Here is a 44,127-nt window from a genome sequence, read left to right as displayed (position 1 = left end):
TTCAGGTTTGGCGACGTGGGTGTTGGGTGTGCTGGCCTCTTCGCGGGCAAGCCTCGCTCCTACAAGGTTTAGCGGCGATCAAAAGATCCTGGAACACCTCCCACAGGGTTTTGGGTGGGTCACAGATGGCTGTCAACGCACCGCCACCAAGGTAAAACACATCGGCAACTGCGCCTCCCGCTGTTCATAGCGGTCGTACAGTTCTTCGCGGTTTGAGTGCGGGTATTCCTGGAAATGGCGGATGTTCAACCCCGCCGCGATGGCGCCGCCGAAGAGATCCCCAAGGGTGTGGACGAACCAGTACGACGCTGCGGCCTGCTGTTCAACCTTGCCTTCATAGACGATGGGTTCGGTCTGCACAAAGGGCTCGCGGCGGAAATAGGAGCTGGCCAGGGCGAAGGGGTCGGCGGCTTCGGGGTCGAACATCTCCAGAAAGGGATGGGTTTCGTACATCACCAGCGCTCCGCCCGGCTTAAGCACCTTCGCCACATGGCGGAAGAACTCGGCAATGTCCGGCATCCAGCCCAAGACGCCAATGGTGATCAACGCCACATCGAAACGCCCCTGCAAGGCAGGCGGTAAATGATGGATATCGGTCTCGATGAATTCAGGCTGATGAGGTGAGCGCGATGCCAGTTCCCGCGCCTGGTCGAGAAACGCCGCGGACTGGTCGACGCCGACCACATGCCGCGCGCCCAGGGCAAACAGGGAGAGGCTTTCCCGGCCATTGTTGCAGCCCAGTTGCACCACCTCCTTGCCGTCCACGCCGACCTCGTTCAGAACCTTGGTCAAGGTGTCATCAAGACAGGAAAAGTCCCGCTGGGCCACAGCGTTCAGCAGAACTGGCCAATCAGGATTGTCTTTGTGGTGGCGAGCGGAGTCGTTCCAAGCATCGCGGTTGCTGGCGATGGCCTGTTCTTTAGTCGGCATTTCCATTGCACGTTCCATCTGCTGTTTGAAGCGACTGACTGTAGCAGCTGGCAGCTACAGGTCGAGGTCAGCCAAGGCGCGCTATAGTTAATCACCTTGGGGATACGCGCGAAAACCGATGCCGCAGGTGCTGCCATGAACACGATTAAACAATCGCTGATGCTTGCCCTTTGCCTGACCGCCGCCACCTGGGCACAGGCCGATGACAGCCTGATGCAAACCGAGCAATCGAGCAGTGAATTCAACTATTACGGGGCCGACCAGCCTTTCGCCCACCCTGCCCCGCCTTCTCTGAGCACCATACCGCCGGGCGCGTACATCCCGACTTCGCCCCAGACGTTCACGCCGGTGTCCAGCGAGCACGTGTTTTCCGACTCCCAACTGCCCACGGTGGCCGATGCCACCGTACGCGTTTTCATCCGGACCTATGACGAAGAGCGCGGTGTCTACGTGAACCAGGAAGTCGAAAACCCGGCCTGCACGCTGTCTTGCCTCAGAGGAAAGATCCCCACGTTGTGAGGGCGGCTGCGCCGCAGCCACAGGCTACAAGCTTTAAGCCGCAAGCTCGAAGCTCGAAGCTCGAAGCTGCCAGCCCCGCAGGCCTCTACCACTGCCGCTTGTCCGGCCGAGCCAGCCCGAGTTTCTCGATCCGGTAGCGCAGCATGTCGCGGCTCAGGCCCAGCAGTCGCGCCGACTTGGTGACGTTCCAGTCGGTTTTGTCGAGCATTTTGCGCACCATGTCGCGCTCGACTTCCGGCAGGTTCATCGACTCGGTGCCGTTGTAGGCCGGGCGTGGCTCTGCAGCGGGCACTTCATGCTGGAACATCGGCGGCTCGTCCACCAGGCTCATGCACACGTTCAGTTGATGGGCCGCGATCACATCGCTCTGCGCCAGCAATACGGTCTGCTCGAGCATGTTGCGCAACTCGCGCACGTTGCCCGGCCAGCTGTAGTTGAGCAGCAACTCTTCGGCCTGCTCGCTGAAACGCAGGTTGGGTTTGCCATAACGTTTGCCGTGGGCCGCGAGGAAGTGGCGGGCCAGCAACAGCACGTCTTCGCCACGGGCGTACAGGCGCGGCACCTTGATCGAAATGATGCGCAGGCGGAAGAACAGATCGCGGCGGAACTTGCCTTGCAACACCATCTGTTCGAGGTTGCAGTTGGTGGCACTGATCACCCGCAGGTCGACCTTGCGCTCCTTGACCGAACCGACCCGGCGAATGCTGCGGTCTTCCAGCAGCTTGAGCAGCTTGGCCTGAAGCAGCAGGTCCATCTCGCCCACTTCGTCAAGGAACAGCGTGCCGCCATCGGCCGCTTCCACCAGGCCCAGGCGACGCTCCTTGGCATCGGTGAACGCGCCTTTCTCGTGACCGAACAACTCGGCCTCCACCAGATTGGGCGGAATCGAGGCGCAGTTGAATTCAATGAACGGACCCTTGGCGCGCGGACCGTCGAAATGCAGGGCGCGGGCCACCAGTTCCTTGCCGGTGCCGGTCTCGCCTTCGACCAGCACGGGAGGCAGATCGGTGTTGGCCATGCGGCGTTCGGCATCGAGCAACTGAGTGATGGTGCTCTTGAGGTAAACCATCGGTGCCGAATCGCCGATCAGCGCCTGAACCCCGGACTTCTGTGCCTCGCGTTCCTGATAGAACGACAGCGTGCGCTCCATCCGGTCGGTGGCCAGGGCCTTGTCCAGCAGCACCTTGAGCTCCGGCAACGCCACCGGCTTGGTCACGTAGTGGAAAGCCCCTTCCTTCATCGCCACCACGGCGTCTTCGACGTTGCCGTAGCCGGTCATCATGATCACCTTCAGATCCGGCGCGCTGACGCGCAGCTTCTGGATCAGGTCGTGACCACTCATGCCCGGCAACGAGTTGTCGGTCAGCACCACATCGGGAACGAAAGTCTTCAATTGCTCCAGTGCGTTTTCCGCCGAGTGGCAGACCGTCACCTCGAAGTCCTTGCGCTCCAGGTAAGTCTGAATATTCTCGGCAAGGAGTTCATCATCCTCGACCAGCAGTATGCTGTGTTCCATATTCCCCTCCCGTTGCCACTTTAAAATTCAAACAAACGCGAGTTCCTTCCCGCTCCTGGCTGGTCAGTTCGACCGAGCCTTCGAAACGCTCCATTATCCGTTTGACCAGGGCCAGGCCTACGCCCAACCCTCCCTGTTTGGTGGTGTAGAACGGCTTGAAGACCATTTGTTGCTGCTGCTTGGTCATGCCCTTGCCGGTGTCATTGAGAATCATGCTCACCCGGTCTGGCGCAGGCGTTTCAATCTCGATACTCAATACGCCTCCCGCGGGCATCGCCTCCAGCGAATTAGCAAACAGGCTATTGAGTATTTGCGTCAGCAGCACCTTTTGACTGACGACCGGCGGTACGCTTTTGGGAGTGAAACGCACTTGCACATCCGAGCGTCTGATCAGCGGCTCGAACGCTCCCAGGGTGTCTTCGATGACCAACACCAGATCCACCTCATCGACTTCGTCATTGACCGGTCGCAATGACACAAGCAATTCCCGTACCCAGCGCGACATGCGGTCAACCTGACCGATGATGTCGCCAAGATTTTTCTGCGCGTGCTGGCTGGCGATTTCCTGGGCCAGTTCGGCACTGGAACGGATATTGGCCAGCGGATTGCGGAGGCTGTGGGCAACCGCCGAAGACATCTCGCCCAAGGCGACAAAGGTTTCGTTGGCCACCAGTTGCTTTTGCTGACTTTGCAGCAGCAACGCGGCGCGACGCACGATCCAGAACAGTCCCAGATAAATCGCCGCCCCGCCCAGCAGGGTCGCCAGCCAGATCGCCTTGAACCCGCGCTGGATCCGCGCCACCAGATCCGCCGGCTCCTTGTAGATTTCCACCATGGCGACCACTTTGCTTCTGTCGGCGTTGAACATCGGGATGTAGTTCTCGATGAACAGGTATTGAGGTTCATGCATCAGACGCTGTTCGGGACGCTCCTCATCGATTTCGTGATAGCTGGTGGACACGGCCTCCTTCATTTCGAAGGACTCGTCCAGTTCGTCGTCATCGTGGATGCGCACGCCGATCAGCTCGGGGTTGGTCGACCAGACCACCGTGCGATCCAGGGCATAGACGTTGGCCAGCAGTAGGTCCGGCAGGTGTTCCACATGATCGAGAAACTCGATGCGCGCATTGGCCCGTGCACCGGGTTCGACATCCGGGTAGTCGTTGTCCATTCGGGGATCGAGCATCTCCCCCATGGTTCGGGACGGGGTGATCTCGGCGTGGCGGATTTCCGCATCGCCGATGGCCTGGATGAATTGCGCGGTCAACATCGAATCACGCTCGATACTCTCTTCCACCACGAAACGCGTGGAAATGTACCCCAGCCCCAACGCCACGGCGGCGATGATGAAAAAGCTTGCCAACGAGAACCAGCGCACCAGATTGAACGGCGGTCGCCAGCCCTTGATCTGCTCTGCTGCCGGTGTTTCCGACGCAGGTATTTTTTGTTCTTCCAGTGTCTGCATGGAACTGTCCTGGTCGCGGTTCAACAAGCCTTTTCAGCGGTGTTTCGCCTCAGTGTAGGTGGCATTGACCAACACGGGCGGCGCAATGAAAGTATTTAGCCACTATTGCATCTGCGTCGGCCCCTGAGCGCTGCCGGGCGCTGCGACGGCGTGGTGGTGCTCGGGCTCTTCATTCTCGGCAGTCAATGCATTTTTCGCTGGATGCTGCCGCTCGGTTTCCTCCTGGAGGAACTCGATGATCGATTGCGCGGACTTCTCATCCAGGCGCAGGTTGGGCATCGGAATCCTGTTGTAGCGTTCGAACAGCTCCATCGCGATCGGGTCCTTTTCCGCCAACACGCGATCCGGTTCGCGGATCCAGCGGTTGAGCCAGGCCGGATCTCGCTGCAGGGTCACGCCGATCAGGTCCGGACCGATGCTGCGCATGCCGATGCCCTGCCCATCCGTTGGCCCGAGGCTGTGGCACGAGGCGCAACGGGTGCGGAACAGCTCCTCGCCATTGCTCGGCGGGCGGATCTCCGGAGCATCGGCATAGCTTTCGCCAACACTCTGCTGTTTCCAGTTATGCAAGGTATTGGCCAACTGATCGGCCAGGATCCAGGGATTTTCGAACGGCGAGGCTTTCATCCAGCGACCGGTCTGCTGGTTGCCGACGATCAGGCTCAGGTTGTGGTCCTTGTTGCGGCCGTTGTCGACGCCTTCGATGAACAGGCCAAGCTTCTTGCGCAGTTCCGTGACGTCGGCGAATTCGCCGGTGAGGAACAGCCAGCCCGGGCCGACCTGGAAGCGTTGCGAATAGGCTTTGAGCACCTCGGGGGTATCGCTCAGGGGGTCGATGCTGATGGAGTAGAAAAAGATGTCCTTGCCGACTCGGTCGCCGAGCAGCTTCTGCACCTGGCGCAGCCGCGCGGTTTCCAGCGGGCAGGAGTCGCTGCAGGAGGTGAAGATGAAGTTGATCACCACCACCTTGTCCTTGATCAGGTCATCGAAAAAATGCACCTGCCGACCGTTCTGATCGGTCAGCAAGGTGTTGGGGAAATAGTCGCCACCCCAGGGGGTGGCGGATTCGCTGGTTTCGGTTTTTTCCGCCGTTACGGTGGCAATGGCCTCGGCGGATGCGGGAGCGGGTGTCGACGGCACCGGGTTGGCGATCAGCAGCCGGCTGGCCAGCAAACCGGTGACCAACACCAGAATCAGGTGCATGCCCAGGGCGCGTGTGCGTGGCGTATGCATCTTCATGTCGACACCCTCCCGTGTATTTTTTTCTTGTTTTACTTCTTCACAGCAACTTTCGGGCCGGAACCGTCGCCGGAGCGGAAGGTCGGCAGTGCAGCAGAGCTCACATAGCGCACGCCATCCCAACTTGGCAGCGGTGTCGGCATCAACTGGAATTGACCGGGGTGTTCAATGTCCCAACGCAGCAGCATCGAATTGTCCTCATGCTGGGTGTTGTGACAGTGCTCCATGTAGGTCCCGGCAAACTCGCGGAAGTTGATTGCCATTTCGACGCTGTCCAGGCCATCGTTTTCCGAACCGATGCGGTACACGTCCTTGCGCGCCCATTTTTCCCATTCAGGGGGTGCCTTGCCGCCACGACTGAGGATGATCCCCTCTTCGAAGTGCACGTGAACCGGGTGGCTCCAGCCCTTGCCGCCGAGCTTGATATTCCACACTTCCATGGTGCCGAAGCCTGTGGTGCCGGCATCGGTAGGACCGGTTTTCAGCTGGGTGGCCGCGTTCAACCGACGTGGGTCCATGTGATAGCCGAAACCGCCATCGGTCTTGACCGTCCAGGGGGCTTCGTCGGTGCCGTCGGAACGGCCGAAGATGAAGCTGCGGTGACGGGCAGTCGCCAGTTGCGCCATGTCGGCGGCGTTGTCGCGGTGTATCTTCAGCGGAATCATCACCAGACCTTCAGCCTTGCCGGGTTTGGCCGGTTCGTACTTCGAAGGGTCCATGGACAGGTCCTGTCCGGTGTAGGCCTTGACGTTGAGTTGCAACACCTTGCCCACCGCCGGATCGCCCTTGTCCCACTGCGGTCCCTTGCTGGACTGCTTGATCACCGCCAGGTATTTCTCCGACAGCACATCAGCCAGGGAAATCGGCTCTTTCGGGCCTTTGCCGTCGTCATGAGCCAGCAGGTTGACGAAGAAGATTTTGTCCCCCGGCTGGATACCGTTTTTGGCGAAGTTGACGATGATGTCGAACCGCTCGGCGATGCCCTGGGTCGGCAGGATCGCGTTGTGGTTCTGTTTGTCGCCGTCGGCGTCCAGGTCCATGGTGCCGTCGAACGGCACGGCGTGTTCCATGATGTTGCCGTCGTTGGCGATCATGTGGAACGGCACCCGGGCATAGGACACGCCTGAGCCTTTGGGTCCCTGGAACTCACCGCTGGTGCCCTTGATTTCCCGTACCAGAGCGAACTTGAAGTAGCGCGATACCGAGCCGTTGAGCATGCGGAACCGATAGCTGCGGGCCCGCACATCCAGGGTCGGTTTCCAGCCCCAGTTGACCACCACCTGATCACCCAGGAAGCCGTCGGTGTTGAACGGGTTGAACCACAACTGGCCGTTCTGATCCCAGGCCTTGTCGGCGAACAGCAGGTTGACGTCGTAGTCGCGGTTACCCCACGGCAAGGCGCTGCCGCTGGGGAAACGCAGGTTGACGCCGTCGTTCACCGACTCGTTGCCACGGTCCAGGGCGCTGTAGTAGTTCATCATCGCCGCGTTGCCCTTGTAGACGTTCTGCGCGGTGAAATCGAGCATGTGGTCGTGGAACCAGTGGGTGCTCATGGTCTCGCGCCAGTCGCCGCGGATCTTGATGGTGCCGTGATCGCAGGTCTTCAGGCCCGGGCTCGTGTCGTTGGTCCACAGGGTTTCGCCCGGCGAGCACGGGAATGCCGCGCGCGGATCTTCGGCCTTGGTGTTGATGCTGTCGTACCCGGCAAGCTGCATCGGCCAGCGATAGTCGTAGTACTGCCCGGGGAAGAAAAACGCGTTGGCATAGCCGTCGCTTTCCGCCGGTGAGTGACCGTTGTGTTCGTGGGTACTGATGGTGTGCAGGCCAAAGCCCATGTTGGCCGACGGATCGATCGGCAGGGCGTTGTAGTGACGCATCAACAGCGGTTGGCCATAACGGACCATCAGCAGTTTCGGCGGCAGAGTGCCGTCGAAGGTCCACACCGAGTTGTGGTTCTGGATCGGCATCTTCGGATGGAGGCGCATCTCCACGCCCTTGGAGGTGCCGTCTGTTGCCGGTACGCCCGTGACGTTGTGATACAGGCCACCGGGGCCGAACTCGCCCACGGCGTAGTGGTGCATTTGCCGATCGTCACGCAAGCCGCCGTTGGTCCGCGCACCGGTCTGTACGGTCTTGTAGGCGTTCTGCGGATAGAACTCGTTCCAGCGCTGATGTGACCAGCCTTTTCCTGGTGGACGACCTTCGGCCGACGAGCCGATATGGCGGTTGAGGAAGATCTCGATCTGCGCCTGCCACGGGTTGCGGTCCACCGCGTTGGAGAACTGGCTGGGGAACGGGGTCAGCCCCGGTTGACGCAGGAAGTTGTCCAGCGCCAGGCCCGGCGGTGCGCTGCGGGCCGCGTTGTTGGGGTCCTGGGCGGGCAACGGGCCGATCCCCGGTGGCGGGAATGGCAGTTGCGCCGCGGGCGTGGTGGGGTCGAGTTTTTCCGGCCCGAATTCCTCGAACAGCATGATCTGCTGGGTGAACGGCAGGGCTCCATACAGCGGGCTGGGCTTGCCGTTGGTGGGGTAGTTGAAGCTGGTCTGTTGCGACGGAGGCAGCTGGTTTTCCACCCGTTCGGTGTTGCGGGTGCCTTTGACGCCATCGGGCAGATCAAAAGAATCCTCGTTGGCCTCCGGCATGCTGAGGATCGCATTCAGTGCCGCGGGCTCATCAGCCGGTTCGTCGTAGTAGGCCGAAGGGTCCGATGGCTCCGGCTGTCGCTCATCGTCGATCGGGCTAGCGCGCAGCATCCCTGTGCTTATTGTCATCGATAGGACGACGCTCAAGGGCGTCAACAACCACTTGGAGGGGTACCGCGCTTTTGTGTCCATCACCTGCCGCCTCTATGCGTGAAGGGGGTGATGGGGGATTTGCAAATCCTTCGCCAAATTTGTAACTAATTTTTACAAAGTCCCGAAAGCTTGAAAAACAGTGGCTTAGCAACATCAATTTGCCATGCCTCGGGAGCAGCGACTGGGGAATGACACCCGCTAGCGGGGAAAGTTCACACCTAACTTGGGGAAGTTGATGACGAGCGCTGATCAGGAAACCAGCTTGAACGACAGGCGCACCGAGGTGCCCTCGCCTTCACGGCTGTCGAGAGTCACGGTGCCGCCAAAGCGCTCCATGATCCGTTTGACCAGGACCAGCCCGACACCGAGCCCGCCCTGCTTGGTGGTGAAAAACGGCCGGAAGGCCATTTTGCGTTGTTCTTTGGTCATGCCTTTGCCGGTGTCGCTGACGACCACCACCACGCCCTGAACATGGGCCGGCGCCATGACAATCGTCAGCGTGCCGCCTTCGTCCATGGCCTCCAGCGCGTTGGCCAGCAGGCTGTTGAGGATCTGCGTCAGCTGTACCTGCTGGCTGACCACCATGGGCGTTTCCCTGGGCTCGAACACCACATTGATCCGCCCCTTGGCGATCTGCTGTTCAAAGGCCATCAGGCTGTCGTACAGCGAAGCCACCAGATTCACCGACTCGGCCTCGTCATTGAGCGGTCGCAACGACTGCAGCAACTCGCGCACCCACTTCGACATGCGGTCGACCTGACCGATGATGTCGTTGATGTTCTTGTGCGCCGCGCCGCTGTCGAATTCCAGCGCCAGTTCTGCGCTCGAACGAATGGTCGCGAGAGGATTGCGCAAACTGTGGGCCACGGCCGATGACATCTCGCCCAGGGCGACGAAGGTTTCGTTGGTGATCAGCTGTTTTTGCTGGGTCGCCAGCAATATCGCCGCACGTCGCACGATCCAGTACAGCCCGAAATAAATCAGCGCCCCGCCCAGCGCCGTAGCCACCCAGATCAGCACCAGCCCACGCTCCATGCGATTGATCAGGTCCTTGGGTTCCTTGTAGATCTCGACCATGGCCACTACGTTCTTGCCTTCAATGTCGAACAACGGAATGTAGTTTTCGATGAAGATGTATTCCGGCGCGGTGATAAATTTCTGCTCCATGCGCGTCTTGTCGACATCGTGATAGCTGGCTGAAACCGGGGTCTTGGTGGAGAAGGCCTTGTCGAGATCTTCGTCGGTATGAATCGTGGTGCCCATCAGGGCCGGGTTGGTGGACCAGATCACCATGCGGTCGGGGGCATAGATATTGGCCAGGATCACATCCGGCAAATGCTCGATGTGGTCGAGAAATTCGCCACGGGCGTTGGCCCGGGCCAGCGGGTCGACATCGGCAAATTCCCGGTCCTTGCGCGGATCGAGCAGTTCGCCCATGGTCCGCACATTGGGAATCGCCACGTGGCGCACCTCGGCCGAAGCGATGGCCTGGATGAATTGTGAGGTCAGCAATGCATCACGCTGCACGCTTTCGGTAATCACGAATTTGGTCGACACCGAGCCCAAAGCAACAGCCACAGTGCCGATCACCGCCAGGCTGATCAGGGAAAACCAGCGCAGCAGATTGAACGGTTGTTTGCGCGTGCTCAAGCGGATATCACCTTTGTCCGACTGCAGTGTCTTGGCCAGCGTGGTCATGAATGCCTTTTCCCCAAATGCCCCTATAGCTTTATAGCCCACTGCTGGCAGTTTGCCCGACTGCGGGGACATTCCCCACTTTCCCCCCACCCATCTTGAGCCCCCACCTACCCCCAATTATGGGGAAAAAGGCCCGTTCCCACATTTGGGGGAACCGTCCCCCAACATCAGGTCAACGCCTGTGTGCCGGGCCTCTCGCGGCTGAATTCGGCAATTGGCATGGGAGTTGCCGAAGACCTGCCAACTGACCCATTTCAAGGGACAGGTACTTTGATAGAGGGAATACTCATGCACCCTTTACTGTCCAAAACCGCGATCGCACTGGCTGTGACCGCCCTGGCCCAAGGCGTTGCTCAAGCCGCGTTGTTCGCTGTAGATACCGGCCCTTACCTGCCAGCCACCGGTGGCTTCGCTGCCTGGTATCAGGACACCCACGGAAGGACCCTTGATCTTTGCCTGACCAAAGCTGTCAGTTCCAGGGTTGCAGGCGCTCCAGGCGCACCAGCCTACATGTGCCTTTTGAATCCCAATCCCGGCATTTTCGACGACACGCAGCCGATCGTTTTCCCGACCAACTTTCCCGATGAAGCGTTCTGGTTTACCGGTGACGGTTCGATCGTCGACGCCGCCCGCGGTATCGATCTGACCTACGTCAGCGCACTGGAAGCCGCCTTCGCCGCCGAAGATCCGGTCGAGGGTGATCAGGTCAGTTTTGGCCGGATCCGTATTCGGGTCGACGTGCCCGTTGCCGGCACCTATGTCATTACCCACCCCTACGGCGTGGATGTGTTCAACGTCGATACCCCCGGCCGTCGCGCGATCAACATGACCCGCGATATCGGCATCGGCTCGCCGAAAACCTACGACGGCGCACTCAAGAGCGACCTCGGCCCATTCCTGCGCAGTCTTAACGGTCCTTACACCGAGACCAACCCGGTTACCGGTGCGGCGGAACAGTTCGTGGGTGACCCGAACGTGGAAGAAGCCTTCACCGGCAGCCCGTTCAACACCAACTACATCCGCATCGAAGGCCCTGGCGGGATCGACCTGCGCACGACGGTGATGGCCATCTCCGGCAAGTTGTCGACCGTGGCCCGCCCGACTCCGATCATTGCCGAGCGCAGCACTTACTCGCGCAAGGCCGGTGCCAGCGCACCGGTCGCCCAGCAGGACGTGTTCGTGATGGCCCCGCCACCACCGGCCACCGTGACCCTGACCAGCAACACCCCGGCACTGAACCTGACCGAGGCCGACACCACCGGCCACTGGTACGCCCAGTCCGCCACCAACCCGACGTTGCCGAGCACCTTGTCATTGATCGCCGACAACCATGTGGCCATCCCCAGCAGCACGCCGACCACGGTGGCTTCGCCGCTGACCGACCTGGTGGTGATCTCCCAGGCTGAATACAACCTGCACACCGGGCAGCTCACCGTCGTGGCCTCCACCAGCGATGAAGTTTCACCTCCGGTGCTCACCGTCACCTCCGGTACCGGTGTCGCGATCGGCGCCCTGAGCGGCGACGGCGCGGTGAAATCGCTGTCGACCGGCATCTCGCCGATTCCGCCGGCCAAGGTCAAGGTGACGTCATCCAATGGCGGTACCGACATCGAAGACGTGGTCATCGTGCAATGAACGCACTCATGCCCAGATCCGTATCAGGAGGCATCATGAACAAGTGGCCACGCTTCGCACTCAACGCGCTCGGGCTGACGATCTCGCTCTCCGGCAGTGCTGCGTTCGCGCAACTCGCCGCGGTCGACCCCGGCCCCTACACCTTCGCCACGGGGAAATTCCCCATGTGGTATCAGGACAACAACCTGCTTTCGCTGGAACTGTGCCAATCCAAGGCCACCAGTACCCGGGCGCCTGGCGCTCCCGGCGCTCCTGCCTACATGTGCATCCTGAACCCTGAGCCGGGAGTCTTCGACGACACCCAGCCTCTGGTGTTCCCCGACAACTGGCCACCAGAAGCCTTCTGGTTCCTGGCTGAAACCAGCATCGCCAACAACGCCGCCGGTTATGGCGTGGATGCCTATGTGGCCGGGATCGAAGCGGCATTCGCTGCGGAAAACCCGGTCGAAGGCGACCAGCAGAGCTTCGCGCGGATTCGCATGCGGATAAACATTCCCGTCGCCGGGACCTACACCATCACTCACCCCTATGGCCAGGAAACGGTCAACGTCACCGCACCGGGCCGCCGGGCGATCAACATCACCCGTGACGTCGGCATCGGCGCACCGGGCAATTTCACTGGCGCGCTCGGTGGTGCGATCGGTCCATTCCTGCGCAGCGTCAACGGGCCTTACACCGAAGTGAACCCGGAGACCGGCGCCATCGATACTTTCGTGGGCGACCCGAACATCAGCGAAGCGGTCACCGGCAGCCCCAACAACACCAACTTCCTGCGCATCCAGGGTCCGGCGGGCACCATCCAGACCACACTCTTTACCGTCTCCGGCAAAGTGCTCGACAACCGTCAGCAAACCCCTGTGGAAATCGGTCGAGCCACATACCGCCGAACCTCTACCGGCCCCGGCACCAGCAGCACCCAGGTGGAAGTCTTCGGTAAATCGCCGACCGGTTCCAGCCTGTGCTTCCGCGAAACGGTGGCACTGCTTCCCGGACCACCGCCCACACCTTGCCTGACCGCCATGGTCGGCGACCCCAATGGCCAGTTCTTCGCCCAGCGACTGGTCGGCCCCAACGTGCCACCGGTGGTGGTGGTGACTGCCACCAATCCGAGCGGCACCACTCGGCCAACAGCCGTATCGAGCAAGGTCTCGGACGTTGTGAAAGTGCAGACTGCGCGCTACAGCTGGAGCGATCACACGCTGCGCATCGAAGCCAGGTCCACTGATGAAGTGGTGGTTCCGGATATGGTTGCCCAGGGTTTCGGTCGCCTGACCAAGTCCGGCACGCTGCAAACCCTGACGGTTACCGATCTGCGCCAGCCACCGGCCACTGTCACCATCAAATCCGCCGCCGGCGGTGTCGATGTCGAACCTGTGGTCGTGGTCGGTACAGCGCCGGATACCGGTGAGAACCAGGCACCGATCTCCATCGCCGACACCGGCAACACCAGCTTCGGGGTGCCAATTACCCTCAACGTGCTGGCCAACGACAGCGATCCGGATAACAACAATCCGCTGAGCATCACCGCGTTGACTCAACCACCTGCAGGCCAGGGCACCGTCGTACTGAGCGGTACTACCGCGGTCGTCTACACCCCGCCAGCGGTCGTCAATGCTCCGCTGACCACGTCATTCACCTACAAGGCGCAAGACGTGAAAGGCCTGGCCTCGACCACGGCGGCAACCGTGACCATCACCGTGGCGCCTAACCAGGCTCCGACGGCGGTGGCCGACAGCGCCACGACATTGGGTGTGGCAATCCCTATCGATGTGCTGGTCAACGACACCGATCCGGAAAACAACCTGCCGCTCGCCGTCAGCAGTTTCACTCAGCCACCGGCAGGTCGCGGCACCGTTACCAACAATGGTACCGGCCTGACCTATACCCCACCGGCCACGGTCACGACGGCCTTCACCACGACCTTCGCCTACTTCGTCCGGGACAGCTTCGGCGCCGTCTCGACGACTCCGGCAACGGTCACGGTGCAAGTCTCGCCACGGCCTGCTGCGGAAACCTTCGCGGTGACCACGGCGACGGTGTCGGCCCGCTCCAATAACCGCTTCACCTGGGACTTTGCAGGGACCTCGTCGGTGACCACAGGCAACACCATCACCATCAGAGTCACTACCCCAACCGGGCTGCAGACCCTGGGCACCACCACGGTGCCGGTGACCGGTCGCTGGCGGTTCACTGCGAACAACAACACCGCAGTGGTTCCGTCGGCGAACCCGACCGCCACCATCACCTCGTCCCAAGGCACCACCCGCACAGTTCAGGTGATTTCGAACTGAGCCCACGCCCCCTCCACTCACCGGGTGGAGGGGCCCGATTCTCGCGAAGGGAAGACACCATGAAAAAGTCGACCGCCGCCCTGCTCTGCCTGCTCCTGCTTTGCGGCACTGCCGGGGCGCGGGCCGACGATTTGATGGAGAACGATGACCTGGCGCCCGGCGCCGATCTGGGTGAGCTGCCACCTGTAGTGATAGGCCAGCACGCACTGATCGACCAGAACGGCCAGGCCAACATCGCACTGGTGCAACAGAACGGCCAGTCGCTGCTCGGCCAGATCGTGCAGCAAGGGAGCAATCAGGAAGCCTACATCCTGCAACAAGGCAGCGACCTGATGGCATTGATCAACCAGCAGGGTTACGGCAACTCCGCGTCGATTACCCAGACCGGCAGCAGTAACCGCGCACAGATATCCCAGAACGGCAACAACAACGACGCCAACATCGTCCAGGCTGGCACGGGGCAGCAGAGTGCTGTGACCCAGGCAGGAAATGGAATGAGCGTTTCGGTCACCCAATATCGCTAAAGCACTGCACTTCTTGGAGGTTTCATCATGTTCAAATTGACGCCCCTTACCGCCGCAATCCTGGTTGTTGTCAGTGTCCAGGCAATGGCCGATGAAAGCGAATCCACCCAGGGCCAATACGGTACCGCCAACATCGCCGACGTGAAGCAGAGCAACGCGCCCGGCAGCACCATTACCCAGCTGCAGGTCGGCTCCGGCAACGACGCGGCCGGCGTGCAGGACACCGCCACCAGCACCATCACCCAGAACCAGGTCGGCGATTACAACGCCGGTTACGCCGAGCAGTTGTTCGAAGACGGCAGCGTCATCACCCAGAACCAGCTCGGCGCCCTCAACGTCGCCCATGCCAGCCAGTCGATCGGTGTCGGCAGCGGTGAGGTGTTGCAGCAGCAGGAAGGCAACGGCAACTTCTCGTTCGTCTATCAGGACAGTCAGGAAGGCACCACCGGCCATACCTTCCAATATGGTGACAACCACCAGGCCAACATCGAACAGATCCAGGTCGGCGGCGGCAACAACTCCGTGCTCATCCAGTACGGCGACAGCAACTACGCCACCGCCGAACAGATCGCTCAGATGAACGGGCAGATCAGCATCAACCAGTCCGGCAACGTCAACTACGCCTATGCCGATCAGCGTTACGGCGACGGCAGCACCACGACCATCAACCAGTTGGGCGACGAAAACGGCACCGAGGTCTGGCAGGACACCCAGGTCGCCAGCTCGGCCACCATCAACCAGTTCGGCAACACCAACGAAACCATCGTCGACCAGAGCTACGGCTCGGATAACGTGGCCAATGTGCTGCAAGTGGGTGACCTCAACGCCATCTATGCCGACCAGTTCGAGTCGATCGGTTCCACCGTCGGCATTTACCAGGAAGGCGTTGGCAACGTGCACTTCACCTACCAGAGCGGCGACAGCCATGTGCTCAATGCCAACTCGGTGGGTAACGACAACAAGGTCTACGCCAGCGACTGGAAAGGCCCGCAACTGGGCGGCCAGTTCGGTTCCAGCCAGCGCGCCACCGTCAACCAGAACGGCGATGGCAACGTTGCCAGCTTCAAGCAGGATGGCATCGGCCACATCATGACCACCAACCAGACCGGTACCGGCAACAAAACCACAGTCAGCCAGGCCGATTCCTATAACGAGCTGTACTTTGACCAGAACGGCAGCGACAACGTCCTGATCGCCGATCAGCGCGGCACCACCAACCTGGCCCAGGGCAGCACCAACGGCACCGGCAACAGCACCGAGTTCAACCAGGAAGGCACCGGCAACCAGGCGTACACCACACAGCTGTACGGCGAGGACAACATGATCACCGTCAAGCAGGCTGACACCATGAACGTGGCCTATGTCACCCAGGGCGGTACCGGCAACATCACCAGCGTCGACCAGGGCGGCAATTCCCAGACTGCGAACGTTCAACAGTTTGGCGATGCCAACCAGGCGACCGTGTATCAAAGATAATCGCGCGGCGTGAAAACCGCGGCCCTTGGGGGAGGGTCGCGGTTTTTTTTATGGCTGGGATTTGGTGAGTGAGATATCTGCGGGCAACGCTGAATCTCTGTGGGAGCTGGCTTGCCTGCGATGGCGGCCTTAGAGCCGACCTTTATCTCACGGATGTACCCAGATCCATTGTGGGAGCGAGCCTGCTCGCGATGCTTTTCTGAGTACATATCCATTTCTGCGGTAACGGCTGCTATCGGTTCCGCCCTTACGGCGGGTCACTTTGAAAAGCGCAAAGTAACCAAACGCTTTTATCCCCTGACGTACGGTGCCTCGCTGTGGCTCGGCATTCCCTCGCTCCGGTCCTGCTCCGTGGGCCCGCCGCCATCGGCCATCCATGGCCGGGGGCGGCTAACCCGGCATCCATGCCGGGTTGCCCACTGCGCAGAACCTGCGCTCGGCCTTCCGACGGGGCACCTCAAAATCAAAAGCCAAAGCAAAGCAAAAGCGAGGCGGCCTACCGGCCGGCCTGGCTGTGGTTTCGTGTAGGAGCCGAGCTTGCTCGCGATGCACGCCAGGGCGTCGCGGGGCATCAGGTAGCCCGCGTTATCGTTGACCACCATCGCGAGCAAGCTAGCTCCTACAGGGATTCGAGGTCGCCCGCAGATTTGTGCCTGACCAACAAACCTGTGGGAGCTGGCTTGCCAGCGATGGCGGACTGACAGCCAACCTGATTTCCCGGATGTACCCCAAACCAATGTGGGAGCGGGCTTGCTCGCGAATGCGGTGTGTCATTCAACAGTGATGTCGCCTGACACTGCCTCTTCGCGAGCAAGCCCGCTCCCACAAGTGTGATGTGTCGATCACAAAAATGGTGAACGACCCGACCACTGTAGGAGCCGAGTTTGCTCGCGATGAACGAGAGACCACCACGGGGCATCAGGCAGCCAGCGTTATCGTTAACGACCATCGCGGGCAAGCCCGCTCCCACAGGTTGTATGTCGACTGCAAAAAATGGTGAACGACGCGATCACTGTAGGAGCCGAGCTTGCTCGCGATGCACGACAGGGCACCACGGGGCATCAGGCAGCACGCGTCATCGTTGAACACCATCGCGGGCAAGCCCGCTCCCACAGGGGGACGCGGGCGCTTCAAGGGCCAGGTCGGCTTTCAGGCCGCCTCGGCTTTGCGGTGTCGGCCGCCTCGAGAGGCCGAGTGGAGGTTCTGCGCAGTGGGCAACCCGGCATGGATGCCGGGTTAGCCGCCCCCGGCCATGGATGGCCGATGGCGGCGGGCCCACGGAGCAGGACCGGAAGGAGGGCATGCCGAGCCTAGGCGAGGCACCGAACGTCAGGGGCACGAGCGCTTTGGTTACTTTCGCGCTTTTCGAAAGTGACCCGCTGTAAGAGCGGAACCATAAGCAGCCGTTACCGCAGCAACGGATATGTACACCATCAAAAAGCTCGCGAGCAGGCTCGCTCCCACAGTGGTCTTGTGTACATCAGGAAGAATCGGGTTGTCTGTGAGGCCGCTTTCGCGAGCAAGCCCGCTCCCACAAAGTCCCGTGCCAGCAGGGTAAAGATGCAAGACTGGACATTCAGCTATACCTCCAGGAACGATTGGCATCCACAACGCTCGAAACAAACGGGTGCAATCACCGGAACTCAGAGCCAGCCAATGCAGTTTCTAGACGATAGCCACGGGTGTGCAGGTTGGAGCGGTGAAATGGCCGGGCGCATTCGTGCGTTCGACTGGAGCCGCACCGAGCTTGGAAGCATCGATACCTGGCCCAGAAGCCTGATCAGCACGGTGCAGTTGATGCTCGCCTCACCGCTGCCGATGGTGATGCTCTGGGCCCGGCCCGGCTACATGATCTACAACGATGCCTATTCGATCTTCGCTGGCGGCCGCCATCCTTACCTGCTGGGTTCCCCGGTGGAACTGGGCTGGCCGGAAGTGGCCGACTTCAATCGCAATGTGGTCGATACCTGCCTGGCCGGTGGCACCTTGTCCTATCGCAATAAAGAGCTGGTGCTGCTGCGCGCCGGTGTGCCCGAAGACGTCTGGATGGACCTCTATTACAGCCCGGTGGCCAACGACGAAGGAATGCCCGCCGGGGTCATGGCCATGGTGGTGGAAACCACCGAACTGGTGATTTCCGAGCGCCTGCGCCAGGCCGCCGAAAATGCCTATCGCGCCGACAATGAGCGTGTCCGCCTGGCGCTGAATGCCGGTGCGTTGCTCGGTTCGTTCGTCTGGGACATCAAGGCCAATGTACTCAGCGGCGATGAACGCTTTGCCCGGACCTTTTCCTTTCCTCCCGGCCAGCCGCTGGACAACCTGCCCCAGGACCTCGCCGAAGCGCAGATCCACCCCGACGACCGCAGCTGGGTGCAGGAGCAGGTCCAGCGCTCAGTGCAGACCGGCGCCCCCTTCAACACCGAATACCGCGTCCTGCGCCCCGACGGCAGTTACCTGTGGGTACAGGCCAGCGGTTGCTGCGAGTTCGATGAGCAGGGCCAGCCTTTACGCTTCCCCGGGGTGCTGATCGACATCCATGAACGCAAGATTGCCGAAGAGTCGTTGCTCAAGTTCACCCGCAATCTCGAGCAGCGGGTGGCCGATGAAGTGGAAGGGCGGCTGTTGGCGGAGGAGCAGTTGCGCCAGTCGCAGAAACTCGAAGCCATCGGCGGACTTACCGGCGGCGTGGCCCACGACTTCAACAACCTGCTGCAGGTGATCTCTGGCAACCTGCACCTGCTGGCACGCCACGAGGCGGGCAATGCCAATGTGCAACGTCGGGTGAGCGCATCGATTGCAGCCGTCGAGCGTGGGGCCAAGCTGTCGTCGCAATTGCTCGCCTTCGCCCGTCGCCAACCGCTGTCTCCGGCGATTTGTACACCGCAGCAGATTTTCGACGGCTTGGGAGAGTTGCTGCAGCGAGCGCTCGGGGAAACCGTTGAGATCCGGATGACCGCTGCCGACGATCCCTGGCCGGTGTTCGTCGATCGCAACCAACTGGAAAACACCATCCTCAACCTGGCGATCAACGCCCGTGATGCGATGTTGGGCGAGGGGATCATTGAACTTTGCGCTGACAACATCCACCTCGACGAGTCGTTCTGCGCGGGCAAGGACATTACCACCGGCGACTACATGCGCGTGACGGTGGCCGACTCGGGCTCGGGCATGTCGCCGCAGGTTCTGGCCCACGCGTTCGAGCCTTTTTTCACCACCAAGCCCGACGGTCAGGGCACGGGGTTGGGCCTGAGCATGGTGTTCGGTTTCGTCAAACAGAGCGGTGGGCACGTGGAGATGTCCAGTGTGGTCGGAGAGGGCACGCGGGTGCAGCTGTATTTCCCCCGCAGCCTGCGCTCGGTGCCCCGGGAAACTTCGGTCACTGATGTACCGCCGCGAGGCGGGCGTGAACGCATTCTGGTGGTGGAGGACAACGATGCGGTGCGGGTGTCCACCGTGGAGATGTTGCAGGAAGAGGGTTATCAGGTGCTGACAGCCGCCAACGCCGACATTGCCATGCAGATGTTGCTCGATGGTGCGGAGGTGGACCTTATCTTTACCGATGTGGTCATGCCCGGCCTGATCAAGAGCTCGGACCTCGGCGCCTGGGCCAAGGTCCAGAATCCGTCGGTGGCGGTGCTGTTCACCTCGGGCCACACCCGTGACATTATCTCGCGCAACCACCAGCTCAGCCCCGACACGCATTTGCTGAGCAAACCCTATAGCCCGCAGGCGCTGATGCAGATGATTCGCGCGGTGCTCAACGGCTAAATGCTTTCTGTAGGAGCGAGCACGCTCGCGATGAACGCCAGAGCACCGCGGGGTATCAGGCTGTCAGCGTTATCGTTGACGACCATCGCGAGCATGCTCGCTCCTACAGGGGGCAATTGCATCCGACCCACTTTGAACAAGGCCACCCGATGACCTCCAACCGCAGCGCGAACCCTCCTTCAGGCATGGTCAGGGTGCGGGGCGCCCGGGAGCACAATCTCAAGAACATCGACGTCGACATTCCCCGCGATGCGCTGGTGGTGTTTACCGGGGTGTCCGGGTCGGGCAAGTCGTCCCTGGCGTTTTCCACGCTCTATGCCGAGGCCCAGCGTCGCTATTTCGAGTCGGTGGCGCCCTATGCGCGGCGGCTGATCGATCAGGTCGGGGTGCCGGATGTGGACTCCATCGAGGGCCTGCCCCCGGCGGTGGCCTTGCAGCAGCAACGGGGCACGCCGAGTACGCGCTCGTCCGTGGGTAGCGTCACCACCCTGTCGAGCCTGATCCGCATGCTCTATTCCCGCGCCGGCAGTTACCCGGCGGGGCAGCCGATGCTCTACGCCGAAGACTTTTCCCCCAATACGCCCCAGGGCGCGTGCCCTGAATGTCATGGCCTGGGCCGGGTCTATGAAGTCACCGAAGCGTTGATGGTGCCGGACCCGAGCCTGACCATCCGCCAGCGCGCCGTCGCGTCCTGGCCCCTGGCCTGGCAGGGCCAGAACCTGCGGGACATCCTGGTGACCATGGGCTATGACGTCGACATCCCCTGGCGCGACCTGCCGAAAAAACAGCGTGACTGGATTCTCTTCACCGAAGAAACCCCGACGGTGCCGGTGTACGCCGGGCTCACCCCGGAAGAAACCCGCGTCGCCCTCAAGCGCAAGATGGAGCCCAGCTACCAGGGGACTTTCACCGGCGCCCGTCGCTACATCCTGCACACCTTCACCCATTCGCAAAGCGCGCTGATGAAGAAGCGCGTCTCGCAATTCATGCTCGGCAGCCCGTGCCCGCTTTGCGATGGCAAGCGCCTCAAGCGTGAAGCGCTGTCGGTGACCTTCGCCGGTTACGACATCGGCGAGCTGGCGCAGATGCCGTTGCTGCAACTGGCCGAAGTGCTGAGACCGGTGGCGGCCGAACAGTATCTGCATGAGGGCGAAGAGGCGGGTGAAGTGCTGAGCCACACCCAGACCCGCGAGGCCCGCAAAGAGCGCGTCGCCCACGGCGCCAGCGGACACGCCAATGCCCCTGACGTGCGTCATACGCCGAACCTGTCGGTGGAAAAGCGCCTCGCCGCGCAACGCATCGCCCAGGATCTGCTGGAGCGGGTCAGCACTCTGACCGATCTGGGTCTCGGTTATCTGGCGCTGGAGCGCAGTACGCCGACGCTGTCCTCCGGCGAGTTGCAGCGCCTGCGCCTGGCCACGCAATTGGGCTCGCAACTGTTCGGGGTGATCTACGTGCTGGATGAACCTTCGGCGGGTCTGCATCCGGCGGATGGCGAGGCGTTGTTCGAAGCCTTGCAGCGTCTGAAGTCCGCCGGCAACACCCTGTTTGTGGTCGAGCACGACCTGGAAACCATGCGCCGTGCCGACTGGCTGATCGACGTCGGCCCGGCAGCGGGTGAACACGGTGGCCAGGTGTTGTACAGCGGCGCGCCGGCCGGGTTGGCGGACATCGCCGAATCACAGACCCGCGCTTATCTATTCGCCGAACACGACCGGTCAATTCGCGCACCGCGTCAGCCCAAGGACTGGCTGCGCCTGGAAGGCATCACCCGCAATAATCTCAACAAACTCGATGTCGAGTTTCCGCTGGGCTGCTTTACCGCAGTGACCGGCGTCTCCGGCTCCGGCAAATCGAGTCTTGTCAGCCAGGCCTTGCTGGAGTTGGTCGGCGCGCACCTCGGGCGTCCGGTCGCCGACAACGAATCCGAAGAACCGAGCCTGGAAGACGATGCGCCGCAAACCAATGGCGGTCAGGTCACGGCGGGGCTGGAGTCGATCAAGCGTCTGGTGCAGGTCGACCAGAAACCCATCGGCCGCACCCCGCGCTCCAACCTTGCGACCTACACCGGGCTGTTCGACAACGTGCGCAAGCTCTACGCCGCCACCCCCGAAGCCCAGACAGCCGGTTACGACGCCGGACAGTTCTCCTTCAACGTCGCCAAGGGTCGCTGCGCCACCTGCGAAGGCGAAGGCTTCGTCAGCGTCGAATTGCTGTTCATGCCCAGCGTCTATGCGCCGTGCCCGACCTGCCACGGCGCACGCTACAACCCGGACACCCTGGCGATCACCTGGCAGGGGCGCAACATCGCCCAAGTGCTGCAATTGACCGTCGATGAGGCCGTAGAGGTTTTCGCCGAACAAGCCAGCGTGCGTCGCTCGCTGGAAGTGCTGCGCGATATCGGCCTGGGCTATCTGCGCCTCGGTCAGCCGGCGACCGAGCTGTCCGGCGGCGAGGCCCAGCGCATCAAACTGGCCACGGAACTGCAGCGCAATCAGCGTGGGGCGACCTTGTATGTGCTGGATGAGCCAACCACCGGCCTGCATCCGCGGGATGTCGATCGGCTGCTGGAGCAATTGAACAATCTGGTGACGGCGGGGCACACGGTGATTGTGGTGGAGCATGAGATGCGGGTGGTGGCGCAGAGTGACTGGGTGATTGATATCGGTCCGGGGGCGGGGGATCAGGGTGGGAAGATTGTGGTGGCTGGGGTGCCGCAGAAGGTTGCCAAAAGCAAGAAGAGCAGGACTGGGCCGTTTTTGGCCAGGGTGTTGGACAAAGCTTGAATGAGTAGTGAATTGACTGGCCTCTTCGCGAGCAAGCCCGCTCCCACATTGGACCGAGTTCTACTGAGCAACGCGGTCAACTGTGGGAGCGGGCTTGCTCGCGAATGGATCTAACAGGCGCCATCAATCGTGCGCCTAACCTTGTCCAACAACTCACTGATCTGAAACGGCTTGATCAGCATGTCCATCCCATCCCCCAGAAACACCTGCCGATTGATCGCAGTCTCCGCATACCCGGTCATGAACAGGATCGGCAGTTGCCCGCGCCAGCCACGCGCAACATCCGCCAACTCCCGCCCGCTCATGCGCGGCAGGCCGACGTCGGTCAGCAGCAGGTCGATGGACGGGTCATTCTGCAGACGCTCGAGTGCCGTTTCGATATCAGCCGCCTGGGTGCAGCGGTAGCCGGCGTCCACCAGCACCTCGGCGACGAACATCCGCACCGACGCCGTGTCCTCGACGATCAATACATGCTCGCCAGCACCCTGTGGGTCGACGCTGGCCGGGGCGGTTTCCGCGGCCGTCGGATCGGTGCTGGCCGGCAGCATGATGGTCACTTCGGTGCCGCGTCGGGCCACACTGCGAATGTGCGCATTGCCCCCGGATTGCCGGGCGAAACCGTAGATGGTCGACAGTCCGAGTCCAGTGCCCTGGCCCAGGGGTTTGGTGGTGAAGAACGGGTCGAACACCTTGTCGATCACCGTATGATCGATACCGCTGCCGTCATCGCGCACCGACAGCGCGACGTAGGCGCCATCGGCCAGGTTCGGGTCGCCATGGGAGTAGGCGGCATAGGTATTGACCCAGACATTGCCGCCTTCGGGCAGGGCATCCCGAGCGTTGATCACCAGGTTGAGCACTGCGCTTTCCAGCTGAATCGGATCGACCAGGGCGATGGCGGCCTTGGAGGTCAGTTCCAGCTTAAGGCTGATGCGTTCACCAATCGTGCGTACCAACAGTTCTTCCAGCGAACGGATGTGATCGTTGATGTCCACCGGCCTGGTATCTAAGGGCTGCAGGCGAGCGAAGGCCAGCAGGCGATGGGTCAGGGCCGCGGCACTCATGGCCGAATTCAGGGCCGCTTCGGCATAGAACTGAACCTTGTCGGTGCGGCCATCTGCGGTGCGCTTCTGAATCAGTTCCAGGCTGGTGATGATGCCGGTGAGCAGGTTGTTGAAGTCGTGGGCGATGCCGCCGGTCAGCTTGCCCAGCGCATCCATTTTCTGCACCTGCAGCAGTTGCGCTTCAGTACGCGCCCGCTCGGCGACCTCTTTGGCCAATTGCGTGGTGGCATCGTCCAGGCGGGCCAGGTGCGAGCGCTCGCGGTGGCGGTGTTCTGTCACATCCTCGACAAATACCAGGCTCAACTGCGGGGTTCGGTAGGGCGAAATCTGCCATTCGGTTTCGCGGATTTCCCCCTCTACCCGCATGCACAAGGTGCCTTTCCAACGTTCGCCATAGGCCAGACGCAGGCGCAGTTCTTCGATGACGGACGCCTGATCTTCGGCAAAGCAATCGCGCAGAGTGTCCGGGTCGAGGTTGTCCTGGATCAGTTGGGCGAAGGCGTGATTGCACTCATGCACCTTCAAATCGGCATCGAGTACCGCGATGGGTGCCGAGACATTGACGAAGATCTCGCGAAAACGCGCCTCGCTTTCGCGCAAGGCATTCTCGGTTTCCCGCACCCGCAGCAGGGTGCGCAGGGTCGCCAGCAGCACATCCGGGTCGACCGGGTGGATCAGATAGGCATCGGCCCCGGCATCCAGGCCGGTAATGATGTCGCCGGTCTGGATCGAGGCCGCCGAAACATGCACCACCGGCAGCAAAGCGGTGGCCGGGTCCGAGCGCAGCTTGCGCACGATGTCGAAGCCGCTCATGTCCGGCAGGTTGACGTCGAGAATCAATGCATCGAGGGTGACACTGTCGATCAACTCCAGGCCTTCGCCACCGGTGCCGGCCTCGAGCACTTCGTAGCCGTGACGTTCCAGGCGCCGGCGCAGGGCATAGCGGGTGGCGACATTGTCATCGACGATCAGCAAGCGCAGATCACGTTTCATCAGCGGGCTCCATGGCGATGGCCAGCGGGATGATCACAAAAAAGGTCGACCCGCTGCCTGGCACACTCTCAAGCCCGACTTCACCGCCCAGCAAGCCTGCGAAGCGCTTGCACAGAGATAATCCGAGCCCGGTACCGCGCAGGCGTTTCTGCAGGGGTGAGTCGACTTGAGAAAAGTCTTCGAACAATGCGCCATGTAATTCGGGAGCGATACCGATTCCGGTGTCGCTGACGGCGAAACGCACTTTATCGCTATCTTCAAGCTGTGCCGACACCCTCACCTCACCGCGAGTGGTGAACTTCAGCGAGTTGGAGATGAAGTTGCGCAGGATCTGCCCCAGTTTCTTGTCGTCGGTGTACAGCCGTGGCAGGCCCACCGGCTCCTCGAAAATCAGGTCTACCGCGCTGGCGCTGACAATCGGGCGGAACATCCCGCGCAGGGCGGAGAAAAGGTCGAACATATCGAACCAGGCCGGGGAAATGGTGATGCGCCCGGCTTCGATTTTCGCAAGATCCAGCAAATCGTCGACCATGTCGCTCAGCTCTCTCGCCGAATTGCTGACGAAAGCCACCTGTTTGTGTTGCTCGGGGCTCAAAGGTCCGTCGAGTTCGTCCGAGAGCAGGCTGGCGATGCTCAGGATCGAGCCCAGCGGCGTGCGAAATTCATGGCTCATGTACGACAGGAAACGGCTTTTCAGATCAGAAGCCTGGCGCAGTTGTTCGGCCTGGGTATCGAGCTCCGCGTACAGTGCCAGCACCCCTTGGTTGGTTTCGTCCAGCTCGGCGCGCAGGGCCTCGGCTTCGCCCTTCAATTGAGCGATCAGCGCCGCTTGCTCGTCGTTGGGGCTGATGGGCGTATCAGACATGAGCAGCCTCCAGTGCAATGACCAGCACCGTGACATCGTCCCGTCCCCGGCAGAAATCACGGTGCAGTATGGCGGCGATCACGGCGGGGTGGCGATGCACGAGACCTGGGTAGTCCTGCAGGTTCCAGCGTGATTGCAGGCCGTCGCTGTACATGATCAAGAGTTGTCCGTTGATTTGAGCATAGTCAAAGGGTTGAGCCTTCCGGTAATGACCACCGACAATCCCCGGATGCGAGGCCAGTCCCCGGATTTTGTCCGGCGCGATGAGGCAAGCTCCGATGTTGCCGATCCCGACGAATTTCAGGTGATCGCCGGCGCAGTCGATTTGCGTGATAGCCACTGCGCCGCCGCGGGTGCCGATCATCGCCTCGTGCATACCTTCCAGCGCCAGCACCGGTGCTGCGAAAGGGGCGAGGGCGAAGGCCCGCTCGCCCGCCCGAGCAGCGAGTTCCGCGTCTTCGCCATGGCCCAGGCCGTCGATCACCAGGGCACTGATGCGCGGACCGTCATAAGCCAGATGCCAGACATCGCCGCAGGCCGGATCGTTGTGCATCGAATGCTGGCTGATACCGAAGCGCCGGTCCGGGGCCCGGTCCGAGCGTGGATACAAGCGTGTGAGCAGTACGGCACCCCGTGAATCGGCGTAGACGTCGAACACTTCGGTCTGGCGTGATACTGCGCCCAAACCGATGCCTTGGGTGCCACCCGTGGAGTAGCCGTCGGTCAGGCAGGCCTGCAGATCGAAGCCGTTGGCGCGATCGACAGCAACCATTTCGATACCGGTGCCACTTGAGCGAGGCAACACCCGCAGATGCAGCTCGCCGCTGTTGGCATGTTTGAGGATATTGCTGGCCAGTTCGGTCGCCACCAGCGCCACCCGTCCGGCGTCGGTCGCGTCGAAGCCGTGTTTCTCCGCCAGTTGCTGCGCGGTGCGTCGTGCGTAGCCTATCTGGCTGTTGTCCTCGATCGTCAACACCTGAGTCATTGAACCGCTGATATTCATGTCCATCGAGTGATCGTCACGCGGGTGCCCTTGCCTGGAGCGGTATCGAGTTCGAAATCATCCACCAGCCGTTTGGCCCCGGTCAGGCCCAGGCCGAGCCCGGAGCCTGAAGTCCAGCCGTCGGTCATTGCCAGTTTGATGTCGGGGATGCCGGGGCCTTCATCGCGAAAAGTCAGGCGCAGACCGGTGCGCGGACTTTCGTCGATGATCTGCCAGTCCATGTCGCCACCACCGCCGTAGACCATGGTGTTGCGCGCCAGCTCGCTGACAGCGGTTACCAGTTTGGTCAGGTCGATCAGGCGCATGCCGCACTCGGTTGCCAGCTTGCGCGCCAGCTGGCGGGCCAGGACCACGTCCTGTTCGATGTGAATCGGATGGGTGCCGCTGCTGCGCACGGTCATTGATCAAGTACTCGTTGCTGCAACAGTTTCATGCCGCGCTCGACGTTCAGCGCGGTGCTGACGCCGGGCAGGGTAAGGCCCAGTTCGACCAGAGTGATGGCCACCGCGGGCTGCATGCCGACCAGCACGGTCTGGGCGTCCATGATTTTCGACAGGCCCGAAATCGTCCCGATCATCCGGCCGATGAAGGAGTCGACCATGTCCAGCGCGGAAATATCGATCAACACGCCCCGGGCGGAAGTCTTGCTGATGCGCTCGGACAGATCGTCCTGAAGGGTCAGGGCCAACTGGTCATGCATGTCGACCTGAATTGTCACCAGCAGGAAAGGCCCCATTTGCAGAATCGGAATGCGCTCCATGGCTCAATTCGCCTTGGTCATGGTGATCCCCAACCGGGTCAAGGCCAGTTTCAGCGCATCGGCCAGGTTGGCCTTGGTCACCACGCCTTGCAGATCCAGCCCCAGGTGCACGATGGTCTGGGCGATCTGCGGACGCACGCCGCTGATAATGCAATCGGCGCCCATCAGGCGGATCGCGGTCACGGTCTTGAGCAGGTGCTGGGCCACGAGGGTGTCGACGGTCGGCACGCCGGTGATGTCGATGATGGCGATTTCCGAGCCGGTTTCGACGATGCGCTGCAACAGCGACTCCATCACCACCTGGGTGCGCTGTGAGTCCAAAGTACCGATCATCGGCAGGGCCAGCACGCCGTCCCAGAGCTTGACCACTGGGGTCGAGAGTTCCAGCAGCTCTTCCTGCTGGCGCTTGATCACTTCTTCGCGGGACTTCTGGAAAGTGCGCACGGTGTGCATTCCGAGAGTGTCGAGCAGTTCGGAAATTTCCCAGACCTGCTCCGCCAACAGCGCTGGGCTGTCCTGGTAATGATTCTGCAACAGGGCGAACAGCGGGCTTTTGAGCGAGAAGATGAAGTTGGCGGTCTGGGACGAGTCATGGCCCAGCAGTGCACGGCTGCGGGAGAGCTTTTCCAGGAACAGGCGGATGTCGTCCCAGCCGGCGGACGCGACATTCAAGCCATTGCCATCGTTGAGGCCGGAGACGATCAGTTGCAGAAAATCGGTGGTCTGTTGCTTCAGGTCCTGATCCTTGATGTTGCGCGTGGCGCCGCTGGCTTCAAGGTTTTTCGACCACTCGGCAAGCAACTGCGCCTGATTTTTCTTGATCGCTTCGATGGTGCCGGATTGCAGTGCCGCCATGTGACTTGACTCCTGAATGTGGACGCCGATTCCCCAAAAAACGATCGGCGTAAATGCAGTGACATTTCACGAATGAAATAGTTGTTTCGTTTTGCCATCATTTTTTCAATCGCTGCCTATGGACTGTAGTCGGCGGCGGGCCCGGTAGCGGTTTTTCGTTGCCAGGCGGGCACATAAACGAAAAAACCGCATCATGGATGCGGTTTTTTTTGCGCTGCGGCGAAGTTATTTGCTGGGATGCGCCGCTTGCAGTTTTTTCGCCATGTCCAAGTGCTTTTGCAGGCCTGGGAGCATTTTCTGGGCAAAGCCCTTGAGCTCGGTGGCGCCTTTGGTCTTGTCGTCGGTGACGGTGTTGGCTTCTTTGGTGAACAGCTCGATGGCTTCTTCGTGGGCCTTGACCTGGTTGTTGGCATAGGCAGCGTCGAAGGATTCGTCACGCATGTCGAGGATTTTTTCCTTGGCCTGTTTCACCAGCGTCGTGCTGTCCGGCACTTCGATGTCGTTCTTTTTCGCGATGCTGGCCAGCTCATCGTTGGCCTTGCCATGGTCGGTGATCATCATGTTCGCGAATTCCTTGATGTCGGCCGATTGGCTTTTTTCCAGTGCCAGCCGGCTCGTTTCGATCTCGGCAATTCCACCGGCGGCGGCCTTGTCGACGAAATCGTTGGAAGTCGCTGCGAAAGCCGCGCCCATGCTGGTGCTCAGGGCTACTGCGAGAACGAGGTGGCGCAGGTTAAATCCGTCCATTGGTGCTTCTCCACGCTGATGATCGATGTGATCGTTACTGTGTGGAGGCTGGTGGGCGGGCAAAGGTTTGATCACATTTGCGAAAGGGCGACGAACGGGCACCGCCAGTCGGACAGATGGTCGACAGAACCGGCCAACCAAGGCCATTCTGATAGTTGGCGAGCGCAATCAGTCGCGTTTGCTACCGATCAACAAACGGAGGTGTTCCATGCCGGTGTCCCATGACCTTTTTCAGGATCTGAGTTACTCAAAGGAAGAAATCCAGCAGAGACGCACCAAGGATCCGAAACTGGATTCTCTGATCAATAAGTATTCCCAGACAGATGCCGAGGTGGTGAAGGCCGAGCAAGCCAAATCCAGCGATGACGCGGTGACGAAGCTCAAGGCGAAACGCCTTGAGGTCAAGGACATGATCGTCAAACAACTCCAGTCGTCGTCCTGACTCGATAAGAAGATCACCGACGACCGGTGAGCGAAAGTTGGAACGGCGATTAAACCCGGCACCTCGAATGTTCAGAGTCCGACGACACGGCTCCATGCGAGGTGCCCCATGAATAAACCGAAATTCCCTTCTGAAGAACAAGGCGGGTTCGATCCTGTTCCCACTCATCCTGAGCCCAATAGTCCGGCGCATACCACGGCGTTTCCTGAGGAAGAGCCGGTTGAAGAAGATATAGAACCTGGTAGGACAAGGCAGCCTGACCAGCGGCAACCGGGCTGACGCCATCGCGGGCGAGCCCGCTCCCACAGGGTTTTGTGGGATTCATCGACCTTGTGAAACACACAATACTGTGGGAGCGGGCTTGCCCGCGATGAGGCCGGCAACTTCAACATGATGGTGACTGACCTGACGCCATCGCGGGCAGGCCCGCTCCCACATGTGGCGTGTTGTTTATTGCAGGGCAGCGCTCAACGGTAATCGCACCATGTTCCTGGCCTTCAACGACCCGAAGTACAACCAATCCCCATACTCACGCACCGTAGTGATCGGCGAGTAGTTGCCGGTGCTGGCGTCCTGCAAATTGGCGATGACCTTGCCGTCCAGATCCAGACCCAGGGCGAAGGCGCGTTTTTCCACCGGTTTTGGTAATACAGTCATCGCCCGCACCAGCATCTTGCGCACGAACGGATGCTCCGCCGTGGCATCGAGCAAGGCACTGCGCGGTGCATACAGGGCGACCCAGAAACGGTCGCGACCATTGAAGGACAGGTTGTCCGGCAAGCCAGGCAGGTTGTCGATGAACACATCCTGCGTTCCGGCCTTCGGCCCGCTCAGCCAAAAACGGGTGATGCGATAGGCGCCGGTTTCGTTGACCAGCACGAAGGCATCGTCCGGCCCCAGGGCGACACCGTTGGCGAACTCCAGCTTGTCCAGCAGCACTGCGGTCTTGCCGGTCTGGAAGTCGTAACGCAGCAAGCGTCCATCGCCGCCATGCTCGATGATTGCATCGCTGTCACTGCCATAGGCGAAACGGCTTGAGGCATCGGTGAAGTAGGCGTAGTGCCCGGGTTTGTCGATCACCACATCGTCGGTAAAACCGAAGGCCACGCCACCGGCGGCGGTGGTCAGCGGCACCAGTCGACCCTGGGCGTCCAGCGACAGCAGGCCCTTGACCGCATCGGCGATGACCAGCAGGCCGTTGGGATGGCGGGCCAGCCCCAAGGGACGGCCGCCGGTATCGGTAAGCACCTTGCGTGTCTGGCCGTCCAGGCTGGTACTCAGCACTCGACCGTCATGTAGGCCGGTGATGAGCGTATGGTCTTCGAGCAACAAGGCCTCAGGGCCCTCGATGTCGATGGCGCCGACTGGTACCACGCCCTTCAGACTCTGGTTCTCGGCATAGATGCCGCTGGAGAGGGAGGGCGCGGGCGGCGGTGTCCAGGCCACCGGCCGCACCTTGGTCGGCATCAACAGCAGGAACCCGCCAATCACCACGATCGACAGCAACAGCCAATGGCGGAACCGGATCGTTCGACTCACGCCTTGACTCCCGCCTGTGTCAGATACTTTTCCGCCATCTCCCGCAGGGCCAGCATCGACGCCGCCGACTCGCGATCGATCCGGCGCCTGAGCAGCAACAGGTTGGCCAGGCGCATTCCCGGGCCGCTGAACCGATACTCGAGGGTACGGACAAACCGCGTGCTGTCGTCCTGGGCCTCGCACTCGTAAGTGAGCACCAGCGACAGGCCATGATCGCCCTGGGCCTGGGCGACCCAGCGCCGTCCCGGCAGATACTCGTCGACCATCCAGTTCAGGTGCCCGTCACGTCCGCCGGCGCGAATGTCCTCATCGAATCGCGCGCCGGCATGCAGAGGGCCTTTTTGCCCGTTGATCTTCAGCGACGATGGATGCCACTCCGGCCAGCGGGTCACGGTGCTGGCGTAGGCGAGTACATCGATGGGGTTTCCGGCGATCTCGATCTCGTGCTGCATGCGGGTCATGGGCGTTCTCGTCAGGTACGGGTTGGCCTGTTCCGGCTCCCAGTAGAGGGTTCCAAACAGGTAATCCATCAAAGGAAAAACGATGTTGAAATTGCGTTCCTGCATCATTTCGCGACGGTGATGCAGTTCATGCAGACGACGCATCTGGCGAATCCACGGCAGACGCGTCAGCGGGTTGTGCGAGGGCAGATGCTCGCAGGCGTGAAACACCTCATAGGCCAAATAACCGAGGACCAGACAGCCTCCTGCCAGCCCGGCGACATTAGGGTCCAGCTGCTTGAGCAGCCACCAGATCGGCACGCTGACGACCAGCGTATGCAGCACGATCAGCCAGGCCGGAAACAGGATGACCCGCCAGTCGCGGGCGTTGTCGTAGGTCATGTTGCCGGGAGCGAAGAAACTGTGATGATCCCCCGCGTGCCGGGCATAGAACATCCGCGCAAAGGACTTTTTATGATGGCCCAGGTGGCGGTGCACCACGTACACGCCAAGGTTGAACAGCAGCAGGGTCAGCGGCACAGCCAGCCATTGCAGCGGTTGTACCTGGTGAACGGTACTCCAGAAGCCGGCGATGGCCACAAGGCCGAACAACAGCACGAAGGTGCCGTGCAGCCATGGGTTGTAGAGGGGATGGATGCCTTCACGGTAACGGCTGCGGAATGCTTCGGTGGTCTGCCTCACTGCAATCACCTGTCGTTTTTGTTATTCCCAGCAGATTAGTCGATCCCGACGCTTGCGAAGTTCGAACTTTGACGACACAAACGCCATCATCCGGTGTAAACCGGATTCACATCAGCGGGTCCCAGCGTTGCGACCAGTCGTCATCGGTGCGGATGACTTCGCGCAGCAGATCGAAGGCCTGTTGCAGGATGGGCGAATCGCGATCGCGGGAATAGACCAGATAGGTCGGGTAACTGAACTCCGGGGCCTTGGGCACTTGTTCCAGCGCGCCGCTTTGCAGGTAACTCTGCACGACGCGGGTGCGGAAGTAACCGCTGCCGCCGTTCTCCAGAATGTATTGCAAGCCCAGCGGGCCGAGGTTGAAACTCACCGGCGCCTTGGCCTTTTCCGGCAGGGCGGCGTCGTGTTGACGGCGGAAGTCCTGGCCCCAATCGATATAGACGTAAGGGTCGGCACGTCCGGGCAGGCGCACGAGGACCAGCTTTTCTTCCAGCACCTGCTCGACTTGCAGGCGTGGCCAGTATTCGGGTTGATAGACCAGGGCGGCGTCCAGCACTCCCAGCTCCAGTTGCCGCAGCAGGTTTTCGCCGTCGCGGATTTCCATGCGCAGGGCATGGCTGGGAATCTTCTCCCGCAGTTCGGCGGCCCAACTGAGCATCAGCGGGTTGCACAGGCTGACCTCGCCGCCGATGTGCAGTACATCGTGATAACCCTCGGGTAACGGCAGATCCCGGCGCGCGGCTTCCCAGGTTTCCACCAGCTGGTTGGCATACACCACAAAGGCTTCGCCATTGGGCGTCAGGCGGGCACCGGCGCGATTGCGCACGAACAGCGTGCTGCCCAGCTGGCTCTCGAGTTTCTGGACGCGCGCGGTGATCGCGGTCTGGGTGACGTGGAGCTTGTCGGCTGCGGCGGCAAGGCTGCCGTGACGGACGATTTCCAGGAAGGTGCGGGCGAGGTCGATGTCCATGGGCGGGCCGGATGGGGAGGTGGTGGCATTGTAAGAGCACACCTCTCCACCGGCAACGAATCCACCTGTAGGAGCTAGCTTGCTCGCGATGGAGGCATGGGCACCGCTGGGTGTCAGGCTTCCCGAGTGATCGTTGACGACCATCGCGAGCAAGCTAGCTCCTACAGGGGGATTGCGTGTGTTCAGAAACGACAAAACCCGCCACAGGGGCGGGTTTTGTGTGCTTTCGCGGCAGCGTTACGCCGGGAACAGCTCGGACAGTTTCATCGCCAGCATCATGTCGCCTTCGGCGCGCAGTTTGCCGCCCATGAAGGCCTGCATGCCGTCGGTTTCGCCGCTGACGATGCCTTGCAGGGTTTCGCCGTCCATCACCAGGGTCACCTGGGCGTCCGGGTTCTCGCCTTCCTGCAGTTCGCAAGTGCTGTCCTTGACGATCAGGGAGAAGTGCTTGGTGTCGTCGATGCGGAAACCGAAGACCAGATCCAGACCGGCAGCGGCGGATGGGTTGAACTTGGCTTTCATTGCTTGTACGGCATCTGCTACTGAGGTCATGGTTCGATCCTTTGTTGAGTAATAGAGCTGGATGGTTACAGCCAGGGTCACAATAGTCCGGACTCAGCGGAAGGTGATGAGTTCCGGGGCTTTCAACAGTTGCAGGTGCGCATGACCGTTGAAAGAAGCCAGGGCCACCTCGCGCCCCCTGAATTTCAGGTGGTTGAGCGAGGTGTTGACGATTTGCCAATTCAGCTCGAAGGCCTGTTTGGCAGGCATTTGCGTGATCAGGTGGAGCAGGGCGGTGATGGTGCCGCCGGAGGTGAACACCGCGATTTTCTGGGTGTTGTCGGCTTGCTCGAGAATTCTGTTCAGCCCGCCGCGGACACGTTCGACGAAGCCCAGCCAGCTTTCCAGCCCGGGGGTGTCGTAGGTCCCGGCTAGCCAGCGTTCGATGATCAGGGCGAAGATGCGCTGGAACTCGGCGCGGTTTTGCGCAGCGTTGCGCAGGATGTCCAGGGCATGGGGTTCTTCGGGCAGCATCGCCGGCAGCAAAGCGCGGATCACCGCGTCGGCGTCGAATTCATTGAAGGCGGAGTCGGTTTCCAGGATCGGCACCGGCAGGCCCACGGCAGCGAATTGCTCCAGGGCACTGTTGGCGGTGTGTTGCTGGCGACGCAGGTCGCCTGCCAGGCAGCGGTCGAAGCTGATATCGAGTGCAGCCAGATGCTGGCCGAGGATTTCTGCCTGGCGAATACCGATCGGCGAGAGGACGTCGTAGTCGTCTGCACCGAAGGAGGCCTGGCCATGTCGAATCAAATAGATGCTGCCCACGTCCGCGTCGTCCCGGTACGTTGAAGGTTTGGCGAGGTTATGAGGATGACGGTGAGCTGTCAATGAAAAAACATACGCTTGTTTGAAATGCCCGTTACAGGCCTGTTGCCAGAGGTTTCACGGCTGGCCGCAACGGCGGCGCATGGGTATGCTGGAGGTGTCCCGCGCGCTACATGCCGCGCACCGCTTGAGGAGTCCCTGTGGATTTTTTGTCCGAATACGCTGTTTTTCTGGCCAAGACCGTCACCCTGGTGATCGCCATTCTGGTGGTCCTGGCCAGCTTTGCGGCCTTGCGCAGCAAAGGTCGACGCAAGACCGCCGGCCAGTTGCAGGTCAGCAAGCTCAATGATTTCTACAAAGGGCTGCGCGAACGCCTGGAGCAGACTCTGCTCGACAAGGATCAGCTCAAGGCCCTGCGCAAGTCCCAGGTCAAGACCGAGAAGAAGCAGAAGAAAAAGCCCGAGGCCAAGCCGCGGGTGTTTGTGCTGGATTTCAACGGTGATATCAAGGCTTCGGCCACTGAAAGCCTGCGCCACGAAATCACCGCATTGCTGACGTTGGCCACGCCCAAGGACGAAGTGGTCCTGCGCCTGGAAAGCGGCGGCGGCATGGTCCACAGCTATGGCCTTGCGTCTTCGCAGCTGGCGCGTATCCGTGAAGCCGGCGTGCCGTTGACCGTGTGCATCGACAAGGTCGCGGCCAGCGGCGGCTACATGATGGCGTGCATTGGCGAGAAGATTATCAGCGCGCCGTTCGCCATCCTCGGCTCTATTGGTGTCGTTGCGCAGTTGCCCAACGTCAACCGCTTGCTGAAGAAACACGACATCGATTTCGAAGTGCTGACTGCCGGTGAGTACAAGCGCACGTTGACCGTGTTTGGCGAAAACACCGAGAAGGGCCGGGAGAAGTTCCAGGAAGACCTGGATATCACCCATCAACTGTTCAAGAACTTCGTTTCCCGCTACCGCCCGCAATTGGCCATCGACGAAGTGGCCACCGGCGAAATCTGGCTGGGCGTTGCTGCGTTGGACAAGCAGTTGGTGGACGAACTCAAGACCAGCGACGAATACCTGGCCGAACGCGCCAAGCAATCGGAGCTTTATCACCTGCACTACGCCGAACGCAAAAGCCTGCCGGAGCGCATCGGCATGGCGGCCAGCGGCTCGGTGGATCGGGTGTTGCTGAGCTGGTGGAGTCGTCTGACCCAGCAGCGTTTCTGGTAAGCCATGTAGTCAATCCATGTGGGAGCGGGCTTGCTCGCGAAGGCAGTGTGTCAGTCGCCATTGATGTTGGCTGAGCTGACGCCTTCGCGGGCAAGCCACGCTCCCACAGGTTTTTGTGTCGTATCCAAAATTTGTGGTCGACCGGGACACCTGTGGGAGCGGGCTTGCTCGCGAAGGCAGCGTGTCAGTCGCCGTTGAAGGCGGCTGAACTGACGCCTTCGCGGGCAAGCCACGCTCCCACAGGTTTTTGTGTTGTATGCATAATTTGTGGTCGACCGGGACACCTGTGGGAGCGGGCTTGCCCGCGAAGGCAGTGTGTCAGGCACCATAGAAGTTAGCTGAACTGACGCCATCGCGAGCAGGCTCGCTCCCACGGATTTGTGCGGTATCTATCTGTTTTAACCTCTCTCAATCCTGTCGTTTCTCCGCCCATTTCCATCGGGCATTTACGCTTTTTCCATGAAAATTTCGATCTTAAGCTGAGGCTTCCTTTCAGTTTCAAGGTCGTTAAACATGGATGTAAAAACGAGTGATACAACGCCTTCTCGCCAAGGCGTTTTTTTTGAGCTCCACGCGGTCGTCGATGCCGCGTTGCCAAAGAGTCCTGCCCAACTGGCAGAGCAGATGATCCGGGAGAAGTGGGGCGTCGCCATCGATCCGCAGACCGCGCAACTGGTCACGTTGCACTACGACTATTGGCTGCGACCCGAGCCTGACGGCAGCCATAAGGGGCGGGTGGCGAGCTCGCGGTCTCTGGTGCAGGCCCTGTTATCCGACTACCAGACCGTGGGCGACGGGCGCTTCGGCGAAACGGCTTTCGGGCTGTACACGCCGCCTGATGTCGGCCCCGCCGTGCACCTCATGGAAGGGCCGGAACCCACGGATGATCACCGAACCTATGAAGGCATTTATCGCCAGGCCGTACCGCAAACCTATGGACCGCAGACGCAGATCAAATTGCGGCCAGCCGATTTCAAACAATGGGTCTGGACATTGTTTTTCGACGAGGTCTATCAGGCCTATGTCGACAAATCCTGGCCGTCGGACGAGGTCGTACTCGCAGCAGACGCTTATCCCCTGAGAACCTCGACCAAGGCCGCCTTCGTGATGACGGCCTGGCTGCAATTTCATGAGCTCTGCCTGTCACGAAAAGGCCTCGCGCTAGCTATGCAGGCGGCGGGGCTGGCGTCTGATCAGCGTTGGGATCAGCTGACGATGGCGCAGTTGCAGGCACCGACGCGGCTGTCCCCGGAAATCGAGGCCAGCCGCCTGGAAATCTACCGCTATACCGCCACGGATATCTGGTGCTTTCAAGACCACAACTCTGGCCGGATGCTGATGTACATCCCGGGAAACTCCTCCCCGCTGCACGAGTTCGACGACGCAGAAAAGTTACGTCAGTGGATTGCCGGGCAGGGCAGATCCACCGAAACCCGGCAGGCGCTGGCGTCGCACTTCGCCGAGGAAGATCGCCACGATGGCACCTTCCATGCCGGTGTCCACACCGCGCTGGAAGGCATGGCGCAATACCCGGATCAGCACCGGTTAAGCCGTGAGGCGGGATTCTTCAACAACGATGGCTATTGGAACCCTGCCGAATACATCGGTTTCGACCTGGCTCACGCGCAGACCGATCCCTTCGCGCAACTGGTGTTGACCATGAAGCAAACCGCCCAGGCCAGCGTCAAAACCATTCGCAACGACGCGCAGGTCAATCGCGACAACTTGAGCGCGGCGATTGAACCCGTCGTCCAGTGGATCAACCGCTTCGGCCCACTGGCGCTGTTCGTTCCGGGAGGAGAGGGCGTACTGGCGCTGGCGGGGCTGATCGACGCCGGTTATGGCCTGGAGCAGGCGATTGACGGTGAGACGGCCGACCAGCGCTCGCAAGGCGCGGTGCGCACCGTATTCGGTCTGCTCAATGCCTTGCCGTTGGTTGCCGAAGCGGCTTCCATCGGTCGTGATGGAGCAGAGGCGGGGGAGTTGATAACCGCCCCGGTAGCGGACACAAAGCCGGGCTTGCCACCACTGTCTCGAATCGACCTGCTGCGTGGCGTTGGCGCTCCGGCGGGCACCTTCAGTGATGAGGTTCTGGCACAGATCGGCACCGTCAGCGCCGTCGATGACGACATGCTGCGCCTCATACAGGCGGGACGCGCGCCGACGCCGTTGCTGGCAGACACCATCGAGCGCTTTCGCATCGATCAGGAAGCCGCAAATCTTGGCGAATCGCCCGCCGATCTGTTCAACAGCCAATATCAGGCACTGCAGCACACCGAACACGCGTGGGTGCGAATGTTTCAGCGCCAGTATCCCGACCTGCCCACGTCCGTCGTGGAACAAATGCTCGACCGCCACGGCATCGACTTCACCGCACCACCAGAGGCTGCACAGGCCCGTCAGCTGTTCAAACAGCTGGACGCCAAGGCTCGCCAGTACCAACAACATCTACGCCTCAATCGCGCTTACGAAGGGCTGTATCTGCGTTCGGTCATCAACAGGGACTCGGACACCCTGGCCCTGCACTCACTAGAGAATCTGCCCGGATGGCCCACCCACGTGCGATTCGAGGTACTCGACGGCACTCAAGGAGAACGGCTTCTGGATCGCATCGGCCCGCTCGACACGCCCGATTGCCGGCGCCTGATCAAGACCCACAACCTCTATCGCCCCTACAGCTTTTCCAGTCAGGCCGGCAGCCATTTTTACGACGCCATCGCCGGGGTACTCTCCGAAGACGAACGTTCAGCGTTGCACCTGCCGTCCAAAGATCCCGGCAGTGAACTGCGATTCAAGACCGGCAAGCACCCGCTACCCCGCCCAGAACTGGCCTTGGGCCTCGGCCGAATGGACTCGGGTCTGTCCTTCGAAGCCCACGGCTTGCGAGGTGGCGGCTTCCCGCAAACCCCGCAAGGCCCGGCGCTGACCCACGCGACAATGAAAATCCAGGTCAGGGAAATCTATCCCGACTTCTCCAGCGACGAGGCCGATGCGCTGCTGCAACAGCTAGGGGACGGCGCTCAGGCGTACCTCAACAGTGCAAGGCAACGGCTGTTTCAGCTGTACGTGGATCTGGATGCCTGGGTCGATCAGGTGGCCACGGACATCGACGACATGGACATTCAGCTTCTGCACATGGGCGATCCCGGAGCGCAAGGCTTCACCGAGGCGCAACTGCGGCAATGGAATGCCCAGCGCGTCCAGGAAACCATGGACTATGAGCGTGAAACCCGACATGAACTGCGCGATGAGTTGATCGCCATCATGCAAAAGCGCGTCCCGCAGCAGCGCAATCACTTCTCCGGCGATGCGGTGGTCGGTTACACCATCGATCTGAGCAACGATGAATTTCATCGCCTGCCGGTGATGCACGCCAGGTTGAATGGTGTGGTTGGCATGAACGTGCAGAACTTCCATCTGTTTGAACGGGAAACCTTGAACCCCTTCCTGGAAAGTTTCCCGAACCTGCGCACCCTGAATCTGGAAGGCACCGATCTGCGAATACTTGATGCGCAGGGTGAGTTTCAAAGTGCGTTGCCATCTACGATTCCCCGGTTACAGCATCTCGTTTCGCTGAATCTGCGCGCGACCCGGCTGACCTTTCGCGAAGACACGGCGGCGCAATTCACTCAGCTGGTTAATCTGCAAACGCTGGATCTGAGCGAGAACCCGCTGCTTGTTCCGCCGGTGGTATTGGGCATGGACCAGTTGAAAGTTCTGAAGCTGAACGATACTGATATCGCCAAGTGTCCGGTGGGGATCCGCGAACAGCCCTCCATGACCACTCTGGATTTGAGAAATAACCGGATCCGCCGAGTGCCGCAGGCGATCCTCAACCAGGCCGTCACTCGGGATCGCGTATTGCTATGGAACAATCCCCTGACCGACGAAGACACTCTGCAGCAACTGGTCTGGCACCGGGAGCAAACCGGCATCAACCTGTGGCTGAGTACGCCGCGCGAGAACTACGCGGACCCGCAAGCCTGGTTGAACGGAATCGAGACTGGCCAGCGCAACGACCGGTTGCAGATCTGGCACCGGCTGGCGCTCAAGCCCCGTGGCGGGCGGTTTCTGGGGGCGATGAACACTCTTACCCTGACCGCGGACTTTCAGGTCAATTACCTGGATCTTCAGGCACGGGTCTGGCGATTGCTGGCGCGGGCGGATGCGTCGCAGGAACTGTGGGAGTGGTTGAATCAGCGTGCCTCAGTGCCGGGGGGCAATTTCGACAACCCTTATGCCGTGTTCGCGGCACTTGAGGATCGGGCGAGGCTATTTAACGAGCAGGCAGGGTAGGCGTTTTCAGTCACCCTGGAAAAAAAGCCCTGATTCCATATGGGATCAGGGCTTTTGTTTTTTCAGCGACGACGGAACAGCGGCAGCGGTTCGTCGGTGGCGGCCTGATAGGTCACCGAGAAGTCCTTGAGACCTTCCAGGGCTTCGTACGGGTCTTTATCGGGACGGATGGCGAAGGCATCGAAACCGCAGCGGTGCATGTAGAACAGCTGGTCGCGCAGCACGTCGCCAATCGCCCGCAGTTCGCCCTTGAAACCATAGCGGTCACGCAGCAGGCGAGCGTTGGAGTAGTTACGACCGTCGGTGAACGCCGGGAAGTTCAGGGCGATGACCTGGAACTTGTTGGCGTCGTCACCGATTTCTTCGGCTTCTTCATCGGCGTCCAGCCAGACGCCCAGGCCGCCGTCGCGGGCCTGGAGCATGCGGGCGTGTTCGCGCCACAGCTGCAACGGCACGATGTAGTCGTCACAGTTGGTGATCTCGTCGATGTTGAAATCCTTGGGCAGCAGGTGCCAGGTTTCGTCGACGACTTCTTGGTTCTTAATTATTCGCTGCATAGACGCGCTCCTTGAAGAGGTCGATACCGATGCGCTGGTAGGTATCGATGAAACGTTCGTCCTCGGTACGTTGTTCGACGTACACGTCGATCAGCTTCGAGATCACGTCCGGCATGGCTTCCTGGGCGAATGAAGGGCCGAGGATCTTGCCCAGGCTGGCGTCGCGACTGGCGCTGCCACCCAGGGACACCTGGTAGAACTCTTCGCCTTTCTTGTCCACGCCCAGGATGCCGATGTGGCCGACGTGGTGGTGACCGCAGGCGTTCATGCAACCGGAGATGTTCAGGTCCAATTCACCGATGTCGAACAGGTAGTCCAAGTCGTCGAAGCGACGCTGGATCGATTCGGCGATCGGGATCGACTTGGCGTTGGCCAGGGAGCAGAAATCACCGCCAGGGCAGCAGATGATGTCGGTCAGCAGGCCGATGTTCGGCGTGGCGAAGCCTTTCTCGCGCAACTCGCCCCACAGGGTGAACAGCTTGTCCTGCTCGACGTCGGCCAGGATGATGTTCTGCTCGTGGGAAGTGCGCAGTTGACCGTAGCTGTAGCGGTCGGCCAGATCGGCAACGGCGTCGAGCTGCTTGTCGGTGATGTCGCCCGGCGCAACGCCGGTCGGCTTCAGGGACAGGGTCACGGCCACATAACCCGGCTTCTTGTGCGCCAGGGTGTTGCGGCTGCGCCAGCGGGCGAAGCCCGGGTGTTCCTTGTCGAGATCGGCCAGGGCGGCGGTCTGGTTGTCCAGAGCCTTGTAGTCCGGATCGACGAAGTGTTTGGCGACGCGGTGCACTTCGGCTTCGGTCAGCGTGGTCTGGCCACCGCGCAGGTGTTCCATTTCCGCATCGACCTTCTGCGCGAAGACTTCAGGGGTCAGCGCCTTGACCAGGATCTTGATCCGGGCCTTGTACTTGTTGTCGCGACGGCCATAGCGGTTGTAGACACGCAGGATGGCATCGAGGTAGCTCAACAGGTCTTGCCACGGCAGGAATTCATTGATGAATGCACCCACCACTGGCGTACGGCCCAGGCCGCCACCGACCAGCACGCGGAAGCCCAACTCGCCCGCGGCGTTGTGCACCGGCTCCAGGCCAATGTCGTGGACTTCAATGGCAGCGCGGTCGGAGGTCGAACCGTTGACGGCGATCTTGAATTTGCGCGGCAGGTAAGCGAATTCAGGGTGGAAAGTGGTCCACTGACGGACGATTTCGCACCATGGGCGCGGGTCGATCAGCTCGTCGGCGGCGACACCGGCGAACTGGTCGGTGGTGACGTTGCGCAGGCAGTTGCCGCTGGTCTGGATCGCGTGCATCTGCACGGTGGCCAGCTCTGCCAGGATGTCCGGGATATCTTCCACCGCCGGCCAGTTGAACTGCACGTTCTGCCGGGTACTGATGTGGGCATAGCCCTTGTCGAAGTCACGGGCGATTTTGGCCATCATCCGCATCTGGCGCGAAGTCAATTGGCCGTAAGGCACCGCAACACGCAGCATCGGCGCGAAGCGCTGGATGTAAAGCCCGTTCTGCAGGCGCAGGGGGCGGAATTCTTCTTCGCTCAGCTCGCCTGCCAGATAGCGTCGGGTCTGATCACGGAACTGCTTGACGCGGTCCTCGATGATCCGCTGATCGTACTCGTCGTATACGTACATATAAGTCCTGTTCTCAGGCTGGTTCGCTCGGATACAGCTGCGTTTTTGTGCTTGCCGTAGTCCAAGAGCCTCTGCAATTCTGCGCGCACGGCCGCGCACTCCCTTCGGAGCCGGGGCAAGATACCAGTTTGCAGTTATGCGCAAAAGTGATGTTTCAATATATGTAAAGAACCAAATCGCCTAACGAGAATAGTTGTCAGGTAACCCACATTTGTCGTGCGGGCAATCATCGTCTTAACTCTGGTCGAGTCTTTATGCAATCACCGATAAAACCGACAAGAGGCGATGCAATGAGCAACCCAACCAAAGCAAGGAAAAGCGACAGCACGGTCGATGCTTGGGCGATTCTGTTCCTGATCATTCTGGTGGTCGGCACAGCGATTTTCTGGGTGAGTCATCAATAAACGACCCGCCCGGGCCCTGTTCCGACGATTGTCGGACAAAAACTGCAACAAACGCCGTTTTGCGGGTGTTCGCTGGCTATAATGCGCGGCGAATTTCCGGGGGCTCGGGCGATAAATGTTGAAGTTTCTGTGTGGCGTGCTGCTGGCGCTGGCCACGGTCCTGGGACCTTGCGCGCAGGCTGCATCGGTGCTGTTCCTCAATCCGGGCAACACCAGGGAAGTGTTCTGGATCAGTTATTCGCAATTCATGCAGGCGGCCGCCAAAGACCTGGGCATGGATCTGCACATAGAATATTGCGATCGCGACCCTGATCTCATGGTCAGCAAGGCCCGCGAAGTGCTGCTGGGGTCCAAGCGTCCGGACTATCTGGTCTTCGTCAACGAACAATACATCGCCCCGGAAATCCTGCGCCTGGCCAAGGGCAGCGGGGTGAAGCTGTTCATCGTCAACAACGCCCTGACCCAGGACCAGATGCGGCTGCTGGGCACCCGGCCCGATAAATACCCCGACTGGATCGGCAGCCTGGTGCCCAACGACGAGGAGGGCGGCTACCTGATGCTCAAGGAGCTGATCCGCCTGCGGGGGCCGGTGCCTGCGGGTGAATACATCGATCTGCTGGCTTTCTCCGGACTGAAAATCACCCCGTCGGCGCAGTTGCGCGAAAAGGGCATGCGCCGGGCGCTGGCCGAGCATCCCGAGGTGCGCTTGCGTCAGTTGGTCTATGGCGGCTGGACTCATGAGCGGGCTTACGAGCAGGCCAAGCTGTTGTTCAAGCGTTATCCGCAGACCGCGCTGGTCTGGTCGGCCAATGACGAGATGGGTTTTGGCGTGATGCGCGCTTTTGAGGAGTCAGGCGGCAAACCCGGCAAGGATGCGCTGTTCGGCACCATCAACAATTCGCCCGCAGCGTTGCATGCGTTGCTGGATAACCGGTTGAGCGTATTGCTGGGCGGGCACTTCAGTCTGGGTGGCTGGGCGCTGGTGCAATTGCACGATTATGACGAAGGGGTCGACGTCAGCCAGTACGGCGGTCGCGATCGGCAGATTCCGTTGTTGCAGTTGATTGACCGAGCACAGGCGAAGCGACTGTTGGCGATGGGGACTGCTCCGGATTTCGGTGTGGATTTTCACAAGCTTTCGGCCAAGGGGCGGCCGACGTCGTATCGCTATCCGTTCAGCCTGCAGACCCTGATGCACTGACACCACATCTGTAGGAGCGAGGCTTGCCCGCGAAGAGGCCGGCACATCCAGCATCAATGTCGCCTGACCTACCGCTTTCGCGGGCAAGCCTCGCTCCCACAGAGGAATACGATCAGAGGGCCAGCATCAGCACCAGCTTGACGATGCCGAACAAGGTCAGGGCGAACACTGCCGTGAACAGGATTCCCAGCGTGATGAAATGGCTGGGTTTGCCGTGGGTGAAGTCTCGGGCGCGATTCTTTCCGCTCTGCACCCCGAACGCTGCGGCCATGACGCTGTGCAGCATCTGCCAGAAGGTCGGCGGCTTGTTGTCGACTGGATCGTCCATAAACCCCTCGTCACGGATGTGTGAGAGATAAGCATAGACAATTCAAGGCATGCACGAACCCCATGTGGGAGCGGGCTTGCTCGCGAATGCGTGGGTACAGTCAACGATGATGTTGACTGACACTGCGC

The 44,127-nt window shown here is 60.8% G+C and carries 32 protein-coding genes; 11 read left to right on the top strand and 21 right to left on the bottom strand.

Translation table 11 applies throughout. The features are described from left to right. Positions 1 to 132: 132 nt before the first annotated feature. On the bottom strand, positions 133 to 936 hold the full coding sequence (locus tag ACW9JE_RS08095; RefSeq protein ID WP_457432446.1) for a class I SAM-dependent methyltransferase: 804 nt from the start codon (positions 934 to 936) through the stop codon (positions 133 to 135). Between the two features lie 129 nt (positions 937 to 1,065). On the opposite strand from ACW9JE_RS08095, the gene ACW9JE_RS08090 reads away from it, so the two are divergent. Continuing rightward, positions 1,066 to 1,449: a hypothetical protein gene (locus tag ACW9JE_RS08090; protein ID WP_224535080.1), complete on the top strand. Its 384-nt coding sequence runs from the start codon at positions 1,066 to 1,068 to the stop codon at positions 1,447 to 1,449. Positions 1,450 to 1,534: 85 nt separating this feature from the next. Here the strand turns inward: ACW9JE_RS08090 and ACW9JE_RS08085 are convergent, their stop codons facing one another. The 5 genes from ACW9JE_RS08085 to ACW9JE_RS08065 all read right to left on the bottom strand — a co-directional run bounded on the left by ACW9JE_RS08085 (position 1,535) and on the right by ACW9JE_RS08065 (position 10,162). Next, on the bottom strand, positions 1,535 to 2,965 hold the full coding sequence (locus tag ACW9JE_RS08085) for a sigma-54-dependent transcriptional regulator (RefSeq protein WP_224535082.1): 1,431 nt from the start codon (positions 2,963 to 2,965) through the stop codon (positions 1,535 to 1,537). Next, the gene (locus ACW9JE_RS08080) at positions 2,934 to 4,430 is read right to left on the bottom strand and encodes a sensor histidine kinase (RefSeq protein ID WP_457432445.1); all 1,497 of its coding nucleotides are present in this window, start codon (positions 4,428 to 4,430) and stop codon (positions 2,934 to 2,936) included. The genes ACW9JE_RS08085 and ACW9JE_RS08080 overlap by 32 nt, the downstream gene beginning before the upstream one ends. 102 nt (positions 4,431 to 4,532) lie before the next feature. Then, positions 4,533 to 5,669, bottom strand: a complete 1,137-nt coding sequence (locus ACW9JE_RS08075) for an SCO family protein (RefSeq protein ID WP_457432444.1) — start codon at positions 5,667 to 5,669, stop codon at positions 4,533 to 4,535. Positions 5,670 to 5,701: 32 nt separating this feature from the next. Beyond that, the gene (locus tag ACW9JE_RS08070) at positions 5,702 to 8,503 is read right to left on the bottom strand and encodes a multicopper oxidase domain-containing protein (RefSeq protein ID WP_457432443.1); all 2,802 of its coding nucleotides are present in this window, start codon (positions 8,501 to 8,503) and stop codon (positions 5,702 to 5,704) included. 210 nt (positions 8,504 to 8,713) lie between these two features. Continuing rightward, positions 8,714 to 10,162: a sensor histidine kinase gene (locus ACW9JE_RS08065; protein ID WP_457432442.1), complete on the bottom strand. Its 1,449-nt coding sequence runs from the start codon at positions 10,160 to 10,162 to the stop codon at positions 8,714 to 8,716. A 288-nt stretch (positions 10,163 to 10,450) separates the two neighbouring features. Between ACW9JE_RS08065 and ACW9JE_RS08060 the strand changes: the two genes are divergently transcribed. The 6 genes from ACW9JE_RS08060 (at position 10,451) to ACW9JE_RS08035 (ending at position 22,642) form a co-directional block, all read left to right on the top strand. Next, complete coding sequence (locus ACW9JE_RS08060) at positions 10,451 to 11,797, top strand: hypothetical protein (RefSeq protein ID WP_457432441.1); 1,347 nt, start codon at positions 10,451 to 10,453, stop codon at positions 11,795 to 11,797. A gap of 35 nt (positions 11,798 to 11,832) precedes the next feature. Then, positions 11,833 to 14,088 (top strand): Ig-like domain-containing protein, encoded by a 2,256-nt coding sequence (locus ACW9JE_RS08055; protein ID WP_457432440.1) that lies wholly within the window; start codon positions 11,833 to 11,835, stop codon positions 14,086 to 14,088. Between the two features lie 59 nt (positions 14,089 to 14,147). After that, complete coding sequence (locus tag ACW9JE_RS08050; protein ID WP_224535095.1) at positions 14,148 to 14,612, top strand: curlin; 465 nt, start codon at positions 14,148 to 14,150, stop codon at positions 14,610 to 14,612. A 27-nt stretch (positions 14,613 to 14,639) separates the two neighbouring features. Next, the gene (locus ACW9JE_RS08045; RefSeq protein ID WP_224535097.1) at positions 14,640 to 16,088 is read left to right on the top strand and encodes a curlin; all 1,449 of its coding nucleotides are present in this window, start codon (positions 14,640 to 14,642) and stop codon (positions 16,086 to 16,088) included. 1,656 nt (positions 16,089 to 17,744) lie between these two features. Continuing rightward, positions 17,745 to 19,856, top strand: coding sequence for an ATP-binding protein (locus ACW9JE_RS08040; protein WP_457432439.1), 2,112 nt, complete (start codon positions 17,745 to 17,747; stop codon positions 19,854 to 19,856). A 149-nt stretch (positions 19,857 to 20,005) separates the two neighbouring features. Further along, on the top strand, positions 20,006 to 22,642 hold the full coding sequence (locus tag ACW9JE_RS08035; RefSeq protein ID WP_457432438.1) for an excinuclease ABC subunit A: 2,637 nt from the start codon (positions 20,006 to 20,008) through the stop codon (positions 22,640 to 22,642). A gap of 110 nt (positions 22,643 to 22,752) precedes the next feature. Here ACW9JE_RS08035 and ACW9JE_RS08030 read toward each other — a convergent pair whose 3' ends face one another. From ACW9JE_RS08030 to ACW9JE_RS08000, 7 genes are all read right to left on the bottom strand, one after another. After that, complete coding sequence (locus tag ACW9JE_RS08030) at positions 22,753 to 24,699, bottom strand: response regulator (protein ID WP_457432437.1); 1,947 nt, start codon at positions 24,697 to 24,699, stop codon at positions 22,753 to 22,755. Continuing rightward, positions 24,689 to 25,564, bottom strand: a complete 876-nt coding sequence (locus tag ACW9JE_RS08025) for a sensor histidine kinase (protein WP_457432436.1) — start codon at positions 25,562 to 25,564, stop codon at positions 24,689 to 24,691. Before ACW9JE_RS08025 ends, ACW9JE_RS08030 begins: the two co-directional genes overlap by 11 nt. After that, the gene (locus tag ACW9JE_RS08020; protein ID WP_457432447.1) at positions 25,557 to 26,567 is read right to left on the bottom strand and encodes an ATP-binding protein; all 1,011 of its coding nucleotides are present in this window, start codon (positions 26,565 to 26,567) and stop codon (positions 25,557 to 25,559) included. Before ACW9JE_RS08020 ends, ACW9JE_RS08025 begins: the two co-directional genes overlap by 8 nt. Further along, a complete protein-coding gene (locus ACW9JE_RS08015) occupies positions 26,564 to 26,968 on the bottom strand; it encodes an anti-sigma regulatory factor (RefSeq protein ID WP_224538367.1) in 405 nt (134 codons plus the stop codon). Before ACW9JE_RS08015 ends, ACW9JE_RS08020 begins: the two co-directional genes overlap by 4 nt. Then, complete coding sequence (locus tag ACW9JE_RS08010; RefSeq protein WP_224538363.1) at positions 26,965 to 27,327, bottom strand: STAS domain-containing protein; 363 nt, start codon at positions 27,325 to 27,327, stop codon at positions 26,965 to 26,967. The genes ACW9JE_RS08015 and ACW9JE_RS08010 overlap by 4 nt, the downstream gene beginning before the upstream one ends. A 3-nt stretch (positions 27,328 to 27,330) precedes the next feature. After that, positions 27,331 to 28,182 (bottom strand): STAS domain-containing protein, encoded by an 852-nt coding sequence (locus tag ACW9JE_RS08005; protein ID WP_224538361.1) that lies wholly within the window; start codon positions 28,180 to 28,182, stop codon positions 27,331 to 27,333. 225 nt (positions 28,183 to 28,407) lie between these two features. Then, on the bottom strand, positions 28,408 to 28,929 hold the full coding sequence (locus ACW9JE_RS08000; protein WP_457432435.1) for a DUF4142 domain-containing protein: 522 nt from the start codon (positions 28,927 to 28,929) through the stop codon (positions 28,408 to 28,410). A 208-nt stretch (positions 28,930 to 29,137) separates the two neighbouring features. Between ACW9JE_RS08000 and ACW9JE_RS07995 the strand changes: the two genes are divergently transcribed. Further along, complete coding sequence (locus ACW9JE_RS07995) at positions 29,138 to 29,371, top strand: DUF465 domain-containing protein (RefSeq protein WP_224538357.1); 234 nt, start codon at positions 29,138 to 29,140, stop codon at positions 29,369 to 29,371. A 450-nt stretch (positions 29,372 to 29,821) separates the two neighbouring features. On the opposite strand, the gene ACW9JE_RS07990 is transcribed toward ACW9JE_RS07995, so the two are convergent. The 5 genes from ACW9JE_RS07990 to ACW9JE_RS07970 all read right to left on the bottom strand — a co-directional run bounded on the left by ACW9JE_RS07990 (position 29,822) and on the right by ACW9JE_RS07970 (position 34,348). Further along, on the bottom strand, positions 29,822 to 30,910 hold the full coding sequence (locus tag ACW9JE_RS07990; RefSeq protein ID WP_457432434.1) for an SMP-30/gluconolactonase/LRE family protein: 1,089 nt from the start codon (positions 30,908 to 30,910) through the stop codon (positions 29,822 to 29,824). Further along, positions 30,907 to 32,052 (bottom strand): sterol desaturase/SRPBCC family protein, encoded by a 1,146-nt coding sequence (locus ACW9JE_RS07985; protein ID WP_457432433.1) that lies wholly within the window; start codon positions 32,050 to 32,052, stop codon positions 30,907 to 30,909. Before ACW9JE_RS07985 ends, ACW9JE_RS07990 begins: the two co-directional genes overlap by 4 nt. Positions 32,053 to 32,158: 106 nt before the next feature. Beyond that, a complete protein-coding gene (locus ACW9JE_RS07980) occupies positions 32,159 to 33,022 on the bottom strand; it encodes a LysR family transcriptional regulator (RefSeq protein ID WP_224538350.1) in 864 nt (287 codons plus the stop codon). Between the two features lie 237 nt (positions 33,023 to 33,259). Next, positions 33,260 to 33,574, bottom strand: a complete 315-nt coding sequence (locus ACW9JE_RS07975) for an SCP2 sterol-binding domain-containing protein (RefSeq protein WP_175378480.1) — start codon at positions 33,572 to 33,574, stop codon at positions 33,260 to 33,262. 63 nt (positions 33,575 to 33,637) lie between these two features. Beyond that, positions 33,638 to 34,348 (bottom strand): histidine phosphatase family protein, encoded by a 711-nt coding sequence (locus ACW9JE_RS07970; protein ID WP_224538349.1) that lies wholly within the window; start codon positions 34,346 to 34,348, stop codon positions 33,638 to 33,640. A gap of 200 nt (positions 34,349 to 34,548) precedes the next feature. Here ACW9JE_RS07970 and sohB point away from each other — a divergent pair, with 200 nt between their 5' ends. Further along, complete coding sequence (sohB, locus tag ACW9JE_RS07965; protein ID WP_224538347.1) at positions 34,549 to 35,571, top strand: protease SohB; 1,023 nt, start codon at positions 34,549 to 34,551, stop codon at positions 35,569 to 35,571. 591 nt (positions 35,572 to 36,162) lie between these two features. Next, positions 36,163 to 39,867 (top strand): leucine-rich repeat domain-containing protein, encoded by a 3,705-nt coding sequence (locus ACW9JE_RS07960; RefSeq protein WP_457432432.1) that lies wholly within the window; start codon positions 36,163 to 36,165, stop codon positions 39,865 to 39,867. A 62-nt stretch (positions 39,868 to 39,929) separates the two neighbouring features. Here the strand turns inward: ACW9JE_RS07960 and ACW9JE_RS07955 are convergent, their stop codons facing one another. After that, entirely contained in the window at positions 39,930 to 40,424 is a 495-nt protein-coding gene (locus ACW9JE_RS07955; RefSeq protein WP_224538343.1) for a DUF934 domain-containing protein, read from the bottom strand. Further along, a complete protein-coding gene (locus tag ACW9JE_RS07950) occupies positions 40,408 to 42,066 on the bottom strand; it encodes a nitrite/sulfite reductase (RefSeq protein ID WP_224538341.1) in 1,659 nt (552 codons plus the stop codon). The genes ACW9JE_RS07955 and ACW9JE_RS07950 overlap by 17 nt, the downstream gene beginning before the upstream one ends. Positions 42,067 to 42,585: 519 nt before the next feature. Here ACW9JE_RS07950 and ACW9JE_RS07945 point away from each other — a divergent pair. Next, on the top strand, positions 42,586 to 43,671 hold the full coding sequence (locus tag ACW9JE_RS07945; protein ID WP_224538339.1) for an ABC transporter substrate-binding protein: 1,086 nt from the start codon (positions 42,586 to 42,588) through the stop codon (positions 43,669 to 43,671). 112 nt (positions 43,672 to 43,783) lie between these two features. Here ACW9JE_RS07945 and ACW9JE_RS07940 read toward each other — a convergent pair whose 3' ends face one another. Beyond that, the gene (locus ACW9JE_RS07940) at positions 43,784 to 43,999 is read right to left on the bottom strand and encodes a DUF2970 domain-containing protein (RefSeq protein WP_224538337.1); all 216 of its coding nucleotides are present in this window, start codon (positions 43,997 to 43,999) and stop codon (positions 43,784 to 43,786) included. Positions 44,000 to 44,127: the final 128 nt, after the last annotated feature.

It is taken from the genome of Pseudomonas sp. SDO55104_S430, from assembly GCF_054070595.1.
This window is presented reverse-complemented; position numbering and strand designations above follow the sequence as displayed.

What these genes read in the sequence shown, in the direction of transcription:
- ACW9JE_RS08095 (WP_457432446.1), bottom strand. Translation starts at nt 936, where the DNA reads ATGGAAATGCCGACTAAAGAACAGGCCATCGCCAGCAACCGCGATGCT.
- ACW9JE_RS08090 (WP_224535080.1), top strand. Translation starts at nt 1,066, where the DNA reads ATGAACACGATTAAACAATCGCTGATGCTTGCCCTTTGCCTGACCGCC.
- ACW9JE_RS08085 (WP_224535082.1), bottom strand. Translation starts at nt 2,965, where the DNA reads ATGGAACACAGCATACTGCTGGTCGAGGATGATGAACTCCTTGCCGAG.
- ACW9JE_RS08080 (WP_457432445.1), bottom strand. Translation starts at nt 4,430, where the DNA reads ATGCAGACACTGGAAGAACAAAAAATACCTGCGTCGGAAACACCGGCA.
- ACW9JE_RS08075 (WP_457432444.1), bottom strand. Translation starts at nt 5,669, where the DNA reads ATGAAGATGCATACGCCACGCACACGCGCCCTGGGCATGCACCTGATT.
- ACW9JE_RS08070 (WP_457432443.1), bottom strand. Translation starts at nt 8,503, where the DNA reads ATGGACACAAAAGCGCGGTACCCCTCCAAGTGGTTGTTGACGCCCTTG.
- ACW9JE_RS08065 (WP_457432442.1), bottom strand. Translation starts at nt 10,162, where the DNA reads ATGACCACGCTGGCCAAGACACTGCAGTCGGACAAAGGTGATATCCGC.
- ACW9JE_RS08060 (WP_457432441.1), top strand. Translation starts at nt 10,451, where the DNA reads ATGCACCCTTTACTGTCCAAAACCGCGATCGCACTGGCTGTGACCGCC.
- ACW9JE_RS08055 (WP_457432440.1), top strand. Translation starts at nt 11,833, where the DNA reads ATGAACAAGTGGCCACGCTTCGCACTCAACGCGCTCGGGCTGACGATC.
- ACW9JE_RS08050 (WP_224535095.1), top strand. Translation starts at nt 14,148, where the DNA reads ATGAAAAAGTCGACCGCCGCCCTGCTCTGCCTGCTCCTGCTTTGCGGC.
- ACW9JE_RS08045 (WP_224535097.1), top strand. Translation starts at nt 14,640, where the DNA reads ATGTTCAAATTGACGCCCCTTACCGCCGCAATCCTGGTTGTTGTCAGT.
- ACW9JE_RS08040 (WP_457432439.1), top strand. Translation starts at nt 17,745, where the DNA reads ATGCAGTTTCTAGACGATAGCCACGGGTGTGCAGGTTGGAGCGGTGAA.
- ACW9JE_RS08035 (WP_457432438.1), top strand. Translation starts at nt 20,006, where the DNA reads ATGACCTCCAACCGCAGCGCGAACCCTCCTTCAGGCATGGTCAGGGTG.
- ACW9JE_RS08030 (WP_457432437.1), bottom strand. Translation starts at nt 24,699, where the DNA reads ATGAAACGTGATCTGCGCTTGCTGATCGTCGATGACAATGTCGCCACC.
- ACW9JE_RS08025 (WP_457432436.1), bottom strand. Translation starts at nt 25,564, where the DNA reads ATGTCTGATACGCCCATCAGCCCCAACGACGAGCAAGCGGCGCTGATC.
- ACW9JE_RS08020 (WP_457432447.1), bottom strand. Translation starts at nt 26,567, where the DNA reads ATGAATATCAGCGGTTCAATGACTCAGGTGTTGACGATCGAGGACAAC.
- ACW9JE_RS08015 (WP_224538367.1), bottom strand. Translation starts at nt 26,968, where the DNA reads ATGACCGTGCGCAGCAGCGGCACCCATCCGATTCACATCGAACAGGAC.
- ACW9JE_RS08010 (WP_224538363.1), bottom strand. Translation starts at nt 27,327, where the DNA reads ATGGAGCGCATTCCGATTCTGCAAATGGGGCCTTTCCTGCTGGTGACA.
- ACW9JE_RS08005 (WP_224538361.1), bottom strand. Translation starts at nt 28,182, where the DNA reads ATGGCGGCACTGCAATCCGGCACCATCGAAGCGATCAAGAAAAATCAG.
- ACW9JE_RS08000 (WP_457432435.1), bottom strand. Translation starts at nt 28,929, where the DNA reads ATGGACGGATTTAACCTGCGCCACCTCGTTCTCGCAGTAGCCCTGAGC.
- ACW9JE_RS07995 (WP_224538357.1), top strand. Translation starts at nt 29,138, where the DNA reads ATGCCGGTGTCCCATGACCTTTTTCAGGATCTGAGTTACTCAAAGGAA.
- ACW9JE_RS07980 (WP_224538350.1), bottom strand. Translation starts at nt 33,022, where the DNA reads ATGGACATCGACCTCGCCCGCACCTTCCTGGAAATCGTCCGTCACGGC.
- ACW9JE_RS07975 (WP_175378480.1), bottom strand. Translation starts at nt 33,574, where the DNA reads ATGACCTCAGTAGCAGATGCCGTACAAGCAATGAAAGCCAAGTTCAAC.
- ACW9JE_RS07955 (WP_224538343.1), bottom strand. Translation starts at nt 40,424, where the DNA reads ATGCAGCGAATAATTAAGAACCAAGAAGTCGTCGACGAAACCTGGCAC.
- ACW9JE_RS07950 (WP_224538341.1), bottom strand. Translation starts at nt 42,066, where the DNA reads ATGTACGTATACGACGAGTACGATCAGCGGATCATCGAGGACCGCGTC.
- ACW9JE_RS07945 (WP_224538339.1), top strand. Translation starts at nt 42,586, where the DNA reads ATGTTGAAGTTTCTGTGTGGCGTGCTGCTGGCGCTGGCCACGGTCCTG.
- ACW9JE_RS07940 (WP_224538337.1), bottom strand. Translation starts at nt 43,999, where the DNA reads ATGGACGATCCAGTCGACAACAAGCCGCCGACCTTCTGGCAGATGCTG.